Origin of the sequence: Trinickia sp. (assembly GCF_036503415.1) — a bacterium.
Lineage (GTDB): Bacteria > Pseudomonadota > Gammaproteobacteria > Burkholderiales > Burkholderiaceae > Trinickia.
The window spans coordinates 111,479-169,149 of the sequence record NZ_DASXWY010000007.1 but is presented as its reverse complement, the minus strand read 5'-3'; the positions used below and the strand labels follow the sequence as shown (position 1 = coordinate 169,149).

At 63.4% G+C, this 57,671-nt stretch carries 49 protein-coding genes (2 of these 49 running past the window's edge); 22 read left to right on the top strand and 27 right to left on the bottom strand.

Translation table 11 applies throughout. The annotated features are described in order from the left end of the window. From VGL01_RS01720 to VGL01_RS01680, 9 genes are all read right to left on the bottom strand, one after another. A protein-coding gene (locus VGL01_RS01720) for a DnaJ C-terminal domain-containing protein (RefSeq protein WP_331566432.1) crosses the window boundary here: on the bottom strand, positions 1–85 show its 5' end (the start). The gene continues 992 nt to the left of window position 1, outside the view; the window shows 85 of its 1,077 coding nt (coding positions 1–85); it begins with the start codon at positions 83–85; its stop codon lies off the left edge, out of view. A 124-nt stretch (positions 86–209) separates the two neighbouring features. Next, positions 210–1,646 carry a pyridoxal phosphate-dependent decarboxylase family protein gene (locus VGL01_RS01715; protein WP_331566430.1) on the bottom strand — a complete coding sequence of 479 codons (1,437 nt, stop codon included), beginning with the start codon at positions 1,644–1,646 and terminating at the stop codon, positions 210–212. Between the two features lie 138 nt (positions 1,647–1,784). Continuing rightward, entirely contained in the window at positions 1,785–2,819 is a 1,035-nt protein-coding gene (locus VGL01_RS01710) for an XdhC family protein (RefSeq protein WP_331566428.1), read from the bottom strand. Further along, positions 2,792–3,364 (bottom strand): carbon monoxide dehydrogenase subunit G, encoded by a 573-nt coding sequence (locus VGL01_RS01705; protein ID WP_331566426.1) that lies wholly within the window; start codon positions 3,362–3,364, stop codon positions 2,792–2,794. Before VGL01_RS01705 ends, VGL01_RS01710 begins: the two co-directional genes overlap by 28 nt. Continuing rightward, complete coding sequence (locus tag VGL01_RS01700; protein ID WP_414720146.1) at positions 3,355–4,629, bottom strand: vWA domain-containing protein; 1,275 nt, start codon at positions 4,627–4,629, stop codon at positions 3,355–3,357. Before VGL01_RS01700 ends, VGL01_RS01705 begins: the two co-directional genes overlap by 10 nt. Before the next feature lie 3 nt (positions 4,630–4,632). After that, positions 4,633–5,520, bottom strand: coding sequence for a MoxR family ATPase (locus VGL01_RS01695; protein ID WP_331566424.1), 888 nt, complete (start codon positions 5,518–5,520; stop codon positions 4,633–4,635). A 26-nt stretch (positions 5,521–5,546) separates the two neighbouring features. Then, complete coding sequence (locus tag VGL01_RS01690; RefSeq protein ID WP_331566422.1) at positions 5,547–6,347, bottom strand: xanthine dehydrogenase family protein subunit M; 801 nt, start codon at positions 6,345–6,347, stop codon at positions 5,547–5,549. A 22-nt stretch (positions 6,348–6,369) separates the two neighbouring features. Beyond that, a complete protein-coding gene (locus VGL01_RS01685; RefSeq protein ID WP_331566420.1) occupies positions 6,370–8,757 on the bottom strand; it encodes a xanthine dehydrogenase family protein molybdopterin-binding subunit in 2,388 nt (795 codons plus the stop codon). Beyond that, positions 8,754–9,254: a (2Fe-2S)-binding protein gene (locus VGL01_RS01680; protein ID WP_331566418.1), complete on the bottom strand. Its 501-nt coding sequence runs from the start codon at positions 9,252–9,254 to the stop codon at positions 8,754–8,756. Before VGL01_RS01680 ends, VGL01_RS01685 begins: the two co-directional genes overlap by 4 nt. Positions 9,255–9,504: 250 nt before the next feature. Between VGL01_RS01680 and vapB the strand changes: the two genes are divergently transcribed. From vapB to VGL01_RS01665, 3 genes are all read left to right on the top strand, one after another. Then, positions 9,505–9,741 carry a type II toxin-antitoxin system VapB family antitoxin gene (gene vapB, locus VGL01_RS01675; protein WP_331566416.1) on the top strand — a complete coding sequence of 79 codons (237 nt, stop codon included), beginning with the start codon at positions 9,505–9,507 and terminating at the stop codon, positions 9,739–9,741. Then, positions 9,741–10,148, top strand: coding sequence for a type II toxin-antitoxin system VapC family toxin (locus VGL01_RS01670; protein WP_331566414.1), 408 nt, complete (start codon positions 9,741–9,743; stop codon positions 10,146–10,148). The genes vapB and VGL01_RS01670 overlap by 1 nt, the downstream gene beginning before the upstream one ends. 83 nt (positions 10,149–10,231) lie before the next feature. Beyond that, the gene (locus VGL01_RS01665; RefSeq protein WP_331566412.1) at positions 10,232–11,464 is read left to right on the top strand and encodes an FAD-binding oxidoreductase; all 1,233 of its coding nucleotides are present in this window, start codon (positions 10,232–10,234) and stop codon (positions 11,462–11,464) included. A 34-nt stretch (positions 11,465–11,498) separates the two neighbouring features. On the opposite strand, the gene VGL01_RS01660 is transcribed toward VGL01_RS01665, so the two are convergent. After that, positions 11,499–12,377, bottom strand: coding sequence for an alpha/beta hydrolase (locus tag VGL01_RS01660; protein WP_331566410.1), 879 nt, complete (start codon positions 12,375–12,377; stop codon positions 11,499–11,501). Between the two features lie 118 nt (positions 12,378–12,495). On the opposite strand from VGL01_RS01660, the gene VGL01_RS01655 reads away from it, so the two are divergent. From VGL01_RS01655 to VGL01_RS01635, 5 genes are all read left to right on the top strand, one after another. Then, positions 12,496–13,392, top strand: coding sequence for a LysR family transcriptional regulator (locus VGL01_RS01655; RefSeq protein WP_331566408.1), 897 nt, complete (start codon positions 12,496–12,498; stop codon positions 13,390–13,392). 106 nt (positions 13,393–13,498) lie between these two features. Continuing rightward, the gene (locus VGL01_RS01650; protein WP_331566406.1) at positions 13,499–14,395 is read left to right on the top strand and encodes an NAD-dependent protein deacetylase; all 897 of its coding nucleotides are present in this window, start codon (positions 13,499–13,501) and stop codon (positions 14,393–14,395) included. 91 nt (positions 14,396–14,486) lie between these two features. Beyond that, positions 14,487–15,896 (top strand): NADP-dependent phosphogluconate dehydrogenase, encoded by a 1,410-nt coding sequence (gene gndA / locus VGL01_RS01645; protein WP_331566404.1) that lies wholly within the window; start codon positions 14,487–14,489, stop codon positions 15,894–15,896. 161 nt (positions 15,897–16,057) lie between these two features. After that, positions 16,058–16,417 carry a DUF4148 domain-containing protein gene (locus VGL01_RS01640; RefSeq protein WP_331566402.1) on the top strand — a complete coding sequence of 120 codons (360 nt, stop codon included), beginning with the start codon at positions 16,058–16,060 and terminating at the stop codon, positions 16,415–16,417. Positions 16,418–16,606: 189 nt separating this feature from the next. Then, the gene (locus VGL01_RS01635; RefSeq protein ID WP_331566400.1) at positions 16,607–17,293 is read left to right on the top strand and encodes a murein hydrolase activator EnvC family protein; all 687 of its coding nucleotides are present in this window, start codon (positions 16,607–16,609) and stop codon (positions 17,291–17,293) included. Between the two features lie 73 nt (positions 17,294–17,366). Here the strand turns inward: VGL01_RS01635 and VGL01_RS01630 are convergent, their stop codons facing one another. Then, positions 17,367–17,612, bottom strand: a complete 246-nt coding sequence (locus tag VGL01_RS01630; RefSeq protein ID WP_331566399.1) for a hypothetical protein — start codon at positions 17,610–17,612, stop codon at positions 17,367–17,369. 212 nt (positions 17,613–17,824) lie between these two features. Here VGL01_RS01630 and VGL01_RS01625 point away from each other — a divergent pair, with 212 nt between their 5' ends. Continuing rightward, positions 17,825–20,278 (top strand): glycogen/starch/alpha-glucan phosphorylase, encoded by a 2,454-nt coding sequence (locus tag VGL01_RS01625; protein ID WP_331566397.1) that lies wholly within the window; start codon positions 17,825–17,827, stop codon positions 20,276–20,278. On the opposite strand, the gene VGL01_RS01620 is transcribed toward VGL01_RS01625, so the two are convergent. Together VGL01_RS01620 and VGL01_RS01615 are read right to left on the bottom strand one after the other, a co-directional pair. Beyond that, entirely contained in the window at positions 20,266–20,652 is a 387-nt protein-coding gene (locus tag VGL01_RS01620) for a DUF6232 family protein (RefSeq protein ID WP_331566395.1), read from the bottom strand. The genes VGL01_RS01625 and VGL01_RS01620 overlap by 13 nt on opposite strands. A 9-nt stretch (positions 20,653–20,661) precedes the next feature. Further along, the gene (locus VGL01_RS01615) at positions 20,662–20,916 is read right to left on the bottom strand and encodes a DUF2866 domain-containing protein (RefSeq protein WP_173256761.1); all 255 of its coding nucleotides are present in this window, start codon (positions 20,914–20,916) and stop codon (positions 20,662–20,664) included. A 571-nt stretch (positions 20,917–21,487) separates the two neighbouring features. Here VGL01_RS01615 and VGL01_RS01610 point away from each other — a divergent pair. From VGL01_RS01610 to VGL01_RS01595, 4 genes are read left to right on the top strand one after another with little or no spacing between them, the layout of a single operon-like run. Next, entirely contained in the window at positions 21,488–22,645 is a 1,158-nt protein-coding gene (locus VGL01_RS01610) for a methionine aminotransferase (RefSeq protein ID WP_331566393.1), read from the top strand. Positions 22,646–22,698: 53 nt separating this feature from the next. Then, positions 22,699–23,319, top strand: a complete 621-nt coding sequence (locus tag VGL01_RS01605) for a DUF2848 domain-containing protein (protein WP_331566391.1) — start codon at positions 22,699–22,701, stop codon at positions 23,317–23,319. A gap of 23 nt (positions 23,320–23,342) precedes the next feature. Further along, positions 23,343–23,732 (top strand): cupin domain-containing protein, encoded by a 390-nt coding sequence (locus tag VGL01_RS01600; protein ID WP_414720145.1) that lies wholly within the window; start codon positions 23,343–23,345, stop codon positions 23,730–23,732. 37 nt (positions 23,733–23,769) lie between these two features. Beyond that, positions 23,770–24,972 carry an MFS transporter gene (locus VGL01_RS01595; RefSeq protein ID WP_331566389.1) on the top strand — a complete coding sequence of 401 codons (1,203 nt, stop codon included), beginning with the start codon at positions 23,770–23,772 and terminating at the stop codon, positions 24,970–24,972. Positions 24,973–25,045: 73 nt separating this feature from the next. Here the strand turns inward: VGL01_RS01595 and VGL01_RS01590 are convergent, their stop codons facing one another. The 4 genes from VGL01_RS01590 to VGL01_RS01575 all read right to left on the bottom strand — a co-directional run bounded on the left by VGL01_RS01590 (position 25,046) and on the right by VGL01_RS01575 (position 30,306). After that, positions 25,046–26,161 carry a succinylglutamate desuccinylase/aspartoacylase family protein gene (locus VGL01_RS01590; RefSeq protein WP_331566387.1) on the bottom strand — a complete coding sequence of 372 codons (1,116 nt, stop codon included), beginning with the start codon at positions 26,159–26,161 and terminating at the stop codon, positions 25,046–25,048. 208 nt (positions 26,162–26,369) lie between these two features. Beyond that, positions 26,370–27,152 carry an ABC transporter substrate-binding protein gene (locus VGL01_RS01585; RefSeq protein WP_331566385.1) on the bottom strand — a complete coding sequence of 261 codons (783 nt, stop codon included), beginning with the start codon at positions 27,150–27,152 and terminating at the stop codon, positions 26,370–26,372. A 366-nt stretch (positions 27,153–27,518) separates the two neighbouring features. Next, positions 27,519–28,985, bottom strand: coding sequence for an NAD-dependent succinate-semialdehyde dehydrogenase (locus tag VGL01_RS01580; RefSeq protein WP_331566383.1), 1,467 nt, complete (start codon positions 28,983–28,985; stop codon positions 27,519–27,521). A gap of 31 nt (positions 28,986–29,016) precedes the next feature. Then, positions 29,017–30,306 carry a 4-aminobutyrate--2-oxoglutarate transaminase gene (locus VGL01_RS01575; protein WP_331566381.1) on the bottom strand — a complete coding sequence of 430 codons (1,290 nt, stop codon included), beginning with the start codon at positions 30,304–30,306 and terminating at the stop codon, positions 29,017–29,019. 254 nt (positions 30,307–30,560) lie between these two features. Between VGL01_RS01575 and VGL01_RS01570 the strand changes: the two genes are divergently transcribed. The 5 genes from VGL01_RS01570 to VGL01_RS01550 all read left to right on the top strand — a co-directional run bounded on the left by VGL01_RS01570 (position 30,561) and on the right by VGL01_RS01550 (position 41,448). Further along, entirely contained in the window at positions 30,561–31,598 is a 1,038-nt protein-coding gene (locus tag VGL01_RS01570; protein ID WP_331566379.1) for a M14 family zinc carboxypeptidase, read from the top strand. Further along, positions 31,595–32,365: an alpha/beta hydrolase gene (locus tag VGL01_RS01565; protein ID WP_331566377.1), complete on the top strand. Its 771-nt coding sequence runs from the start codon at positions 31,595–31,597 to the stop codon at positions 32,363–32,365. The genes VGL01_RS01570 and VGL01_RS01565 overlap by 4 nt, the downstream gene beginning before the upstream one ends. Positions 32,366–32,533: 168 nt before the next feature. Continuing rightward, positions 32,534–37,417, top strand: coding sequence for an NAD-glutamate dehydrogenase (locus tag VGL01_RS01560; protein WP_331566375.1), 4,884 nt, complete (start codon positions 32,534–32,536; stop codon positions 37,415–37,417). A gap of 163 nt (positions 37,418–37,580) precedes the next feature. After that, the gene (locus VGL01_RS01555) at positions 37,581–40,208 is read left to right on the top strand and encodes a mechanosensitive ion channel domain-containing protein (protein ID WP_331566373.1); all 2,628 of its coding nucleotides are present in this window, start codon (positions 37,581–37,583) and stop codon (positions 40,206–40,208) included. A gap of 178 nt (positions 40,209–40,386) precedes the next feature. After that, positions 40,387–41,448, top strand: coding sequence for a purine nucleoside permease (locus VGL01_RS01550; protein WP_331566371.1), 1,062 nt, complete (start codon positions 40,387–40,389; stop codon positions 41,446–41,448). A 117-nt stretch (positions 41,449–41,565) separates the two neighbouring features. On the opposite strand, the gene VGL01_RS01545 is transcribed toward VGL01_RS01550, so the two are convergent. Next, positions 41,566–41,859, bottom strand: coding sequence for a DUF4148 domain-containing protein (locus VGL01_RS01545; RefSeq protein WP_173256778.1), 294 nt, complete (start codon positions 41,857–41,859; stop codon positions 41,566–41,568). A 186-nt stretch (positions 41,860–42,045) separates the two neighbouring features. Next, positions 42,046–43,050, bottom strand: a complete 1,005-nt coding sequence (locus VGL01_RS01540; protein WP_331566369.1) for a LysR family transcriptional regulator — start codon at positions 43,048–43,050, stop codon at positions 42,046–42,048. Positions 43,051–43,229: 179 nt separating this feature from the next. On the opposite strand from VGL01_RS01540, the gene VGL01_RS01535 reads away from it, so the two are divergent. From VGL01_RS01535 to VGL01_RS01520, 4 genes are read left to right on the top strand one after another with little or no spacing between them, the layout of a single operon-like run. Beyond that, positions 43,230–44,075, top strand: a complete 846-nt coding sequence (locus VGL01_RS01535) for an alpha/beta hydrolase (RefSeq protein WP_331566367.1) — start codon at positions 43,230–43,232, stop codon at positions 44,073–44,075. A 44-nt stretch (positions 44,076–44,119) separates the two neighbouring features. Beyond that, on the top strand, positions 44,120–45,343 hold the full coding sequence (locus VGL01_RS01530) for an efflux RND transporter periplasmic adaptor subunit (protein ID WP_331566365.1): 1,224 nt from the start codon (positions 44,120–44,122) through the stop codon (positions 45,341–45,343). 49 nt (positions 45,344–45,392) lie between these two features. After that, entirely contained in the window at positions 45,393–48,596 is a 3,204-nt protein-coding gene (locus tag VGL01_RS01525) for an efflux RND transporter permease subunit (RefSeq protein WP_331566363.1), read from the top strand. A gap of 15 nt (positions 48,597–48,611) precedes the next feature. After that, positions 48,612–50,150 (top strand): efflux transporter outer membrane subunit, encoded by a 1,539-nt coding sequence (locus tag VGL01_RS01520; protein WP_414720144.1) that lies wholly within the window; start codon positions 48,612–48,614, stop codon positions 50,148–50,150. A gap of 136 nt (positions 50,151–50,286) precedes the next feature. On the opposite strand, the gene VGL01_RS01515 is transcribed toward VGL01_RS01520, so the two are convergent. From VGL01_RS01515 to pcaF, 8 genes are all read right to left on the bottom strand, one after another. Next, positions 50,287–51,492, bottom strand: a complete 1,206-nt coding sequence (locus VGL01_RS01515) for an ROK family transcriptional regulator (RefSeq protein WP_331566361.1) — start codon at positions 51,490–51,492, stop codon at positions 50,287–50,289. Between the two features lie 37 nt (positions 51,493–51,529). Further along, the gene (locus VGL01_RS01510) at positions 51,530–52,324 is read right to left on the bottom strand and encodes an ATP-binding cassette domain-containing protein (RefSeq protein WP_331566359.1); all 795 of its coding nucleotides are present in this window, start codon (positions 52,322–52,324) and stop codon (positions 51,530–51,532) included. A gap of 27 nt (positions 52,325–52,351) precedes the next feature. After that, positions 52,352–53,350 (bottom strand): ABC transporter permease, encoded by a 999-nt coding sequence (locus VGL01_RS01505; RefSeq protein ID WP_331566357.1) that lies wholly within the window; start codon positions 53,348–53,350, stop codon positions 52,352–52,354. Between the two features lie 82 nt (positions 53,351–53,432). After that, on the bottom strand, positions 53,433–54,428 hold the full coding sequence (locus VGL01_RS01500; protein WP_331566355.1) for a sugar ABC transporter substrate-binding protein: 996 nt from the start codon (positions 54,426–54,428) through the stop codon (positions 53,433–53,435). Between the two features lie 326 nt (positions 54,429–54,754). Continuing rightward, positions 54,755–55,315: a flagellar transcriptional regulator FlhC gene (flhC, locus tag VGL01_RS01495; RefSeq protein ID WP_331566353.1), complete on the bottom strand. Its 561-nt coding sequence runs from the start codon at positions 55,313–55,315 to the stop codon at positions 54,755–54,757. A gap of 10 nt (positions 55,316–55,325) precedes the next feature. After that, positions 55,326–55,646, bottom strand: a complete 321-nt coding sequence (flhD, locus tag VGL01_RS01490; protein ID WP_331566351.1) for a flagellar transcriptional regulator FlhD — start codon at positions 55,644–55,646, stop codon at positions 55,326–55,328. 471 nt (positions 55,647–56,117) lie between these two features. Further along, positions 56,118–56,873, bottom strand: coding sequence for a 3-oxoadipate enol-lactonase (gene pcaD / locus VGL01_RS01485; RefSeq protein ID WP_331566349.1), 756 nt, complete (start codon positions 56,871–56,873; stop codon positions 56,118–56,120). A 32-nt stretch (positions 56,874–56,905) separates the two neighbouring features. After that, positions 56,906–57,671: the 3' portion of a 3-oxoadipyl-CoA thiolase gene (gene pcaF / locus VGL01_RS01480; protein ID WP_331566347.1), read on the bottom strand. Its footprint extends 437 nt past the window's final position; only the last 766 of its 1,203 coding nucleotides appear in the window; the start codon falls outside the window, past its right edge; it ends in the stop codon at positions 56,906–56,908.

Below are 57,671 nucleotides of genomic sequence, written 5' to 3'. Positions count from 1 at the left end.
GATAGGCTCGCTTGATCTCCGCCGCCGATGCGGCGCTCGGCAAGCCCAATCGTTCGTAGTACTCATCGAGGCTCACGGGTTCCACCCCAACTCTGCATTTCGCAAAGCCGCCAGTTTATCGCGTCCGGTTTCGGGTTCGGAAAACGGCGCGTCGCCTGCGCTCGCGTCCGTGCGCCCGTCGAATCGGTCTTCTTTCGGCAAACTTTCGGTTATTGCCCGATCCGCGCGGCACGCATGGTGCGTAGCACTTCGGTCACGGCGGCAATGGTGCGCGCCACGGCGCTTGCATCGGTCTGCCAATTGCATACCGAAATGCGCATGCACCGTTTGCCGCGCCAAGTCGTGTTGCTGAAAAGCGCCTCACCGGTTCGGAGCACCGCCTCGGTGACGGCGTCGGTCCATGCGTCATGATCGCTTTCGGTTGCATCGGGCCGTGGGTCGATGAAGCGGACCAGGCCTTGATTGATGCGCGGCGCCCAGACGAGCTCCACACCGGGCTGTGCGGCTATGCCGACGGCCAATGCGTGCGCCGCCTCGCAACAGCGCTCGACCAGCGCCGCCACGCCTTCGCGGCCGAACTCGCGCAGCGCCGCATAGGTGGCAAACCCGCGGCCCCGCCGCGACCAGACGGGCGTCCAATCCTTCTGTTCGCGAACTGCTTCGTTGTACGAAACATAGCTTGCGTAATGCGACATCGCCGCTCGGTGCGCGTCGGCGTGGGCGACGAATGCAAAGCCGCTGTCGTAGGGCACGTTGAGCCACTTATGCCCATCGGTCGCCCAGGAATCGGCGTGCTCGACGCCGGTCAACAACGACTGGTAGCGTTCGCTCGCATTCGCCCATAGCCCGAAAGCCCCGTCGACATGGACCCATGCGCCGTGGCGATGCGCAAGCGGAATCAGTTCGGAGAACGAATCGTAGGCGCCGATGTTGAGATCTCCCGCCTGCAGCAGGACGATCGTCGGCGTGTCAGGCTCGGCGCGCAGCGCTTCGTCGAGCGTGGCCATTTCCAGTTGACCCATTCGATTCGATGGCAGTGCCTGCACGCATGCAGTGCCCATGCCGAGCAGCCGCACGGCCTGAGTGACGCTGCCGTGGAATTGATCGCTGCTGAGTATCCGGATGCGCGGCGCACCGAAGAGCCCGTCGCGCTCGACCTGCCAGCCCCGTTGTTCGAGCAGGGCATGGCGCGCGGCCGCGAGTGCCGTGACGTGGGCAGTCTGGCAACCGCTCGTGAGCGCGAAGCTTGCATGGGACGGCAGGCCGAGCAGTTCCTTGAGCCATGCGCCGCAGACTTCCTCGACGACTGCCTCGGCCGGTGCGCACGCGAACGACGCGGCATTTTGATCCCATGCGCTCGTGAGCCAATCCGCGCCGAGCGAAGCAGGCACGGCGCCGCCGATCACCCAGCCGAAGAAGCGGCCGCCCGCGCTTGCGACGATGCCGCCCTCCGTATCGGCCACGAGCTCGTCGATGACGCGCTCGGCCGGTATCGGTGCACGGTTGAGCGGCTTGGCGAGCCGGCTTCGTAATGTTTCAAGCGTGGCGGTAGCGGCGACCGGCCCGTCTTCGAGATTCCCGAGGTACGAGAGCGCATGATGCAGCGCGCGTTCGAGTGCAGGGCGGAACGGAGAACGTTCGCTCATGACAAATAGTGTCCTTGGTCTTTGGGTGGACGTGCGTAACCGATGCAAACGGGATGCGAACGGCGCTGCGGCAGCGCTTCAGGTCGATGCCCTGCGTTTGTCGCGTTGCCGCGTTGGCCGCGGTAACGCGCTGAAGCGCTAACTCCGGCTGGCAGCATCGCAAGCCGGATGTTCGCTGCCGGCCCGCTCTCGCGCCGCTTTCGCGCCTTCCACCTGCAGCAGCGTGGGCAACGATACACCGTTCTTGGCCGCCGTTACTTCAGCGAGAATTGAAATGGCGATCTCGGGCGGCGTGCGGCTGCCGATATAAATGCCGACCGGCCCATGCAGCCGCGCGAGTTGCGCGTCGCCAAGATCGAACTCCTTGAGCCGCTCGCGCCGCGCCGCATTGTTTCGACGGGAGCCGAGCGCGCCGACGTAGAAGGCCGGCGTTTTCAGCGCTTCCATCAACGCGAGATCGTCGAGCTTCGGGTCGTGCGTCAGCGCGATCACGGCACAACGTTCGTCGAGCTTCATGTCCGTAACGGTATCGTCCGGCATCGTATGGACGACCGTCGTGCCTGGAATATTCCATTCCTCGGTGTATTCTTCGCGCGGATCGCAAACCGTCACTTGATAGTCCAGGCCCACCGCGATGCTGCAAAGATAACGCGATAGCTGCCCGGCTCCGATGACGAGCATGCGATAGCGCGGGCCATGGATCGTCGATAACGTGTCGCCGTCGAACTGCACGCCGTCGGTTGCCTGCGCGGGCGCGAGCGTGGCCGCGCCCGTTTTCATATCGAGCGTGCGCGCGACGAGCCGGCCGGCTTCGACCGCGCGGTAGAGTTCGTCGATGCCGCTTGCCTTCGTCAGCGGTTCGAGCACGAGTTCGATCGTGCCGCCGCAAGGCAAGCCGAAGCGATGGGCTTCCTCCGCCGTGATGCCGTACTTCACGGCCTCGGGGCTGCTGCCGCCTATGCCGTGGCGGCGCACGCGGTCGATCAGATCGTCTTCGATGCAGCCGCCCGATACGGAACCGGCCACGAGGCCGTCGTCCCGCACGGCGAGCATCGCGCCTTGCGGGCGTGGGGACGACCCCCACGTCTTGACCACTGTGACGAGCAATACGCGATGCCCTTCGTCGAGCCAGCGCGCGCTCGATTTCAGGACTTCGAGATCCACGCTTTCCATGATTTGTGTCCTTTGCCAGCGGGTGCCTCGTCGGCTGCTTCGCCAGGCTGCGCCGACGCTTCGCTTTCATCAGTGCTTGCGGCGCCTGCTCCTGCTCCTGCCTCACCCGTCATCTGTGCCGTAAAGCGCTTGAAGAATTCTCCCGCGACCTTGCGCGCGGCCCCGTCGACGAGCCGCGAGCCGATCTGCGCGAGCTTGCCGCCCACCTGGGCGTGCGCTGTATACGATAACTTGGTCGACGATTCCCCGTCGGCTTCGAGCGTGACCGCGGCGCTGCCTTTCGCGAAACCGGCGACGCCGCCCTGACCTTCGAATACGACGGTATAGCTGTTCGGCGGGTCGAGGTCGGTCAACGACATGCGTCCCTTGAAATGCGCCTTCACGGGTCCCACGGCGGCGAGCATGGAGACGATATAGGCATTCTCGCCGTCGGCCTCGATGCTTTCGCAGCCGGGAATGATCGTCCGGAGCACCGCCGTGTCGCGCAGCGCTTCCCATGCGTGCTCGCGCGAGACGGGCAGGATGTATTGCTCGGTCAGTTCCATTGCGGCACTCCTTGGTTCGGCGAAACGGGCATCGGGTGGCGGGGCACGCGCGCGAGATGCTCGAAGTCGTGCGCGAGCGCATCGAGGCTCTCGAGGTTGTGGACGGGGCGATGCGCGTCGACGTGCGGCAGGATCGCGCGCACGCCGCGCGCTCGCGCGGAGAACCCGGCGTAGCGCAGCAGCGGATTGAGCCATACGATGCGGTAGGCGTTGCGAGCCAGGCGCGCCATCTCGGCATCGAGCAGTTCGATCGCTTCATGATCGAGGCCATCGGTCACGAGCAACACCGTCGCGCGCCCACCGAGGACGCGCCTGGCCCACTGCCGATTGAATTGCGCCAGTGCCGCGCCGATCCGCGTGCCGCCGGCCCAGTCCTCGACGCGCCCGGCAAGCGCGGCGATAGCCGCATCGGGATCGCGCTCGCGCAGCGCGCGCGTCGCATGCGTGAGGCGTGTGCCGAACACGAAGACCTGCAGTCTCTCGCGCGATTGCAGCAGCGCATGGCAGTAATAGAGCACGGCACGAGAGTAGTTGGCCATCGAGCCGGAAATATCGAGCAGCAGGACGAGCGGGGGTTTGCGTTCGCGCACGGCGCGGTACTTCCAGACGAGCCAGTCTCCGCCGACGCGCACGGCTTGGCGCGCGCTGGCGCGAACGTCGGCATGGACGCCGTGAGAGGCTGCCCGCAGCCGGCGAGTCGGTTCGGTCGCGAACGACATGCGGCGGTTGCGGATCGCGTGCTGCAACGCGCGCCATTCGTCGGCGGTCAACGTATCGAAATCGCGGTGACGCAGGCGCTCTTCGGCGCTGAACGTTGCGTGCGCATTCAGTTCGCGCTGCTGCGGTTCGCTGGCGGCGGGCTGGTCCGACCGAGACGTACGGGCCGCGAGCGCATCCGCCAAGCGGTTGCTGCGCATCGGGGGTGGCATACCGGCCCGCGCTTTGGGCAGTAACAGGGCGCGCAGCTTCCCCGCCCAGTCGGGATCGCGCCAGAACAGATCGAAGGCGGTATCGAAGAATGCCCGCTCATCGGCCGAGTGCGTGAGAATCGCGGCCAGCGCGTCATGCACGTCGTCGCGCCTTCCGATCTCGATCAGCTGCAGCGCGTCCAATACATCGATTGAATGAGCGGGCGACATCGCCAAGCCTGCCGCACGCAGCAGCCGCACGAAATGGACGACGTTGCGCGCGAACATCGGCAGTTCCGGGCCCGAAGCGGGCGACGCGGGCGACGCGGGCGATAGTGGCGAGCGGGGTGAGGCCATCGACTACTCCGCTTCGGCCAAGCATCGCGCGATTTGATCGGTATCGAGCCGTGCGAGGTCGTCCTGATACTTGAGCAGCACGCCGAGCGTGTCGTGCACGGACTGCGGATCGAGCTCCGAAATCGACAGTGCCGCGAGCGCGCGGCACCAGTCGATCGTTTCCGCGATGCCCGGGGCCTTGAACAGGTCCATCGAGCGCAACCGGTGCACGAACGCCACGACGCGCCGCTGTAGTTCTCCCGCCGCTTCGGGGGCACGCGCCGCGACGATCGCGAGTTCGCGGTCCTGCTCCGGATAGCCGATCCATTGATAGAGGCAGCGGCGCTTGAGCGCGTCATGGACCTCGCGCGTGCGGTTCGACGTGACGATGACGAGCGGCGCCCGTTCGGCGCGTACCGTGCCGTATTCGGGAATCGACACCTGGAAATCCGAAAGCAGTTCGAGCAAAAAGGCCTCGAACGGCTCGTCGGCGCGATCGATTTCATCGATGAGCAGCACACGTTGCGCACCCGGATGTTGCTCGTCAGGCATCAACGCTTGCAGGAGCGGGCGCTTCAGCAGGAATTCGCTGCGATAAAGCGTATCGTTGCCGGGCCGCTCGCCCGCCGCTTCGGCCAGACGCAGCGCCATGATTTGGCGCGGGTAATCCCATTCGTAGAGCGCACTGGCCGTGTCCAGCCCTTCGTAGCACTGCAGGCGCAAGAGCGTCGTGCCGAGGATTTCCGAGGCCGCCTTGGCGAGCTCGGTCTTGCCGACGCCCGGCTCGCCTTCGAGAAAAAGCGGCCGGTCCATCCGCAGCGCCAGAAAGAGCGCCGTGGCGAGCTCGCGACTCGCAAAATAGCGGTGCGCCGCGAGCTCGGCGACGGTTGCGTCGATCGTTGCCGGCTGCATCGTGGTCGCTCCGGAAGGGCAGGCCGCTAGCGGGCCCGCTCGACGGCGCGCGCCGCGAGGATCGGAATCAGATGGGCACGATACTCGGCGCTCGCATGCAAATCCGTGTTCAGTTCGTCGGGAGACAGCGTGACCTGCCGGGCCGCATCGCGCGTGAAGTGGCCGCTCAATGCCGCTTCGAGCGCGGACGGTCGAAACACCGAAGGTGCGGCGCCCGTGACGGCAACCCGCACACCGTCGGCCCGCTTGGCCACGAACACGCCGACGAGCGCGAATTGGGAAGCGGGGTTGCGGAACTTCTCGTAGGCGCTTTTTTCCGGCACGGGAAATTCGACGGCAACGATGAGTTCGTCCGGTTCGAGCGCCGTTTCGTACATGCCGACGAAGAAGTCGTCGGCTGCAATGCGTCGGCGATCGGTGACGACCGTCGCGCCCAGAGCGAGCACCGCAGCCGGATAATCGGCGGCAGGGTCGTCGTTGGCGAGCGAGCCGCCCAGCGTGCCGCGGGCGCGCACCTGGCGATCGCCGATCATACCGGCGAGCTCGGCCAGCCCAGGCAGGCTGCGCTGGATGCCGTCATGTTCGGCGACATCCGCATGGCACACGGCGGCGCCGATCGAAACCGTCTGGCTGTCGACGCGAATTTCCTTCAAGGCCGCGATGCGCGTGATGTCGACGAGCTTCGTCGGCTGCGCCAGGCGCAAACGCATGGTCGGCAGCATGCTTTGCCCGCCGCCGAGGTATTTGGCGTCGCTATCTGCCTGCAGGGCCGCCACGGCGGCCTGCGCATCGGCCGCGCGCTCATAGTCGAACGAATATGAATACATGGAGCTGTCTCCTGTCGACCGTTCAATGGACCGACGACTGCGTGGCCTGAATCGCGGACCAGATGCGGTGCGGGGTGGCGGGCATCTGCATGTCTTTCACGCCAAGCGGCGCGAGGGCGTCGACGATCGCATTGATGACCGCCGGCGGCGAGCCGATTGCACCCGCTTCCCCGCATCCCTTGACCCCGAGCGGATTGTGCGTGCACGGTGTGCCCTGACTCGTCTCGACCGTGAACTCGGGCAGATCCGAAGCGCGCGGCATCGCGTAGTCCATGTAGGAGCCCGACAGCAACTGCCCAGTGTCGGGGTCATAGACACAGCGCTCGAGCAGCGCCTGGCCGATACCTTGGCCGAGCCCGCCGTGCACCTGCCCTTCGACGATCATCGGATTGATGACGTTGCCGAAGTCGTCGACAGCGGTGAATCGCTCGATGCGAGTTTCGCCTGTATCGGGGTCCACTTCGACCTCGCAAATATAGGCACCCGACGGGTACGTGAAATTGCTTGGATCGTAGAACGCGTTCTCGTCCAATCCCGGCTCGAGTTCCTCGAGCGGGTAGTTGTGCGGAACATAGGCGGCCAGCGCCACTTCGGCGAACGTCTTGGTACGGTCCGTGCCGGCCACATGAAAGACACCGTTACCGAATTCGATGTCGCTGGCGGAGGCTTCGAGCAGATGTGCCGCGATCTTTTTTGCCTTTGCTTCGATCTTGTCGAGCGCTTTCATGATGGCCGTGCCGCCCACTGCGATCGAGCGCGAACCGTAGGTTCCCATGCCGAATGGAATGCGGCCGGTATCGCCATGGACGATTTCGACCTGGTCCATCGACAGGCCGAGCCGATCGGCGACGACTTGCGCGAACGTCGTTTCGTGCCCCTGCCCGTGGCTGTGCGAGCCGGTGAAGACCGTAACCGTTCCCGTGGGATGCACGCGGACCTCGCCCGCTTCGAACAGGCCGGCGCGTGCGCCAAGGGCGCCCGCGATTTTCGACGGCGCGAGACCGCACGCTTCGATGTAGCACGAGTAGCCGAGGCCGCGCAGCTTGCCGTTTTGCTTCGCCGCGTCGCGGCGCGCCGCAAAACCCGCCACGTCGGCGAGTTCGATGGCACGTGCGAGGCAGACTTCGTAGTCTCCCGTGTCGTACGTGAGCCCGACGGGTGTCGTGTAGGGAAACGCGCGGATGAAGTTGCGCCTGCGGATTTCAGCGGGGTCCATGCCGAGTTCGTGCGCCGCGGTTTCGACGAGCCGCTCGACGACGTACGTGGCTTCCGGACGTCCCGCCCCACGGTAGGCGTCGACGGGCACCGTGTTCGTAAAGACGGCTTTCACCTCGGCATAAATAGCGGGCGTCGCGTATTGGCCCGCGAGCAGCGTCGCATACAGAATCGTCGGCACGGACGAGGCGAACGTCGACAGATAGGCGCCCATGTTCGCGGTGGTATGCACCCGCATCGCAAGGAAACGGCCGTCGCGATCGAGCGCGAGTTCCGCTTTCGTCACATGATCGCGGCCGTGCGCATCGGAGACGAACGATTCCGAACGTTCCGCCGTCCATTTGACGGGGCGGCCGATGCGCTTGGACGCCCAGGTCAGCGCGACATCCTCGCCGTAGAGAAAGATCTTCGAGCCGAATCCGCCGCCGACGTCTGGCGCGACGATGCGCAGCTTCGATTCCGGCAGCGACAGAACGAATGCAGCCATCAGGAGCCGCTCGACATGCGGGTTCTGATTGGCGACATAGACGGTGTAGCTTTCGTCTTGCCGCGAGTAGCTGGCATTGACCGCGCGCGGTTCGATGGCGTTCGGCACGAGGCGATTGTTCACGATCTCGAGCGTCGTGACATGTGCGGCCTGCGCGAAGGCTGCGTCGGTCGCGGCCTTGTCGCCGTGGCCCCAGGTATAGCAGACGTTGTCGGGAACCTCGTCGTGCACGGCGGGTTGACCCGAGTCGGCCGCGTGGGCGGTGTCCGCCACGGCCGGCAACAGGTCGTAATCCACTGTCACGAGTTCGGCTGCGTCCTTGGCCGCCTTGGCGGTTTCGGCGATGACGAGCGCGACCGGGTCGCCCACGTGCCGGACCTTGCCTGTGGCCAGGACCGGATGCGGCGGCTCGCGCATCGGTGAGCCGTCGGTGCTGTGGATGAGCCAGCCGCAGGGCAGGCCGCCTACCTTCTCGGCGGCGAGATCGGCGCCCGTGAAGACGGCGATGACGCCCGGCGCGCCGCGCGCTGCTTCCACGTCGATTTTGCCGAGACGCGCATGCGCATGGGGCGAGCGCACGAACATGCCGTAGGTTTGCTGCGGCAGCACGATGTCGTCGGTGTATTGCCCGGCGCCTGTGAGGAAGCGGTAGTCTTCCTTGCGTTTGACGGAGGCTCCGATCAGGCGGCGTTCTTCAGGTGCGTTCATGATGGCTCCCGTACAGTCGATGCCGCCTGTTGGCGCATGCCTGCCGCGCCTTCGAGTACCGCTTTGACGATGTTGTGGTAGCCGGTGCAGCGGCAGAAGTTTCCGTCGAGCTGACGGCGCACGTCGTCGGCACTGGCATCGGGCTTGGCCGCGATCAGCGCGGTGGCGCTCATGACCATGCCCGGTGTGCAAAAGCCGCACTGAAGGCCGTGGCATTCGCGAAAGGCGGCTTGCATCGGATGCAGGGCACCGTCTTCGGCGAGCCCCTCGATGGTGGTGAGCCGGGCACCGTCGGCTTGGACGGCGAGGACATTGCAGGCTTTGACGGCGCGTCCATCCATATGGATCGTGCAGGCGCCGCACTGGGCGGTATCGCAGCCGACATGCGTGCCGGTCAGGCGCAATGTATCGCGGAGGAAATGGACTAGAAGCGTGTGAGGCTCGACTTCGGCGCTCACCGGGGCGCCGTTGACTGTCAGACTGATGCTGATTGCCATGGATTGTCTCCGGTCGGCCAGAGTCGGGCAAGGCAGGGGGGCGACAGCCGGCACCTTCGATGCGTGCAGTGCCGCTTGTCCGGCTATAGCGCGTTATTTTCTAGATGCACCGGGAAGTAAAGCACAATTTGGCGGGCTCTGCTGTTATAGGAGACCCTCGATGGCCTCGAAACATGTACACACACGGATTTACGTTGTGCCGGATCCGCGTTATAGTACATCCATCGTACATCCGCAGACGGGCTTAACGATGCATACGACCAGGGTTTTCAAGAACGGCAATTCGCAGGCAGTGCGTATCCCCGCCGATCTGGCGTACGAGCGCACGGACGTGGAGCTCGAGATCGAGCGTGTCGGGGACGAGCTCCGCATTCGGCCGGCGCGTCGAGCGCTGGGCGGGGTGCTCAAGAAGTTCGCCAGATTCGGGCCGGATTTCATGTCCGAGGGGCGCGGCAGCCAGGAGCAAACAGAGCGCGAGGCACTCTGATGCCGCGCTTCATGCTCGACACCAACATGTGCATCTACTTGATGAAGAACCAGCCGGAGCAGGTGGCGGAGCGCTTCGCACAATGCTACGTCGGCGACGTCGTGATGTCGGCCATTACCTATGCGGAATTGGAGAACGGTGTCGCGGCCTCGGCCAACCACGCACGCGAGCGCCGGAATCTCGCTGCGCTGATCGAGGACATCCCGGTCGCGCCCTTCGATGTCGCCGCCGCCAGCGCCTATGGGCCGGTCCGCGAGGCGACGCGCGAGCGAAAGAAAGATCATCTCGACAAGCTCATTGCGGCGCATGCGTTGGCGCTCGATATTGTGCTCGTCACCAACAACGAACGCGACTTCGCCGCCTATCCAGGCCTGAAGCTGGAAAACTGGATGAGCGGCGCGGCGTAGAGGCGAAGGAACGAGGCGGTCCGGCATGGAGTCGTGTGCCGTTGCGTCGTTTCAGCCGCAAACATGGGGCATGTTAACTTCCGATGAAATTCGACACTCTCGTGCTTGGCGCCGGCATGGTCGGCGTTTCGATCGCCGCTCACTTGCAGCAGCGCGGTCTGTCCGTAGCGCTCGTCGACCGAAAAGCGCCCGGCAATGAAACCTCGTTCGGTAACGCGGGACTGATCCAACGGGAGGGCGTTTATCCGTACGCCTTTCCGCGCGGGCTCGGCACCCTGCTCGGCTATGCGGGCAACCGCGCACTCGATGTCCGGTATCACCCCGGTGCGATGTTCAAGCTCGCACCGTTTCTCTGGCGGTACTGGCGCAATTCGGCCCCCGATCGTCACATCGCCATTGCGCGCGCCTATTCCACGTTGATCGAACACTGTGTCAGCGAGCACAAGGCGCTGGCAGCGGCCGCCGGCGCGGCGGACATGTTGCGTCCGACCGGCTGGATACGGGTCTTCCGCACCGCGGCCAAATTCGACGAGGAATTGAAGACGGCCGAGCGCTCGCAGCGCGAGTACGGCATCGAGTACGACGTGCTCGATGCGGCAGCGCTTCACGCCGCGGAGCCCGATCTGTCATCGGCTCTCATCGGCGGCGTGCGCTATGGGCAATCGTATTCGGTAGCGGATCCGAATGCCCTCGTCACGGCGTACGCCCGTTATTTCGAGCGGCTGGGCGGGCGCATCGTTTTCGGCGACGCGAGGACGCTCGAGCCGCATTGGCGGGTGAACACGGAGGAGGGCGTGCTGGAAGCCGATTCGGCCGTAGTCGCACTCGGGCCGTGGTCTCAGCCCCTCAGCGCCAAGCTCGGCTATCGGCTTTCGCTCGGCATCAAGCGCGGGTACCACATGCACTACCGCGCAAAATCGGGGGCGCGCCTCAATCATCCCGTCCTCGATGTCGAAAAGGGCTATCTGCTCGCACCGATGGCACGCGGGATCCGGCTCACGACGGGGGCGGAGCTCGCGTTGCTCGACGAGCCGAAGACGCCAGATCAACTCGAGGCTGTCGAGCCGATCGCCCGGGACTTGTTTCCCCTCGGCGAGCGAGTCGATTCGGAACCGTGGATGGGGCAACGTCCGTGCACGAGCGACATGCTGCCTGTCATCGGTCCGGCCACACGGCACCCGGGCCTGTGGTTCGCATTCGGGCACGCGCATCACGGGTTCACACTGGGCCCGGTGACGGGGCGTCTTATCGCCGATATGGTCACGGGCGCCAAGCCCTTCGTGGATCCGCGCCCGTTCCGCATCGATCGGTTTTGAGCGCGGATCGAAGCTCGGTCGGTAACCCGCTCGGTCAAGAACGCCCGAGTTCCGTCAGAAAGGCATGTGTCAGCGCGCCGATCTCATCGCAGGCCTCGTCGAGTGCGAAGTGGCCTGCTTCGAGCAGGTGGATTCGGGCGTCGGGTAGCTCGCGTCCGTATGCATGCGCGCCTTCCACCGTGAACGACGCATCGTACTTGCCCCAGACGACGAGCGTGGGCGGGCGGTGTTCGCGCAGGTAACGCTGCCATTGCGGGTATCGCTCGACGTTGCTCCGGTAGTCATAAAAGAGTTCAGTTTGGATGTCGATCTGCCCTGGGCGCGACAAAAAGGCGAATTCGTCGTTCCAGGTATCGGGATCGTAGCGATCCGGATGCGGACTCGTTCCCACGTGACGCAAGCGCGTGGCGTCATATGACAGCAAGCTCGTGCGCAACGCGGCCTCATGCGTTGCCCGGTCCTTCCAAAAGGCCTTGCGGACTTCCCACAACGGACCCAAACCTTCCACATGTGCGACGGCGTTTTGCACGATCAGGCCGCGGATACGCTTCGGATGCGCCTGCGCAAGACGAAAGCCGACCGGGCCGCCGTAGTCCTGCACGAACAACGTGAAACGGCGCAACGCGAGCGTTTCGACGAAACGCTCCATCACGCCGGCGAGCGAATCGAAAGTGTAAGCAAACGCGCTCGGCGCAGGCGCGCTGCTATGTCCGAAGCCGGGATAGTCCGGCGCGATGACACGAAACTGATTCGAGAGCAGCGGCATCAACGTTTCGTACATGCGTGACGACGACGGAAAGCCGTGCAGCAGCAGGAGAACCGGTGCGTCTTGCGGGCCCGCTTCGCGATAGAAAATGTCGAGTCCGTCGATCCGTACGGTGCGGTAACGCATGCTTGCGCGGGTCGAGTCCATCTTCGTTCTCCTGGTGGGTTGGGTATGAAAGAGTCGATGGGACAGATGCTACTCTTCGAAAGCGAATTGATAATTGGCCGACGCGTGGATTTAATATCCCGTTTTTAGGGAGAATAATGTGCAATCGCTGCGTGAACTGGAAACCTTTGTTGCGATAGCCGAGGAAGGGAGCCTGACAGCCGCCGGACGCCGCCTGGGCCGTTCGCTGCAGGCGGTGAGCCGCGGGCTGCAGACGTTGGAGCAGTCGATGGGTGTCACGCTCGTCCTGAGGACGACACGCACGTTGCAACTGAGCCCCGCCGGGGCGCGGTTCTATGAACGCGTCAAAGCCGTTCTCGCTGATCTCGAGATTGCGCGTACCGAACTGGCGGAGGATGCGAAGCGGCTGACGGGACGGCTGCGTATTCATGCGCCCACGCTCTTCGGCCCTCGGTATGTCGTGCCGCTCGTGGCCGAATTCCGCCCCCGCCATCCTGGACTCCAGGCGTCGTTGGAGTTCGACGACGAATTGCACGATCCGCCGGAAAGCGGTGCCGACCTTACGCTGCGCGTCGGCGCCACGCCCGATTCGCGCCTCGTCGCGCGGCAGCTTGGGCACGTGCGTCGCGTCGCATTCGCGGCGGCTTCGTATCTTGCCGAGCACGGCCATCCTCGGACGCCCGAAGACCTCGGCGCGCATGAGTGCGTGATTCGAACCGGTGTGCCCAACGCCAATCGCTGGACGTTCGATTCGCGCGACGGCGCGCGGCATTCGGTTCTCGTTTCAGGGCGTATCGAATGCAATCGACTCGCCGCCGTCAATGCCGCGGTGGCGGAGGGGATGGGCGTGGGGCTCGCCGCATTCTGGCAGATTCGCGAGCTCATCGAAGCGGGCCGCGTCGAGATCGTCCTGCCCGAATACGAGCCGGCACCGCTGCCGCTTTGCGCTGTCTGGATGCGCACGCGGAAGATGCCGGCCCGCTTGCGCCTGCTGATCGATTTCCTGGCCGCGCGGCTCGCGGGCGAGCGGCTATAGGCCCGGCCGCGGATCCGCGGGTTGCCGGCACGCCGGTTCGGAACGGCGTAGAATTCGCGTCGTCGCGCCGCATCGACGGCAGCGGCATCGATCACTTTGCCGTGCCATGACTGAATCCACCGCAGTAACCGCGCATTCGTCACCGTCTTCAACGGCCGCCGCCGTAAGCGGCGAAACGTGCGCGGATGCGCTCGAAGCGTTGTGCGCTTTCGTGCAGCGGCATCCGCGCCTTTTTGTCTTGACCGGGGCCGGCATCAGCACGGACTCCGGTATTCCCGGCTATCGCGACGCCAACGGCAATTGGATGCGCGCGCAACCGATCGAGTACAAGGCGTTCGTGAGCTCCGAGCCTGCACGGCGCCGCTACTGGGCGCGCAGCATGGTGGGCTGGCCGATGCTGGCCGAAGCTCGCCCGAATGCTGCGCATCGCGCCCTCGCGCGCCTCGAGCAAGCCGCTCGCGTCGCCACGCTCGTGACCCAGAACGTGGACGGGCTGCACCAACGCGCTGGGAGCAATCGTGTCATCGAGCTGCATGGCAGCATACGCGACGTGATCTGTCTCGCCTGCGGTGCCGGACATTCGCGTGAGTCGGTGCAAGCCATCCTCGCGGCGGAGAACCCGAGGCTCGCCGGTGCGTTCGCACAGCCGTCCGCGGATGGCGATGCACACCTCGAATGGGCGGACCTGGACACGTTCCATGTGCCGGCATGTCCGCACTGCGGCGGCATGCTGAAACCGTCGGTCGTCTTTTTCGGCGAGAACGTGCCGCGCTCGACCGTGGAGGCGGCTGCCGCGGCGCTGGAGGCGGCCGACGCGATGCTCGTGATCGGCTCGTCGTTGATGGTGTATTCCGGTTATCGGTTTTGCGTCTGGGCGGCGCGTGCAGGCATGCCCGTTGCCGCAGTCAATCTTGGGCGCACGCGCGCGGATGCGATGCTGGCGCTGAAGGTGGCGGCTCCGTGCGGCGATGCGTTGGCGGCATTGGCCGAACGCATGGCGTAACCTGTTTCCTCTCAATCGTCGACGGACGAAGTTCCGTCGTGCCGCGCGGCAAACGGGCCGTCGCAGGCAGCGTTCCACGGAGAATTCGACAATGGGCAAACCCGCCATCGGTGTCATCGGCCTCGCCGTCATGGGCCGCAATCTCGCGCTGAATATCGAAAGCCGCGGCCATGACGTGGCGATCTATAACCGCAGCCGTGCGAAGACGGACGATATGCTGGCCGCGTGCGCAGGGCGCCGGCTCGTTCCCGCCTATTCGCTCGAAGAATTCGTCGCGTCGCTCGAGAAGCCTCGCCGCATTCTCATGATGGTCAAGGCGGGCGAGCCGACGGACGCGACGATCGCCGCGCTCAGACCGCTGCTCGAGCCGGGCGATATTTTGATCGACGGCGGCAATACGCACTTCACCGACACGATCCGCCGCAACCAGGATCTCGCGAAATCGGGCCTGCACTTCATCGGCACCGGTGTATCCGGTGGGGAGGAGGGCGCGCTCAAGGGGCCATCGATCATGCCGGGCGGCCAGCGCGAAGCTTACGATCTCGTTGCGCCGATCCTGACCGAAATTGCCGCGAAGGCGCCCGACGGGGAACCCTGCGTGGCCTATATGGGCCCCGACGGCGCGGGCCATTTCGTCAAAATGGTCCACAACGGAATCGAGTACGGCGACATGCAATTGATTGCCGAAAGCTATGCCGTGCTCAAGCAGGTGGCGGGACTCTCGAATGCCGAACTCGGCCGCGTCTATCGCGAGTGGAACGCGGGCGAGCTCGACAGCTATCTGATCGAGATCACCGCAAAGATTTTCGATAAACGCGACGACGAAACAGGGAAGGATCTCGTCGACGTCATTCTCGACCGTGCGGCGCAAAAGGGAACCGGCAAATGGACGAGCCAGAACGCGCTCGATCTGGGCGTACCGCTGCCGCTCATCACGGAATCGGTGTTCGCACGCGTGCTTTCATCGTTGAAAACCCAACGCGTGGCGGCGAGCAAGGTGCTGTCCGGGCCGCAGCCGAAGGCAATGGCGGGCGAGCGCGACGCGTTCATCGAAGCGGTCCGGCGGGCGCTCTACTTCAGCAAGGTCATTTCGTACGCACAAGGATTTGCGCAATTGGCGGCCGCGTCGCAGGAATACGGCTGGAATCTCGACTTCGGTACGATCGCGAAGATTTTCCGGGCTGGCTGCATCATCCGCGCGCGCTTCCTGCAAAAGATCACCGACGCGTACAGGAGCGATCCGCGGTTGCCGAACCTGCTGCTCGATCCGTACTTCCGGACTATTTCGGAGAACTATCAATCGGCACTGCGCGACGTGGTGGTCTCGGCTGTCACGGCGGGCGTGCCGGTACCCGCGTTCGCATCGGCCATCGCTTATTTCGACGGCTACCGCGCCGAACGGCTGCCGGCCAACCTCATTCAGGCACAGCGCGATTTCTTCGGCGCGCACACGTTCGAGCGGGTGGACAAGGAAGGTAGCTTCCACGCGCATTGGTCTTGACGGTTTTGCGAGGACCTACGGAGATTGACAGGGATTGTTGCAGGACCGGAAACACTATTTGACCAAAATAGTGGTTTTCCCTAAGTCCTCAGATGACTAGACTGAGTTCAATCGCTTCAGACATGGTGTGTGGAGCGAATACCAATACCGGAGGTCTAGTCATGAAATCCCTGATCTATGCAGTGGTTGCTGCTTCTGTCCTCGCCACCCCGCTCGCCTCGATGGCGCAAACGCAATCGAACCAGCCTGTCACCCGCGAACAAGTTCGGCAGGATCTGATTCGCCTCGAACAAGCGGGTTTTGAACCGCGTGCAAACGACATCTATTACCCCGCGAACATTCAGGCGGCCGAAGCGCGTGCCTATGGCACGCAAGGGCAGGCAGTCGCGGATACGTCCGCAACGGCCGCCGATAACAGCGGCTATGGTGGTGTAGCGGGCCAAAGCGGCCAATCGGGTGCGCCCGCTGCCGAGCGTCCCGCGGACTCGAGCGGCGGACACTCGCTGTTTTTCGGTCAGTAAGCATCGCAAGATCGCGTGATTGCAATCGATGCGTAATAAACGTAATCGAAGCGAAAGCGGCGCGATCGATTGAGTCGACCGTTTGAAGCGAACCGGCTCGTGCTCTCGAAGGAGGCGCGAGCCGGTTTCGTTTTGGCGTCCCCGCGTTAATATGTGCCATTCTCGGCTGACTAGGGAGACGCTCGCTTCATGAAAATCGATCGCAGCGGACTATTAGCGGTGTTGTGTGCGGCTGGCTCGATGTGGGTCGCAGGTTGTACGACCGAGCAATGGCCCGGCTCGCGCGGCAACGCGGCGCAATGGAATGCGCCACCGCGTCCAGTCGCCGTGCAGCCCGGCTATTATCGCGTCGCGCCCGGCGATACGCTGGCCAGTGTTGCGGCGGGCTTCGGCCAGCGGCCGCAGGAGATTGCCGAATGGAACCGGCTGCCGGCCACGGCCTCGCTCGTCCCGGGACAAGTGCTGCGCGTGGCGCCGCCGGTCGGCGCGAATGCGAACGCCGGCGGCGGTCCTGCGATTCACTTTGCGTGGCCCGCTTATGGGCAGGTGCTCAAGTCGATGCAGGCCGGCGGCTCGAAAGGCATTGTCATTGCCGGTAGGGCGGAGGACCCGGTGCGTGCCGCTGCCGACGGAACGGTCATCTATGTCGGCAACGCGATCCAGCAATACGCAGCCCTGGTCGTCGTGAAGCATGGCGACGGAATCGTCACAGCGTATGCGGTGAACGGTCCGGTTGCCGTCAGCGAGGGTGACAGCGTGCGCAAAGGGCAACAGATCGCCCAGATGGGCACCGACAAGACGGGCCGCAGCACGTTGCAGTTCGAAATTCGCCGCGATGGCACGCCTATGGATCCGCTCGCCTATCTGCCGCGCTAGCAGCCGGCAGATCGCCGAGCAATGAACCCACGCCACTGTGCCGCCGAGCCGATGCTGACGCCGATGCCGGGCCTCAGGCCAGCGACGCAAGCACGATCGAAAGCTTGCGGCTATGCGCGCGGAACGCCTCGATGGTATCGCGCTCGCTTTCAGGGCTGACGTGTGCAAGTTCGGCGCGCTCGACTTGCGCCTGATATTCGTCGACGACTCTCAGTCGCGTCTCGGGCGGCAATGCTCGAATCAGCGAAACCATCAACAGCTCCTGCGCGTGGATCATGCCGAGCACGGCTTGCGTGTTGGTATGGATATGCGTCGTCATGTCGGTCTCCTGGGCACTGTCGACGCTTCAATCATAGTGCAGCGATTCCGATGCCCCTATGCCGTGACCTTGCATTTTTTTGCGTTTTATTTAGCACTCCGATGCGCTCCGCAAGCGATCAAAAAGGGGTAATCTGATTCCTCGCGGCACGCGCCACTGGCGCCAGTCGAGGGTAGCAATGCGCATGCCGCCATGCTAACCAGGAGGGCTCGATGACAGCCGTCGATCTGGAATTCGACCAGCTCAACAGCACAGTTGAAGCGCTACGGCGCTCTATCTCCAACCGCTTGATCTACGGTGTCGGCAAGGATGCTGTCGCGGCCCGGCCGCAAGACTGGCTCAATGCCGCTGCCCTCGCGGTGCGCGACAGACTGGTCGCGCGCTGGATGAAAACCACGCGCCAGCAATACGAGCAGGACGTCAAACGCGTCTACTACCTGTCGATGGAGTTTCTGATCGGCCGCACGTTTACGAACGCGCTGCTTGCCCTTGGCATTTACGACCAGATGAACGAAGCGCTCGCGAGCCTCGGTGTGGATATGTCCGCGGTGACCGAACTGGAGCCGGACGCCGCGCTCGGCAACGGAGGTCTCGGACGGCTCGCGGCGTGCTTCCTCGATTCGATGGCTACGCTTGCGGTCCCGGGCTTCGGCTACGGCATCCGTTACGACTACGGCATGTTTCGCCAGCAGATCGTCGACGGCGAACAAGTCGAGACGCCGGACTATTGGCTGCGCGCCGGCAACCCTTGGGAGTTTCAGCGCCCCGAAGTGCAATACATCGTCCATTTCGGCGGACGCACGATTCAGCACGGGGACCGCGTCGAGTGGGTGGAGACCGAGCACGTCAATGCCATGGCTTACGACACCGTGATCCCGGGCTTCGGCACGAGCGCGACGAATACCTTGCGGCTATGGTCTGCGCGCGCGACGGAAGAACTCGATCTGTCGGCGTTCAACCAGGGCGACTATCGTCGTGCCGTCGAGGCAAAGGAGTATTCCGAAAACGTCTCGCGGTTGCTCTACCCCGACGATTCGACACCAGCGGGGCGCGAGCTGCGGTTGCGGCAGGAGTACTTCTTCGTTTCGGCGACGATGCAAGATCTCATTCGCCGCTATCAGCGCACGCATAGCACGTTCGGCCGGTTCGCGGAGAAAGTCGCTATTCATCTGAACGACACCCATCCGGTGCTGGCCATTCCCGAACTGATGCGACTGCTCGTCGACGTCCACCAGGTGCAGTGGGATCGGGCGTGGAAAATGGTGCAGCAGGTGTTCTCTTACACCAACCATACGCTGATGCCGGAAGCACTGGAGACGTGGGACGTCGATATGCTCGCGCGGCTTTTGCCGCGGCATCTCGAGATCATCTTCGAGATCAACGCGAACTTCCTCAAAGAGGCGAGCGAGCATTTCGGACATGACGTCGAACTTATCCGGCGCATTTCTCTTGTCGACGAGTACGGGCAACGCCGTGTGCGTATGGCGCATCTCGCGATCGTGGCGAGCCAGAAGGTCAACGGCGTTTCGAAGCTTCACTCGCAATTGATGGAGCGCGAGTTCTTCAACGATTTCGCGCGCATGTTTCCCGAACGCTTCACCAATGTCACGAACGGCATCACGCCGCGCCGGTGGCTCGCTCAGGCGAGCCGGCCGCTTTCCTCGCTCATCGATTCGAGCATCGGAACGAACTGGCGCAAGGATCTCTTCGAGTTATCCAAGCTCCGCGAATTCAAGGAAGATGCCGAATTCGTTGCCGCATTTCGGGCAGCGAAGCGCCGCAACAAGATTCGTCTTGCCCAGCGGCTTTTGCACCATACGGGCGTTGCCGTTCACCCGGATGCGCTCTTCGATATGCAGGTCAAGCGGATCCACGAATACAAGCGGCAATTGCTGAACGTGCTGCATGTCATCGTCCGCTACAACCAGATTCGAGCGCATCCCGACGAAGACTGGGTACCGCGCGTGGCTATTTTTGCGGGCAAGGCCGCTTCGGCCTACAAGATGGCGAAAACGATCATTCGCCTCATTGGCGATGTTGCACAGACGATCAACGGGGACCCGGTCGTCGGGGACCGCCTCAAAGTCGTCTTCGTGCCCAATTACGGCGTGAGTTTGGCCGAGACGATGATTCCCGCGGCCGACCTGTCCGAACAGATATCGATGGCGGGCACGGAAGCGTCCGGTACCGGGAACATGAAGCTTGCGTTGAACGGCGCGCTGACGATCGGAACGATGGACGGTGCCAACATCGAGATCTGCGATGCAGTCGGACGCGAGAATATGTTCATCTTTGGATTGAACGCGAGCGAAGTCGGCGAATTGCGAGCGAGCGGTTATCGGCCGCGGCAGATCTATGAGGAGAACGAAGCGTTACGCCACGCACTCGATCAGATCCGCACCGGATACTTTTCCAACGGCGACTCCCACCGCTTTTCGGACATCTTTCATACGCTTGTCGACTGGGGCGATCACTACATGGTGCTGGCCGATTTCGCCGCGTTTGCGCGAGCGCAGGAGGCCGTGGACGCACGTTTTCGCAATCCGCGCGCGTGGACGGCCAGCGCGATCGAGAACGTGGCGGGCATGGGACAGTTTTCGTCGGACCGGACGATTGCCGAATACGCGCGCGATATCTGGCGCGTCAAGCCGGTTCAGACGGGCTGAGCGGAGCGGCCGAGTGCGTCGCGCAAAACTCGTTCGACGTGCTCGGCGAAGGCGCGGTCGGGACTCGTCAGCGCTTCGCGCTCGCCGTTCGCCGTTGTGACGATCAGCCGGTGCGTGACATCCTGCGTGTACCAGGTAAGTCCCCCGACGACGACGAGCATCACGCCGACAACGAGTGCGGCGCTGCTGCCAAAGATGCCGCCCCCTATGGCTGCGGCGGCGCCGAGGACCGAAATGCCGACCGGCAGCACTTTGTTCTTGTGCACAGTGACGACGCGCACCTCGCGAATCTCGCGCAGCGGAAACATCTGGCCGCCCGCACTGAGTCCGCCGCGTGTGATCGTCACACCGCGTTCGTTGAACGTGTTTTCCATTGAGGAAGTTTAGCGCTGTTCGTCGAAATAGACCCGGCCCGGCACGTGCGACGCGACGCACTGCGCGATCTCGCTGTCGGTCAACTCGGCTGGGACCACGCAACGATAGGACGGCGCGTCTTTGGCCATGCTCCATTCGACGAGCCGGTAGGTTCTGCCCCACGGGCGTTGCACGGGCAACGAGACGCGGCAGCTTTGAACGGGCAGCGCGTGCTTGCGCTTGAGCATGGTTCGCAGATGCTTGAACACCGAATCTTCAGTCATTGCCGTTTCCTTCCCAGTGCCGCAGGGATTTGCGCACCGCATGAAGAAGACAAAAAGATGCCGCCGATGTTCCGGCGGCTCAACAGGGGTGGTATGGGACTCATGTTGTCAGCCGAGAATTAAGCCAGACTTAAAGACGCGATCCACACCGGTCGTTGCGGCGCATTTTTGTTACAGGGCATTAACCAAGTATCGGAACGTTTCCGTCGAGATAGCGGTTGTGCCGGCGGTCCGTCCGGCCGACCGAGCGTCGAGACGCGATCGCCGATGTAGGCGATGTCCTGCCGGGCTCGAGCCAGCCGGCCACCGGTGGACGCAATATCACCACGCCTGATCTCTGCTCAATCGCGATACCGGGATGCCGCTAAATCAGAATGTCGCTTCCGCGTATTTATGCGCTTGACTCCCTATACCTTATAGGGGTTTGGAAAAATAATTCAATGGTCTGCATAAACTTTTTTTGTTTGCCAGCCGGCGCGAGCTGAACGATAGTATCGTGGAAATGGAAACGGCGTTAAACAAGAAGCATGAAAGCCGCTGATCCAATTAATAATCAAAATAAATACTACTTATGCATTCAAATTTGCCGATTGGTAGCGTCAGGTCAAGGCTTCCTCATGTCAAGGGTTCGATATTTTCCGCGTTGAGTCGCGTTGCCAAGCAATACGACGCAATCAACCTTTCCCAGGGATTTCCTGATTTCGCCCCCGATCCGAGATTGCTCGAATCGTTGGCGACGGCCGCTAACTCCGGACATAATCAATACGGCATGCCCGAAGGCTCGGAGGCGCTGCGTCGTTCAATTGCCCGCATGTATGAAGATCTTTATTCGCTGCGGATTTCAGCCGACGCTGAGATTACCATTACCGCCGGGGCAACACAGGCTATTTCGGCGGCCGTGAGCGGCCTCGTTCATCCGGGGGAGGAAGTCATCTTTCTGGCGCCTGCGTTCGAATCGTATGCGCCGAGTATCTTGATGGCCGGCGCAACTCCCGTCTGTGTGGACTTGCCCGCGCCCCGTTTTGAAGTTGACTGGGAGGAAGTGGAAAGACGCGTCTCTCCACATACCCGGATGATCATCGTGAATAGCCCGCACAATCCGTCGGGTCGGTGCTGGAATTCAAACGATGTCGATCGCTTGGCTACGCTCGCAGAGCGGCACAACTTGTTGGTGCTTAGCGATGAGGTCTACCACAACATGGTTTTCGATGGACCTCATATCACCGCGCTTTCCGAACCGAGGCTTCGCGAGCGAACGATAGTGGTTGGCTCGCTGGGCAAAACGATGCACGTGACGGGATGGCGCATCGGGTACGCCGCTGCTGCCGCGCCACTCACGGCCGAATTGCGCAAAATTCTCCAATTCACTACGTATGCTGCGCCTACTCCATTGCAGCAGGCGATGGCCCAGGTCCTCGATGCTTCCACTTATTTGAGCCTGCCTGCGCTGTTTCGCGGAAAACGCGACCGCTTCCTTGCGGGTTTGCGGGGCTCGCGCTTCGAAAGCGTGCCGACGAGCGGAGGATATTTCCAGTTGCTCGACTATTCGGCTATTTCCACTGTGCCGGATACTCAATTCGCAGATTTGCTGATCAGCGAGCACGGGGTGGCGGGCCTGCCGGTTTCCGGGTTCGGCACTCAGTACGCAAATTCGCGTTTGCTGCGTTTTTGCTTTGCGAAATCCGACGAGACGATCGACAAGGCTACCAATCTTCTACGTGCTTTGTAGGGCAAACCATGAAAACCATTCAATTCGATGTTCTTGGCAAAGAGCCGCGATCAGTGCAACTCGCTGCGAGCAAACTCACTATCGCCGGGTGGACCGGGCGCAATTCGGCGCAGGTGCTGCATCACATCAAGGAGTTGGCCGATCTCGGCGTGACTCCGCCGAAGCGCATCCCGACTTTCTACCGGCTCTCCCATGCGCTACTCACGACTGACGCCGTCATCGAAACTGTCGGCTCCAGTTCGAGCGGGGAGGCCGAATATTGCCTATTTGCGCTGGATGGAGAAATGTACGTTGCGGTTGGCTCCGACCATACCGATCGTGCTCTCGAGGCGCACGAAGTCACGCTCTCCAAGCAAGTATGCGCCAAGCCGATCAGCCGTGATTGTTGGCGATTTTCAGATGTCGAGCCGCACTGGGATAGCCTGGTCTTGCGCAGCTACATCGAGGAAAACGGCGCGGAAACGGTCTACCAGGAAAGCTCGGTATCGGAGCTGTTGCATCCCCGTGAGCTGATTTCGAAGCTGGACGCGCCGCTACGCGACGGCGAGGTGCTATTCGGGGGCACGGTGCCGGTCAAGGGAGGCATACGTGCCGCGCATGCGATTCGCGTTGAACTACATGATCCCGTTTTGAACCGGACGCTCGTTTGCGAATATCGAACAGAAACGCTTTGATTGAAGAAAAGGAGGATATCGAAATGACAAAGCCACACCTCGAGTTTGTTGCTCTGGACTTGGACGAGGGTTGGAGCGTGCCGCCTGGCTATCCGGAAGGAATCGAGGAAAAGATACTTTGCGGGTCGCTCGCGGCGGATGCGCGCACGGGAAGCAGGACACGTTTGTTGCGGTTTGCTCCTGGCGTCTACACCACTTCGCCATTCGTCCACGATCATTGGGAAGAGGTCTATCTGCTGCAGGGCGATCTGATCGTGGGCAACGATGCAAACGGCAACGGTGGGACCGCATTTCAGCCGCATACCTATGCATGCCGGCCGCCGGGTGCGTTCCATGGCCCCTTCAAGTCGGAGCGTGGATGTATGTTGCTGGAAATGCACTACTACGCGAACGACGATATCACGTTGATGTAAGTGCCAACTGTCTGACATGCAAACCAAGCACGTATCTATGACGACGAATTGTGGAGATAGCCCTGCCGGCTATCTGGACCGTTGGCGATTGCTCAACGCATGGGTGACGATGTACGTGGTGGGCGCGGACCTGTTCATCATGTCGCCGCTCTTGCCCAGTATGGCGAATGCGCTGCATGTGAACGTCGATAGTGCGGGTTGGCTCGTGAGCGCGTTTTCCATCGCCTACGCGGTTGCCTCGCCGTTGATGGGACGCGTCAGCGATAGGTACGGTCGCCGCCGCACGATCTGCTGGGGGCTTTTGGCGTTTGCCGCCGCGAATCTCGGCACGGTCTGCTCGAGCAGCTTCGCGTTGGCATTGCTGAGCCGGATATTCGCCGGCATCTCGGTGTCGGCGATTTCGCCTTCCATCTATGCGGCGGTGGGCGATGCTGCTCCAGAGGGCCGCCGAGCGCACTGGATCTCGATCGCGGTATCGGGTTTGTTGACCGCGCTGTGGACCAGCGCCCCGCTAGGTGCATTGCTGGCGCACGTCATGCCTTGGCGAGCGGTCTTTGTTCTGTTGTCCGCAGCCGCGTTCGCTCTTGCATGGCCCAATTTGCGGCTATGGCCGTCGTCGAAGCCCGTCGGAGGTCGCGCGTCGAGAACGCGCGTTCCGTTGTACGCAGCCGTCTCGGCGGTTTCACCGATGGTCGCGTGGGGGGCTGCCTTGTACGGCTTGTACACCTACCTGGGCACAGGATTGACGGTCGACATGTCGCTGTCGGCCTCAGCGGTATCGCTATGCTTCATTGGCTGGGGTGTCGGTGCCATTTTGGGTAATCACTTGGGCGGATGGGGTGCGGACAAAATCGGCGTGCATTTCACCGCGATAGCCAGCCTGTGCGGGATGGCATTGGCGATGGGGCTACTTGGCATGGGACTGAGCGGCGGAATGGGCGCAGGCGTGCTTGCCGCAACGCTCTGCTTGCTTGCGCTCGTCTCCTACCCATTCCAACCTGCCCAACAGACCCGATTGGTTCAGTGGGGGCAGTCGGCCAAAGCGTCGTTTCTCGCGTGGAACAGCAGCGCGCTGTATCTGGGCATGACGATCGGCTCCGCGTTCGACGGCTATGTCATGAAGCACTGGTCGTTTCATGCCTTGCCTTATGCCGGGATGGCCATCGCTGCCGCCGGCGCGGCGTTGTCCTTGATCGCGCAGAACGCTTTCAGTTCGGACGCCGCGGTCAGCGCAGCCTGATCGAGTCTGCCTCCTCACTGACCATCGCCGCCGCGACCTTTGCCCGAGATCAGCGGCAACGCCACCTACGCACCTACGCGGAAAGCAGGCTCCCCGTACGGAAAGGCGTTGCCCCCGCAATGCGCGCAATCTCCATCCCCGCCGTGGCAAAGCGCGTTTTATGCCGCGCATACATCACGCCGGCCATCGTATTGCGGATCGTCGTGACGCGATCGCCAAGCGGATCGACGATATCGGCGATTTCCTGGTGAGGCTCGACCCAACTGCCCACCGGTACGCGAAACACGAGCACGCCCGACATCGGCGCCACGAGCGGCTCGCTGCCGGCAAGCGGCGTGGCCGGATGCGCGAGCGGCGGCAGGTGCGCGGGCGTGCCGTCTATCACGCCGCGATGCGTCAGATATTCGAGGATGGCCTGCGAATCGTGCTCCGCATGCGAGTACGAGACATCGGCTTGCCCGCGCAACTCGACGGTGACCGAAATCGAGCCGTTCGGAATCGGGTAACGGTCGCCATAGCGCGTGCGCAACTCGGACCAGCAAAAGCTATGAATCTCGTCGAACGGGTTGCCGATCGAATTGAGCGCGAGTAGCGATGCTTTGGCATCGAGGTAGCGCGCGAGCGGTTCGACGTCGGGCCAGAGATCCGGGTTCGTATACAGATGCATCGCGCCTTCGAAGTCGCAATGCAGATCGAGCACGATGTCCGCATCGTACGAAAGGCGCTGCAGCGCGAGCCGCTGCGATTCCAGTTCGGTATGCGGTACCTGTTCCGCCAGCGCGTCGCGCATCGCGCCGCGAATGGTCGTCAGATTGGCGCCGATATCGCCCGACAGGCGGCCTTCGATGCGCGGCGTGACGAGCGCAGCGAGATCGTGAAAGCCGCGGTTGAAGTTGCTTGCGCTATAGGTCTCGAAGCGGCCGATATGCTGGCCGAGCAGATGCTGATTGAGCCCGATCGGGTTCGGCACCGGCACGACGACGATCTCGCCGCGCAGCTTGCCGGCTGCCTCGAGAGCCGCCAGCTTGCGCCGCAGCGCCCACGATACGAGCATGCCGGGCAGCTCGTCCGCATGCAGCGACGACTGAATATAGATCTTTTGCGCGCCCGCGGGCCCGTAATGAAAGCTCTGCAGTTGCCGCTCTGTGCCCAGCGCGGGGGAGATCAACGGATGGGTCTGTATTTGCATGTTTCCTGGCGCCACGGTTGGAACAAACGTTGGACAGGCGTGCCCCGCCTGTTAGACGCAAGAGATGAATGACAAACAGGTCACGATTGTACGCCGGGCGCGAAGCGCTGCGAACTGCAAAGCAAAAGGGGCTCCGCGTAAAACGGAGCCCCTCGGGCAGGTCGACGCATCGACTGGCAACGGGCGGCGCGGTTCGCGCCGCCCGGCATCACTTACCGTAGACGTCGAAGTCGAAGTACTTTTTCTCGATCTTTTCGTAAGTGCCATCCTTGCGGATATCGGCGATGGCACCGTCGATCTTCTTCTTCAGATCGGTGTCTTCCTTGCGCAGACCGATGCCGGCGCCTTCGCCCAGCGTCTTCGGATCGTTCAGGTCATTGCCGACGATCTGATAGCCAGCGCCGCGCGGCGTCTTCAGAAATCCGATTTCGGCCTGTACCTTGTCCTGCAGCGCTGCATCGAGGCGGCCCGACAGCAGGTCCTGATAGACCTGATCCTGGTTCTGGTAGGGCTGAACCTTCACGCCCTGGCTGGCCCAGCGCTCCTTCGCATAGGTTTCCTGGATCGTTCCTTGCTCGACGCCCACCGTCTTGCCCTTGAGCGATTCGGCCGTCGGCAGCAGCTTCGAGCCCTTCTTCGCCACGAGTGCGGTCGGCGTATTGAAGAGCTTGGAGGAAAACGCGATTTCCTTTTCACGCTGCGGCGTCATCGACATCGACGACAACACGCCGTCGAACTTCTTCGCCTTCAATGCGGGGATCATGCCGTCGAAGTCGTTTTCGACCCACACGCACTTGGCGTTCAGGCGTTTGCAAATTTCATTGCCCAAATCGATATCGAAGCCTTTGAGCTTGCCGTCCGCCCCTTTGGATTCGAACGGGGGATAGCTCGCATCGACGCCGAAACGGATCGTGGACCAGTCTTTGGCGTACGCCACACCGGCCGAAACGGCGCATGCGGCAATGGCTACGGCGGCTATGAGTTTTTTCACGGTGACTCCTCGAAGCAGTTCGATCGACCCCTGATGCGCGGTTGTGCCGCGCGAAAGGGCCGTGGGATTTATCAAGGCTGTTGGCGTGCGCCAGCCAGCGCGGCGCCAAGCATACCAAACCAAAAATAATGGCCGCGCTAGTAGACACCGGATGGCCGGCCGATGCAACGTTTGGAAAGAGACTTGGAGTCCCCGCTCGAATGGCCTGACGACCCGCCGAATCGACAAAAATCAAATACGGCAAATAGTTAGCCAGCCGAGGCAATCGGCGGCCGTGGGAAAAGATTGGAAAGGTATGTGTCGCGCCGGCGCAAATAAATTTTCAGGAGTCGAGCTATTTTTGCGCCGGCGGGAAGAGCGGCAAGGTCAAATACCGAGGCAGAGATACTTGATGACGGTGTACTCGTCGATGCCGTAATGCGAACCCTCTCGTCCGACGCCCGATTGCTTGACGCCGCCGAACGGTGCGACTTCGTTCGAAATGATGCCCGTATTGATGCCGACCATCCCGTATTCGAGCGCCTCGGCCACGCGCCAGACGCGTGCAATATCGCGGCTAAAGAAGTAAGCTGCGAGGCCGAATTCGGTATCGTTGGCCATTCGAATCACTTCGTCATCCGAATTGAATTTGAACAGCGGGGCCACGGGGCCGAACGTCTCCTCCTTGGCCAGCTGCATGGCAGCCGTCACACCGGTCAGCACCGTCGGTTCGAAGAACGTCTGCCCGAGCGCGTGGCGCTTGCCTCCGGTGGCAACACGTGCGCCTTTCGAAAGCGCATCCGCGATATGGGCTTCGACCTTGCGCACGGCCGCTTCGTTGATGAGCGGCCCCTGCATGACCCCGTCCTCGGTGCCGCGGCCCACTTTGAGCTGTTCGACCGCGGCGCGCAGCTTCTCGGTGAACGCGTCGTAGACGCGCTCATGTACGTAGAGGCGGTTGGCGCATACGCAGGTCTGGCCGCTGTTTCGATACTTCGAAGCGATCGCCCCGGCCACGGCGGCGTCGAGATCGGCATCGTCGAATACGATGAAGGGCGCGTTGCCGCCCAATTCGAGCGAGATCTTCTTGACCGTCGGTGCGCACTGCGCCATCAACAGCCGGCCCACGCCCGTCGAACCGGTGAACGACAGTTTGCGCACGAGGGCATTGCCCGTCATCTCGGCACCGATTTCCTTCGGCTCGCCCGTGACGATGCTGAAGACGCCCTTGGGCAGCCCGGCACGCTCGGCGAGCACGGCCAGCGCGAGCGCCGAAAGCGGCGTGGCCTCCGCGGGCTTGACGACGATCGGGCAGCCCGCCGCGAGTGCCGGTCCGGCCTTGCGCGTAATCATCGCCGCCGGGAAATTCCAGGGCGTAATGGCGGCGCACACGCCGACGGGTTCCTTGACGACGACGATGCGCTTGTCGTTCGTGGGGCTCGGGATCGTATCGCCGTAGACGCGCTTCGCTTCCTCGCCGAACCATTCGAGGAACGACGCGGCGTACTGGATTTCGCCTTTGGCTTCGGCAAGCGGCTTGCCTTGCTCGGCCGTCATGATGCGCGCGAGGTCGTCGGCGTTGTCGAGCATCGACTGATACCACTTGCGCAGGATCGCGGCGCGCGCCTTGGCCGGCTGCGCACGCCATGCGGGCCATGCGGCATTGGCGGCTTCGATCGCACGACGCGTTTCCGCGCTGCCCATCTTCGGCACCGTGGCAAGCACTTGGCCCGTCGCCGGATTGCGTACCTCGAACGTGCTGCCGTCATCGGCGCCTTGCCACTCGCCGGCAAGAAATGCGTGACCTTTCAGCAGCGAGGGGTCTTTCAGGTCGATCGATTCGAATGTGTCCATGTCAACTCCAATGAGCTGCGAAGTGCACCGGTTAGGCCAAGGCCCCGACGCTTTCGTTCAACGCCTCTTCGAGCAGGCCGAGCGCTTCGCTGAATACGGGCTCCTCGATGGTGAGAGGAAACAGGAAACGAATGACGTTGCCGTGCGTGCCGCAGACAAGCAACAAGAGGCCGCGTTCGAGCGCGCGTTGCTGAACGCGCTTGGCGAATGCCGCATCGGGCTCGCGCGTACCGGGTGCGAGAAATTCGGCGGCAATCATCGCGCCGGGACCGCGCACCTCGGCGAGCTGCGGCACCGCGGCCTTCAGCGTCTCGAGCCGATCCTTCAGGCGATTGCCGAGCGTGTTCGCGCGTTCGCAAAGATGCTCTTCGTCGATGATGTCGAGCACGGCGTGTGCGGCCGCCACGGCGAGCGGATTGCCGGCGTAGGTGCCGCCGAGTCCGCCCGGCGCCGCGGCGTCCATGACATCGGCGCGGCCCACGACGCCCGATAGCGGCATTCCGCCGGCCAGACTCTTGGCCATCGTCGTCAGATCGGCGGCAACGTCATAGTGCTCCATCGCAAAGAGCTTGCCCGTGCGCGCAAAACCCGTTTGCACTTCGTCGGCGATCAGCAGGATGCCGTGCGCGTCGCAGATACGGCGCAAGCCGCGCACGAAGTCCGCCGGCGCGGGATAGAAGCCGCCTTCGCCCTGCACGGGTTCGAAAACGATCGCCGCAACGCGTGCCGGGTCGATGTCCGATTTGAAGAGGCCTTCGAGCGAGCGCAGCGCATCGGCGGTGCTCACGCCGTGCAGCGGAGTGGGGAACGGGGCATGAAACACGTCGGAAGGAAACGGCCCGAAGCCGAGCTTGTAGGGCGCGACCTTACCGGTGAGGGCCATGCCCATCAGCGTGCGCCCGTGAAACCCGCCCGCGAACGCGATGACACCGGGGCGCCCCGTGGCGGCGCGTGCGATTTTGACGGCGTTTTCGACGGCTTCGGCGCCCGTCGTGAAAAACGCGGTTTTCTTGGCGAACGCGCCCGGCGCCCGCTGGTTGATCTTTTCGGCGAGTTCGACATACGACGCATAGGGTACGATCTGATACGCCGTGTGCGTGAAGCAATCGAGTTGCTCGCGAATGGCGGCGACCAGGCGCGGGTGCCGATGTCCGGTGTTGACCACGGCGATGCCCGCGGCGAAATCGATGAAGCGGCGACCTTCGACGTCCCAGAGCTCGGCATTCTCGGCGCGGGCTGCGTAAAAGTCGCACATCACACCGACGCCGCGCGGCGTGGCGGCATCCTTGCGTGCCTTCAGTTCGTCATTTCGGTTCGTCATCGTGTTCTCCTGGTCCGATGCAGAGCGGTCGCTTCGCGGGTACGGCGACTATAGCTAGCTTTGGCTCTCATAATCAGAACCATTTTTGCGGAAACGATGGAGCCAATTGGTGCGATGACGCGGGGCGAGGGGAGGCCGATCGCTGCCGATACGGGCGCAGGCGCTCGCACACCAGCATTGGGCGGTTTCCTGCGTGCCATCCGACCTATATTGGACGTACCGCCTATTCATATTTCGATGCTCGGCCCCGAGCGATGACGAGAACCGTAAACTCCGTGCCCGAGACGAGCTTCGCCGAATACGAGGATCTGAAGTCGATCCTCGACGCCGGCAGCCGTCGCATGACGATCGAAATCGTCGGCGAAGTGCACGCTGAAGGCCGGCGATTCGCCGTCCACGTCGCCACGCTGGGCTCGACGGATCCGCTCGCCCCAACGATCGGACTCTTCGCCGGCATTCACGGCCTCGAGCGAATCGGCACGCAGCTCGTGCTCGATTACATGCGCGTGCTGCTATGCCGGCTCGAGTGGGACGAGCTGCTTTATACGCAGCTCCAACGCATTCGGTTCGTCTTCATGCCGATCGTCAACCCGGGCGGCATGTGGGCGATGCGGCGCTCGAATCCGAACGGTGTGGATCTCATGCGCAATGCACCGCATAACGCCGAGGGGCGCGTGCCGTTTTTGGCCGGTGGCCAGCGCATCGGGCCCTGGCTGCCGTGGTACCGCGGTCGCGGCGGCGCGCCGATGGAGCTCGAGGCCGCGTTGATGCTGCGCGTCGTCGAAGAACAGCTGCTCTCGCGCCCACTCAGCTTCGCGCTCGATTGCCACTCCGGTTATGGCTTTCGCGACAGCCTCTGGTTCCCGTACGCCAAATCGACGCGGCACATCGAACATCTGCCGGAAATGTTTGCGTTGAAGGGGATGCTCGAAGGCGCTCATCCGCATCATCGCTATCTGTTCGAGCCGCAGAGCCTGCAATACCTGTCGCATGGCGATTTGTGGGACTACGCTTACGACCGCGCGCGGGCGCCGGCCATTTTCCTGCCGTTGACGCTCGAATTGGGATCGTGGCTGTGGATCAGGAAGAATCCGCTGCAGGTGCTCAAGCGCGAAGGGATATTCAATCCCGTGAAGGCACACCGTACCGAGCGCGTACTGCGCCGGCACACCGATCTGCTCGATTTTCTCGCGCGCGCCGCTTATGCGGCCCCGGGCTGGCTGCCGCAGGGTGCCGAGCGCCAACAGACGATGACACGCGCCATCGAACATTGGTACAGGCGGCGGCATTGAGCACGTGGATCCTGCTGCGCGGTCTCGCGCGCGAATCGCGTCATTGGGCTGAGTTTCCCTCGCAATTGCGGGCGGCAGGACTCGAGGGTGACATCGTCTGTGTCGATTTGCCCGGCTGCGGCGTGCATGCGCCCGTCAAGGTGCCGTCGAGTGTGCGCGCGATGACGGAGCGCGTCCGTGCCGACGTCGCCTCGCGTGGCCATGAGCCGCCTTTTCGAATCGTCGGCCTCTCGCTCGGTGCAATGGTGGCGGTTGCGTGGGCGCAGAACTGGTCCGCCGAGATCGAGCGGCTGGTATTGATCAATACGAGCATGCGGCCGTTCAGCGGGCCGTTGACGCGCCTGCGCGTGGGCGCCTGGCCGATGCTGGTGCGGGCCGCGATTGGCTGGCGAGGCCGCCGTGCGGCCGAAGCGGCGATTCACGCACTGACGTGCGAGCGGCGCGATCGCTACGATACGGACCTGGCGGTCTGGATTGCGATCTATCGCAGTGCGCCCGTGACCCCGGCCAACGCGCTACGGCAGCTCTGGGCCGCGGCGCGATTCGAAGCCGCGCCCGCGGCGCCGGCGTGCCCCACGCTCGTCCTTGCATCGAGGGCGGACCGGCTCGTCCATCCCGATTGCTCGCGTGCGCTTGCGCGTGCCTGGGGCGCGGCGTACCGCGAACATCCGTGGGCGGGGCATGACTTGCAGCATGACGATGCCGCATGGCTGGCCGAGGTGATCCGGGCGTGGGTCAATGAGGACGAGTTGCGAACGGTGCGTTAGTCCGTCCCGCAATAGGGACGGGGCCCTGTCGGCCATCCGTTACGCGCGGGAGGAAGGGATTCCGTTGCTCGGCACGCCTTTTCGTCGCCAAGCCGGCGCATAATCCGAATGGCCGTACGCATGCCCGGCAGCCCGATTGTCTGCAGCGCCCTGGTCGCGGAGGACTCCATGCAAGCGAAGAACGAAGATGCCGTCGCACACCTGCTGGCCGATGTCGTCGACTATGCAAGAGGACGATGGCCGGCAGAGGCCTTCGCCCCGATCGAATCGTTTTTGCGTTTCTATTACGAACTCGTCGATGTGCAGGACCTTCAAAGCCGCTCGCTTGCCGATCTTTACGGCGCGGCAATGGCGCATTGGCAGACGGCCAGGAAGTTCGTGTCCGGCTCTCATCTGCTTCGCATCTATAACCCCGTCGTGGACGAGCACGGCTGGCATTCCGACCACACCGTCATCGAGATCGTCAACGACGATATGCCGTTTCTCGTCGATTCGGTCACGATGGAGGTCAATCGCTGCGGATTGACGCTGCATTCGGCCATTCACCCGGTGTTTCGCGTCTGGCGCGACGCAGCAGGCGAGATCGAGCGCATCGAGCCCGGCGTGGCCGGTCAACGTGACGACGAGGCAGTGCACAAAGCGCGCCTCGAATCGTTCATTCACTTCGAAATCGATCGCTGCGGCGATGCCGCGCGCCTGGCGGAACTGCGCGCCAATATCTCGCGCGTGCTCGGCGATGTGCGCGCCGCCGTCGAAGACTGGCCGCGCATGATCGCCACGGCCCGCCAGACCATCAAGAGCATGGCGGCGCGCGAATCGAGTGCCGATACCACCGAAGCGCGCGCATTCCTCGAATGGATGGTGGCCGACCATTTCACGTTTCTCGGCCAGCGCGACTATGCGCTCGTGCCGCACGACGCCGGACTCGGGCTGCGCGCCGTGCCCGGCACGGGGGCCGGCATCCTGCGCGCGAGCGATGCAGCCGAGGTGACGCCGTTGCCGGCCTCGGCCACGGCCATCATCGGCGACGCGATGCCGATCTTCCTGACCAAAGCCAATTCGCGCGCCACGGTGCACCGGCCGGGCTACCTCGATTATGTGGGCGTGAAACTCGTAGGGGACGATGGGAAGGTGGTCGGCGAGCGGCGCTTTCTCGGTCTTTACACGTCGACGGCTTATACCGACGCGAGTGCCGATATTCCGATCGTGCGGCGCAAATGCGCAAACATCATGCGCCGCGCCGGCTTTCTCGCTAAAGGCCACCTCCATAAATCGCTCGTGACCGTGCTCGAGCAATATCCGCGCGACGAGCTGTTCCAGGCCAACGAGGACGACCTCTACGACATCGCCCTCGGCATCCTGCGCCTTCAGGAGCACCAGCGCACGCGGCTGTTCGTGCGGCGCGATCGCTTCGAGCGCTTCGTCTCGTGCCTCGTCTTCGTGCCGCGCGAAAAGTACAACACCGATTTGCGACGCCGCATGGCCAAGCTGCTCGCGGGCGCGTACAACGGCACGAGCGTCGAGTTCACGCCGTTGTTGTCGGAATCGCCGCTGGCACGCATTCATATCGTGGTGAGGGCGGGCACAGGCGCCTTGCCGCAAGTCGATACGGTGGAGCTCGAGACTCGTCTTGTCCAAGTGACGCGCCGCTGGCAGGACGACCTTGCCGATGCGCTGCTCGAGCGTTTCGGCGAAGAGGCCGGTAACCGCTTGCTGCAGCGCTATGGCGAATCGTTTCCGGCCGGCTATCGCGAGGACTACGCGGCGCGCACGGCAGTGCGCGATATCGAATTGATCGAAGCGGCGCGCGAGGGTCAGGCATTGGCCATGAACCTCTATCGTCCGATCGAGGCGTCCTCGCGTGCGTTTCGTTTCAAGGTCTATCGCATCGGGCAATCGATCGCGCTTTCACGCAGCCTGCCGATGCTCGAACACCTCGGCGTGCGAGTGGACGAAGAGCGTCCGTATCTGATCGAGCCTCAGGGTGCGACGGCGGCCTGGGTGCACGACTTCGGTCTCGAGCTGACCGACGATGTCGAGTTCGACATCGAGCGCGTCAAGGCGCTGTTCGAAAATGCGTTCGCCAACGTATGGGCGGGCGCGATCGAGAACGACGACTTCAACCGGCTCGTGTTGCGCGCGCAGCTCGATGCGCGCGAAGTATCGATTCTGCGCGCTTATGCGAAGTATTTGCGGCAGGTCGGCTCCACGTTCAGCGATGCCTATATCGAGCGTGCGGTGACGGGCAACCCGGCGCTGGCGCGTCAGCTCGTCGAGCTCTTTCTCGCGCGCTTCGATCCCGCGTTCGACGGCTCGCGCGAGCGCCGCACGGCACAGTTGCTCGATGCGATCGGCGCCGCACTCGATCAGGTGCCCAACCTCGACGAGGACAGGATTCTGAGGCAGTTTCTCGGCGTCATGACGGCGACGGTGCGCACGAACTACTTCCGGCGCGATAGCCATGGCGAGCCGTTGCCGTACGTCTCGTTCAAGCTCGATCCGTCGCGCGTGCCGGGGCTGCCCGAGCCGAAACCGATGTTCGAGATCTGGGTCTATTCGCCGCTTGTCGAAGGCGTGCATTTGCGAGGGGGGCGCGTGGCGCGCGGCGGTCTGCGCTGGTCCGATCGGCGCGAGGATTTCCGCACGGAAGTTTTGGGCCTCATGAAAGCCCAGATGGTGAAGAACACGGTGATCGTGCCGGTGGGCTCGAAAGGCGGGTTCGTCGTCAAGAATCCGCCGTCAGCCGCCGACCGCGAAGCGTTCGTGCGAGAAGGCGTGTCGTGCTACCGCACGTTCCTGCGCGGGCTACTCGATGTGACGGACAACCGCACGCCCGGCGGGATAGTGCCGCCGCCCGAAGTCGTGCGCCACGATACGGACGATCCCTATCTCGTCGTCGCGGCGGACAAGGGCACCGCGACGTTTTCCGACTACGCGAATGCGATCGCGCGCGAGTACGGTTTCTGGCTCGACGATGCATTCGCCTCGGGCGGCTCGGTCGGATACGACCACAAGAAGATGGGCATCACGGCGCGTGGCGCGTGGGAATCGGTCAAGCGACATTTCCGTGAAATGGGCGTCGATACGCAGACGACCGATTTCACGGTCGTGGGTGTCGGCGACATGTCGGGCGACGTCTTCGGCAACGGGATGCTGCTTTCGCGTCATATCCGCCTCGTTGCGGCATTCGATCATCGGCACATCTTTCTCGATCCCGATCCGGACGCGGAGGCGAGCTTTGCCGAACGCGCGCGCCTCTTCGGGCTCGAGCGATCGAGCTGGGCGGACTACGATACGGCCCGCATCTCGGCGGGTGGGGGCGTCTACCCGCGCAGCGCGAAGACGATTCCGCTTTCGCCGGCCGTGCGTGCGGTACTGGGCACGGAGGCGCCCACGCTCGCGCCGAACGAGCTCATTCGGGCCATTTTGCTGGCGCCTGTCGACCTGCTGTACAACGGCGGGATCGGCACCTATGTGAAAGCGACGCGGGAAACGCATGCGCAAGTGGGTGACCGCGCCAGCGACGGAGTGCGCGTGAACGGTGCGGACTTGCGCGCGAAAGTGGTCGCCGAAGGCGGCAATCTGGGACTCACGCAGCTTGGGCGGATCGAGTACGCCCTCAAAGGCGGCCGAGTCAACACCGATGCGATCGACAACTCCGCGGGCGTCGACTGCTCGGACCATGAGGTCAATATCAAGATTTTGCTGGGACTCGTCGTGGCCGAAGGCGAGCTCACGGAGAAACAGCGCAACGCGCTGCTCGCGGAGATGACCGACGAGGTGGGCGAACTCGTGCTGCGCGACAACTATCAGCAAACGCAGGCGCTCTCCATCGCGGGACGTCATTCGGCGGAGCGCCTCGATGCCGAAGTGCGCCTCATGCGTTCGCTCGAGCGCGCCGGACGCCTCAATCGCGTCATCGAATTCTTGCCGACCGACGAGGAAATCGCCGAGCGCCAATCGGCGCATCTCGGCCTCACGTCGCCCGAGCGCGCCGTGCTGTTCGCCTACAGCAAGATGTGGCTCTTCGACGAATTGCTGGACTCCGATCTGCCCGAGGATCCGCTCGTCGCCGACTTCTTTCGAGATTACTTTCCGAAGCCGCTGCAGGTGCGGTTCGCAGCCGCGAGCGAGCGGCACCCGCTCAAGCGCGAAATCCTCGCCACGCATGTGGCCAACGTGCTCGTCAATCGCCTCGGGTGCGCGTTCGTCCATCGGCTGCAGGAAGAGACCGATGCGAAAGCCAGCGATATCGCGCGCGCGACGATCGTCGCGCGCGATGTCTTTCACGTCGACGCGCTCTGGCGCCGGATCGATGCCCTCGACAACCGCATTGCCGGCGACGTGCAAGCGCGCATGTTCGTCGAGGTGGCGCGGCTCGTCGAGCATGCGGCCCTCTGGTTCCTGCGGCAGATGCAGGCCGGCGGCGTCGCGCGAGAGGGGGCGGACGCTGCGGCGGGCGGTCCCGCGGCGGGCGCACCCGTGGCAGCACTCGTGGAGCGTTGCCGCGAGGCGGTCGAACGTTTGTCTTCACAGCTCGAGCAGCTGCTGCCCGCCGCGGATCGCGAGGCCCTTTCGCAACGCAGGCAGTCGCTCGAATCGGCCGGCGTGGATGGCGAACTCGCGACCTACGTCGCGCGCGGCGACATCTCGGCTTCGCTGCTCGATATCGCCGATATCGCGGCGACGACGGGCGAGCCGCTGGAACTCGTCGCCGGGGTATATTTCGCACTCGGCACCGTGTTGAACTACGGCTTCATTTCCGAACGCGCGAACACGCTCCCCACGCCGACGCACTGGGACGTTCTTGCGCGCGCCGCGGCACTGACGGAATTTGCGCGGCTCAAGCGTACGTTGACCGCCAGTGCGCTCGCCCAAACGGACGCCCAGAGCAAGCGGCCCGAAGCCATCGCCGAGGCGTGGCAGGAAAGGCGCGTCGTGCCGCTCGAACGCTACGGCCGGCTGCTGGCCGAGCAGCGTGCGGGCGGCGGCGCGAGTCTCTCCATGCTGCTCGTGCTGGTGCGGGAAATCGCGGCGCTCGAGCGGGCGTAGTATTTCAGAGCAAAGCGGCAGGGCTTGTCAGATGAATGGTACAAATGTTGCTGCATTGCAGCTTTTCTGAACCGTTCGCGCACTCGTGAAGTCGTATCGTGACCGGACAGGGTCGCATCGTTGCGGCCCTGTCACGTCTGAGGTATGGCCTTCCCCCTTTGTTATGCGCAAATACATCGTCCTCGCGTTGTTTCTATCGTTTTTGTCTTTTTCGGTCTGCGCCGAGCCCGCCGCGAGCCCATCGGCATCTGCGTCGGCATCCGCATCCGCGTCCGCATCCGCTGCCGCGGGCGCCTCGAATCCCTCGCCTGTCACGCTGACGCCCGATCAGGCCAAGCGCGCACTCGACGCGCTGAACGACCCCAAAACGCGCACAAAAATTACCGATACGCTCCGCGCCATCGCCGCGGCCGGCGCATTGAGCGCGCCGCCGGCCAGCGCCGCGTCGGCCGCGAGTGCGGCGTCGCCACCGGCCAGTGGCGCATCGGTCGTCCTGGCCGCCCTTGCCCAGAACGGACTCGTCTCGCAGCTTTCGCGGCAGACCGCCGCCACGATTCGTCATGGGGCGTCGTCGGTGAAGGCGTCGGCAGCGGCGTTGCTCGACGTCCATTCCGTACGTGCCTGGTGGGGATATGAAATCGAGAGTATTCCCGGCCGCGCGCAATTGCGCGACTTGGCGGGTACGCTCTCGGCCTCGCTGTTGCCGGCGTTGCTGGTCGGCGTGCTGTTGGCCCGGCTGCTCAAGAAGCACATCGAGGCGCTCGGCAACCGTGGTGTCGCGCGCGAGGTGCCGGCCGTGGCGCCTGAGGCAGTGCCCGTGCCTGGGGCCGGCACGGCGGCCGACGGCGGGATGACCGCCGGCGGGGCGCAGGCCGATGCCGCTTCGGCGGACGCCATACCGTTGCAGGCCGCGGGCATCGACGCGCGGTCGATCGAATCCGATGCCGAGCGCGCCGCGCGCAGCCAGCGCAATGCCGCGCGCGCGGTGCAGCACTGGTCGCTCTTGCAGCGGCTGCCGTTCGCACTGCTGCACACGCTGTTGAAGGCGGTGCCGCTTGCGGTAGCCGTCGTCATCGCGGTCGTTATGATGTCGTTGCTGACCGATGACGGGACGCCCGAAGAGGCGGTGCTCGACACGCTGATCCAGGTCTATGCGATTGCGCGCGTCGTGGCGCTCGCCTGCGGACTCCTCTTAGCAAGCGATGCGCCGAAGCTGCGCCTGTTGCCGATCAACGACGAATCGGCCGTGTTCGTCGAGCGATGGCTCATGTGGCTCGTGGCCGTGGTCGCCGTCGGCATTGCGTTGGCGGAGGCTCCGGTGCCGTTGGGCCTCTCGCCTGAAGCGCATCTCGGGATCGTCAAGACGGTGACGCTCGTCGGCCACATCATGGTGGCCGTTCTGATCCTGCAGATTCGCCGGCCCGTGCGGCAATGGATTCGCGACGCCACGGGGCGCACGCGCGGATTCAAGCTCGTGGGCCAGTGGCTCGCGGGTGCCTGGGCCTACATCGCGGTATTCGTCGTGATCGCGCTGTGGTTCATCTGGGCGCTCGATGTGCGCGATGGGTATCGCATCGTGCTGGGGCGCGGCGGGATATCGCTCGGGATCCTGATCGGCGCGCGCCTTGCGGCGATCGTGGCGTCCGGCGTGCTGGGCCGCATGTTCCGTTCGACGAACGGCGAGAAGGGTTCGATCGCGCTCGCGCGGGCGCATCGTTACTATCCGATGCTGCGCGGGATCATCACGGTTGCGATCGTCCTGGCAGCCGCAAATTTCGTTCTGTCGATCTGGGATCTTCATCCTTGGCAGGCATTCGTCCAGAAAGACCTCGGGCGGCGGCTGGTATCGGCGGTCGTGACAGTGGCGATCGCGGCCTTCGCGGCCATTGCCGTATGGGAGGCGATCAATGTTTCGATCGAGCGGCGCCTGCTCAAATGGACGACCGCCGGCGATCTCATGCGGGCGGCGCGCTTGCGCACGCTGTTGCCGATGCTGCGCACGACGCTGTTCATCGGCATTGCGCTCGTGGTCGGTCTCACGGGACTGAGCGAAATCGGCGTGAACATCGGGCCGCTGCTGGCGGGCGCCAGTATCTTCGGCGTCGCGCTCGGCTTCGGTTCGCAAAAGCTCGTGCAGGATTTCATCACCGGCATGTTCCTGCTGATGGAAAACGCGATGCAGGTGGGCGACTGGGTCACGGTGGCGGGCGTCTCGGGTACGGTCGAATATTTGTCGATTCGCACGGTGCGCCTGCGCGGCGGCGACGGGTCGCTCCATACCATTCCGTTCAGCTCCGTGACGACGGTAAACAATTCGAATCGCGGACTCGGCAATGCGTCTGTGAGAATCAACATCGCTTATGGACAGGACGTCGATCTCGCCGTACAGACCTTGAGCGATATCGGCGCTTCGTTACGCGAAGACCCGAAGTTCAAGGATGGCATCGTGTCGGACTTCAGCTTCTGGGGCGTCGATCAAGTCGATGGCGCGATGGTGACGCTGCTCGGTCAGATGCAGTGTCGCGATACGTCACGCTGGCCCGTGCAGCGCGAATTCAACCGGCGCATTCTCGAGATGTTCCGGGCGCGGGGTATCGAAATCGCGAATCCGCTGCGAAGCACGATGGTCGTTCCCGCCCGAGGCGCCAATGGCGCAGTGGAGGAAAACTCGGTGGATGATCCCGCAGGAAGCGCCGACGCGCAGCCGGGGCCGCCCGCACCGAAGTCGGACGGCAGCCAGCATGCGCAGAGCGCACCGGATGCGTCCCGGCGCACCGGATCGAAGCACTAAAAATCAAGTCGTCGAGTATTGGCGTAATCCGCTCGTTATACTGAGCCCGCTGCCGAAACCAGTCCGCACCGACACAAAGCGCGCAAGCGCAAACGGGCGGTAGACGCAGCAGTACAAGCACAGGCAATAGCGAGCGGTTTTCTTCTTTCCCCTCTCAGGAATTCAACAAGGAACGCCCATGCTCACTCGCTCCATCTTGTCGGTCGCCGCGTTGACGCTCGCCGCATGCGCGGCGACGGCCTCGAATGCGCAGGACAACGCCGACAGTTTCACGGAAACCGCCTCGGCCGGTCATCCGGTCAAGGTCATGATCATTTCGATGTTCGGTCCCGAGGGCCAGGTATGGCTCGACCATCTCGGGCCGTGGAAGCCGATTCCCGTGGCCGGCTTATCGCCCGACTATCCCGAGGTCAATTGCAATCGGCAGGATGTCTGTGTCGTGACCACCGGAATGGGCCACGCGAATGCGGCGGCCTCGATCATGGCGCTGACGTTCTCGCACCGATTCGATTTGCGCCATACCTATATCCTGATCGCCGGAATCGCGGGCATCGACCCCGCGCAAGGCACGCTCGGTTCGGCGGCATGGGCGAAGTATCTCGTCGACTTCGGCATTCAGTGGGAGCTCGATGGGCGTGAAATTCCGCCGGGTTGGAATACCGGCTATCTCGGCATCAATACGAAAAGCCCTACCGACAAGCCGCCGCTCGATTACCGCACCGAAGTCTTCCAGTTGAATACGCGCCTTGCCGATGCGGCGTTCGCGCTGTCGCGAAACGTGACACTGTCGGATAGCCAACAAGCGCAGGCTGCTCGCGCGAAATACAGTTATGCGCCGGCCAACCAGCCGCCGAAGGTCGTTCAGTGCGATACGCTAGCCGGCGATACCTGGTGGTCCGGGACGCTGCTCGGCGAGCGTGCGCGCGAATGGACGAAGATCATGACCGACGGCAAGGGTGTCTATTGCACGACCCAGCAAGAGGACAATGCGACCTACGAAGCCTTGAAACGTGCGGCCAGCGTGCACCGCGTGGATCTGAACCGCGTAGCCGTGCTGCGTTCAGGTTCGGACTTCGACCGGCCCTACGCGGGCCAGACCAGTGCCGACAACCTGCTCAACTACGCGGATCAGGGCGGCTTCGGTCCGGCCGTTGCCAATTTGTTTCTGGCCGGCAATCCGCTCGTTCAAGACATCGTGACGCACTGGGACGATTGGCGTAACGGCGTGCCGCAACACTGAGCGGCGCACCCGTCGCGGCGGCATCGCGCCGCCGCGGCGAGAACGGCACCCAACTCGGCGTGTCGACGTCCCAATTATCGAGCAGCGACAAGTCCGTATCGAACATGATCCGGCTCGTCATTGACGGGCAAGCGAAACACCCGTGCTGCCTTCGCGGTCCGCGATACGTGCCGCTTGGGTTTGACCTTCGAGCCCGATGTTCGGATAGCTTTGCTTGTTCATCGAAGGCAGCGTGCCATCGCGTTGAGCGGCGGCCACTTCGGCTCGCACTTCGGCACGCGTTTTCGTGCTCGTGCCGATCCACGATTGATCGTTGTAGGTGCCGTTGTGTCCGATGCCGCCATCGGCGAATGCAGCGGTGCTCGCGACGAGCGAAGTCAAAAGGGCGGCGATGAGGGAAGTGCGCTTCATGATGGATGCTCCTGTCTGTTCGATGCGGCGCTGACGATCAGTGCCGCGACAGTTGCAAATGTAGTGTTCGAAGCGCGCTCGATAAATCTACGAATCGTGAATTGATTTGTCGCGCGGACAAAACAATGAAGCGAAGTCACGCATATCGCGGGCGCCGGGAAAAAGCGGCGCCCGCGATCCCGCCTCTTACGCGACCCATTCCGACAGCACAGGCGTATCGAGCGGCTGGGCCGATTCCAATTCCTCGAACGTGCGCTTGCTGCAAGCCTTGTCGAGGCTTTGACGGCCGCTCAGCAGCGGGCAGCGATCGAACACTTCCGCCACCCAATCGACGAAGACGCGCACTTTCGGCGACAAATGACGGCTGTGCGGATAAACGGCGGAAATCGGCATCGGCAGCGGCTTCCATTCGGGCAGCACTTCCTTGAGCGCGCCCGAGCGCAGATGCGGCAGCACCATGAAAAGCGCCATCTGAATCATGCCGAACCCTTCGACAGCGCACGCCACATAGGCGTCCGCGTCGTTGACGGAGATCGAGCCCTCCATCTTGACTTCCACTTCCTTGCCGTCGACGAGAAACGACCAGTTCATGATGCGGCCCGTGCGGCTCGAGAAGTAATTGATCGCGCGGTGCTGGCTCAATTCCTCGAGCGTGCTTGGCACGCCTGCCTGCGCCAGGTAATCGGGCGACGCGCAGGTCACGCCCTCGAACAGGCCGATGCGGCGCGCCACGAGCGACGAATCCTGCAGGGCGCCGACCCGCACGACGCAATCGACGCCTTCTTGCAGCAAGTCGACGGGCCGGTCCGACAAGCCGAGTTGCAAATCGATATCCGGATAGCGCTCGCGGAATTCGCGAAGCGCGGGAATGACGATCGTTCGCCCGAGCGAGCCCGGCATGTCGACTCGCAACTTGCCGTGCGGCTTCTTGTTGCCGTTTTGCAGGCTGCTCTCGGTTTCTTCGACATCGGCGAGAATGCGCACACAGCGTTCGTAGTACGCTGCGCCATCGGGCGTCAGACTGAGACGGCGCGTCGTCCTGTGCATGAGGCGCACGCCGAGATGGGACTCGAGGTTCTGAATGATCGTGGTGACCGAGGCCCGTGGCAGATCGAGCGTTTCCGCTGCCTTGGTGAAACTGTTCGTGTCGACCACGCGAGTGAACACCTGCATGGCTTGTAGGCGATCCATCGTTGCTCTCCGGAGGAAATGACCCACCGCCGCGCTCGCGCCGGACGCCGGCAGCGACATGCAGACAATTGTTCGGAAGCGGTGAATTGTGTTGCCGGATTATAGGCATTTATCGGAATTCCTGCCGAACCCACAATTCGGATCATTGTGAAACTGCCGCGCCTTTGGGCGCTCGACCCATGCGTACTACGCACTCTCGTAGCATTTCGGAAGGCGGCTCGTCCGCCGCGCCTTCGCTCGAGATCAACGAAATTCGGATTGCCGGATATCAGCGCAATATCGCATTGCGGCTTTATCGCCGTGACGGCTTGCGTTCAATGCCGGTCTTGCTTTATTTTCATGGCGGCGCGTTCGTACGCGGTTCGCTTGACGATGGCGATGCGGCCGCGCGTTATTTTGCCGAGCATCTTTCGGCATTGGTCATATCCGTAGATTATTCGCTGGCGCCGAAACATCCGTTTCCAGCCGCGCTCGAGGATGCCTATCGCGCCGCGCGATGGGTCGAAGCTGTCGGGCGCACGTACGGTGCCGGCGGAAAAGTACTGTTCGTGGCAGGGCATTGCGCGGGCGGGCACATCGCCAATGGGCTCGCGTTCGTCGCGCGCGATCGCGGCGAAGTCCGCATCGATGCACAGGCGTTGTTCAGCCCAATGCTCGATCCGAGCATGACTTGCCTTGCCGACGAGCGGCGTGTTGCCTCCGACATCTCGGCGCGCGAATGCGCGGCGAGCTATCGTGCCTACCTGCCGCAAGCCGCGCAACGGCTGCATCCCTACGCGGCACCGCTCGAATCGGCCCGGCTTGCCGGGCTGCCGCCGACGTTCGTCGCCACCGCGCAAAACGACGTGCTGCATGTCGAAGCGGAACGGTACGCCGCGCGCCTCATCAGCGCGGGTGTGTCGACGCAGGTCGTCCGCTATCCGAGCGCATCCCATGAGCGGGTGGGAAGCGATGCTCAGGCACTGCAGGATGCGGTGCGGTTTTTTCAAAGCCGTCTTGCACCGCCCGCAGTCACGATTCGCTGATCAGAAACGTCATACAACAATCAATCACACACCGGAGCTTCCTTATGTCCAAGCAGCGTTTTTCCCGTACACGCATCGCCGGCGCGGTGGTCGCCGTCGCCGTGCTGGCCGGCGTCGGCACCCTGACGGCCGTGCGCGTGAATGCCAATGCGCCGGCACAGGCGGCCCCGATGGCACCGGAAGTCGACGTGGCCGCGGTTCTCGACAAGACCGTGACCGACTGGCAGGAGTACTCGGGCCGGCTCGAGGCCGTGGACAAGGTCGAGGTGCGCCCGCTCGTCTCGGGCACGATCGTCTCGGTCAACTTCAAGGACGGCTCCCTCGTGAAAAAGGGCGACGTGCTGTTCGTCATCGATCCGCGTCCCTATGCGGCCGAAGTCGATCGCGCCCAGGCGCAGCTTGCCGCCGCGAAGGCGCGCAACGGCTACGCGCAAAGCGATTGGCAGCGCGCGCAGCGTTTGATCGAGGACAACGCGATCGCCAGGCGCGACTTCGACGAGAAGAAGAATGCCGCGGTCGAGGCCGCAGCGAACGTGCAGGCCGCCGAAGCCGCGCTGGAGACGGCGCGCATCAATCTCGGCTATACGAAGATCGTCGCACCCGTGTCCGGCCGTGTTTCGCGCGCCGAAGTCACGCTCGGCAACGTGGTCTCGGTGGGCTCCGGCACGCCGCCGCTCACGACGCTCGTTTCGGTGTCGCCCATCTATGCCTCGTTCGATGTCGACGAACAGACCTATCTGAAGTACATCGGCCGTGCGCGCACGGGTACGTCCGTGCCGGTCGAGCTGGGGCTGGCCGATGAGGCGGGCTATTCGCGCAAAGGCGTCGTGGCGTCGGTCGACAACCGGCTCGATACCGCATCGAGCACCATTCGTGTGCGCGCGCGTTTCGACAATCCGGACGGCACGCTCGTGCCGGGTCTGTACGCGCGCATCAAGGTGGGCGGCGGTGCGCCGCATCGGGCGCTGCTCGTCGAGGAAGCGGCCATCGGTACCGATCAGGACAAGAAGTTCGTGCTCGCCGTCGATGCGAAGGGCCAGGTCTCGTATCGGCCGGTCTCGCTCGGCGCCTTGCACGGCAATCTGCGTGTGATCACGGCCGGTCTTGCCAGCGGCGACCGTATCGTCGTCCACGGCATTCAACGGGTACGCCCCGGCGCAACGGTGCGGCCGCACGTGGTGGCGATGGACGGTGGCGACGATAGCCAGCCGGGCGCCAATCAGACGGATGCCAATGCCTCGAATGCCGGCGACTCGTCGAATTCGTGAGTGGTCCGTTGCGCTCGAATTCGATGCGCTCAATTGAACAGAACGCGATATGAACATTTCAAAATTCTTTATCGATCGGCCGATCTTTGCAGGGGTGCTATCGGTTCTGATCCTACTGGCGGGCGTGATCGCGCTTTTCCAGTTGCCGATTTCCGAGTATCCGGAAGTCGTGCCGCCTTCGGTCGTGGTCCACGCGCAGTATCCGGGCGCGAATCCGAAGGTGATCGCCGAAACGGTGGCTTCACCGCTCGAGGAACAGATCAACGGCGTCGAGAACATGCTCTACATGCAGTCGCAGGCCAACAGCGACGGCAACATGACGCTCACGATCACGTTTCGCCTCGGCACGGATCCGGACAAGGCGCAGCAGCTCGTGCAAAACCGCGTCTCGCAAGCGCTGCCGCGCTTGCCCGACGACGTGCAGCGCCTGGGCGTGACGACGATCAAGAGCTCGCCGACGCTGACGATGGTCGTGCACCTGATCTCGCCCGACAATCGATACGACATGACGTACCTGCGCAACTATGCGCTGCTCAACGTCAAGGATCGGCTCGAGCGCATTTCGGGCGTGGGCCAGGTGCAACTGTGGGGTGCGGGTGACTACGCCATGCGCGTATGGCTCGACCCGCAGAAGGTGGCCGAGCACGGATTGACGGCGAACGATGTCGTTGCCGCGATCCGCGAGCAGAACGTACAGGTCGCGGCGGGTGTGATCGGCTCCTCGCCGACGGGCCCTGGCGTGCCGCTGCAGTTGTCGGTCAACGCGCGCGGCCGGTTGCAAACGGAAGAGCAATTTGGCGCCATCGTCGTCAAGACGTCGCCGACGGGCGGTGTGACGTATCTGCGCGACGTGGCGCGAGTGGAACTCGCTGCGTCCGAGTATGCCCTGCGTTCGCTGCTCGACAACAAGCCGGCCGTTGCACTCGCAATCAACCAGCAGCCCGGTGCCAATTCGCTGGCGATCTCCGATCAGGTCCGCAAGGATATGGCCGACCTGAAGAAGGACTTCCCGGCAGGTATCGACTACAGCATCGTCTATGACCCGACGCAGTTCGTGCGCTCGAGTATCGAGGCCGTGATCCATACGCTGCTGGAGGCGATTGCCCTCGTCGTCATCGTCGTGATCGTGTTTCTGCAGACATGGCGCGCGTCGATCATTCCGCTCGTCGCGGTACCGGTTTCTATCGTCGGTACGTTCTCGCTGCTGCTTGCATTCGGGTTCTCGATCAACGCGCTATCGCTGTTCGGTATGGTGCTCGCGATCGGTATCGTCGTCGACGATGCGATCGTGGTCGTCGAAAACGTCGAACGCAACATTGCCGAGGGGCACAGTGCGCATGCGGCGACCGTGCGCGCGATGCGAGAGGTGAGCGGGCCCATCATCGCCATCGCGCTGACGCTCGTTGCCGTGTTCGTGCCGCTCGCGTTCATGAGCGGCTTGACGGGGCAGTTCTACAAGCAGTTCGCGATGACGATCGCGATCTCGACGGTGATCTCCGCGTTCAATTCGTTGACGCTTTCGCCGGCCCTTTGCGCGATCCTGCTGCGCAGCCACGATGCGCCCGAGGATTGGCTCACGCGCGTCATGAATCGTCTTTTCGGCGGCTTCTTCCGCGGTTTCAACAAGGTCTTCAAGCGCGGTTCCACCGCGTATGGACGCGGTGTGCGGAGCGTGCTCGGTCATCGGACCATGATGCTCGGCGTCTATGCGGTGCTCGTCGGTGCGACGGTCCTCGTCACGCAGATCGTGCCGGGCGGCTTCGTGCCCGCGCAGGACAAGGAGTACCTGATCGCGTTCGCCCAACTGCCGACCGGCGCCACACTCGATCGCACCGAGCGCGTCATTCGCGAGATGGGCGATATCGTCGCGCAGCAGCCGGGCGTCGAACACGCCGTCGCATTCCCGGGGCTTTCGGTGAACGGCTTCACGAACAGCTCGAGCGCCGGCATCGTGTTCGTTTCGCTCAAGCCGTTCAAGGATCGCGGTTCGCGCGCGCTGTCGGCCGGTGCGATCGCAGGCGCGCTGAACCAGAAGTTCGGCGGCATCAAGGACGCGTTCGTTGCGGTGTTCCCGCCGCCGCCCGTGTTGGGTCTCGGCACGCTCGGCGGCTTCAAGCTGCAACTCGAGGATCGCGGCGCGCTCGGCTATACGCAACTCGACAAGGCGACGGAGGCGTTCATCAAGCGCGCGCAAACGGCGCCTGAACTCGGTCCGCTCTTCACGAGCTACCAGATCAACGTGCCGCAGCTGAATGTCGATCTGGATCGCGTGAAGGCCAAGCAGCTCGGCATTCCCGTCACCGATGTCTTCCAGACGATGCAGGTCTATCTGGGCTCGCTCTACGTGAACGACTTCAATCGCTTCGGACGCGTCTATCAGGTTCGCGTGCAGGCCGATGCGCCGTTCCGTTCGCGGCCCGATGACATCGGGCAACTGAAGACGCGCTCGGCGTCGGGCGAAATGGTGCCGCTGTCCTCGCTGGTCAGGGTGACGCCCACGTATGGCCCCGAGATGGTGGTGCGCTACAACGGCTACACGGCCGCCGACATCAATGGCGGGCCCGCGCCCGGTTATTCGTCGGGGCAGGCGCAGGCCGTCATCGAGAAGATCGCGAAGGAGACGCTGCCGCGCGGCGTGAAGTTCGAGTGGACCGACCTCACGTATCAGCAGGTCCTGGCCGGCAACTCCGCTATCTGGGTGTTCCCGATCAGCGTGCTGCTCGTGTTCCTCGTGTTGGCCGCGCTCTATGAGAGCCTGACGCTGCCGCTCGCCGTGATTCTGATCGTGCCGATGAGTGTGCTCTCCGCGCTGGCCGGTGTCTGGCTGCTGCGCGGCGACAACAACATCTTCACGCAGATCGGATTGATGGTGCTCGTGGGCCTCGCCTCGAAGAACGCGATCCTGATCGTGGAGTTCGCGCGGGAGCTGGAGCACGACGGTCGCACGCCGATGGCCGCGGCCATCGAGGCGAGCCGGCTGCGGCTGCGGCCGATTCTGATGACGTCGATCGCGTTCATCATGGGTGTCGTACCGCTCGTGCTGTCGACGGGGGCCGGCTCAGAGATGCGGCATGCGATGGGTATTGCGGTGTTCTTCGGCATGCTGGGTGTGACGCTGTTCGGGCTCATGCTGACGCCGGTCTTCTATGTCGTGCTGCGTACATTGGCGGGCGGCAAGATCCATGTCGCCGGCAAGGACTCGAAGGACGAGACCGATTCGAAAGTGCGCGAGCTGGACGTTACCGACGCATAAGGCTTGGGAGAAAAAATGAAACGATTGGAAAAGACGGCCGGCGCACGGGGCACGACAAGGGGTGCCATGCGGATGCTGGCGAGCGGCCTGTTGATGGCGCTATTGGCAGCATGCTCGCTCGATCCGGCCTACAAGCGGCCGGACATGAACATCCCGAGCGCGTTCAAGGAAGCGCCGCAGGCGGATGCAACGGCGGCATCGGGGGCACAGGGGCAATGGAAGCCTGCGCAGCCATCCGACGCCCTCTCGCGCGGCGAATGGTGGACCGTGTTCGGCGACGACACGCTCAACCAGCTCGAGCAGCAGGCGCTCGAGGCGAACCAGGATTTGAAGGCGGCCGCGGCGCGCGTGCGGCAATCGCGGGCGGCGCTCGGTTCGGCTCGCTCGGCCTGGTTCCCTGAAATCGACGCGGGCTTCGGGCCGACGCGCGAGAAGTTGTCGCCGGCTTCGCAAGGCCTGCCGCAAAATGCCAACGTGCCGCCGCTGACGCTGTGGCGCGCGCAGTCGACGGTGTCCTACGAGGCCGATCTGTTCGGGCGGGTCAGCTCGAACGTCTCCGCCGCGCGGGCCGACTCGCAGCAAAGCGAAGCGTTGTTCCGTTCGGTCCAGCTCGCGTTGCAGGCCGACGTGGCGGCGACGTATTTTTCGCTGCGTGAGCTCGACGCAGAGCGCGATTTGTACAACCGTACGATCGGGCTGCGCGAAGAGGGTGTGAAGCTCGTCAAGCGCCGCTTCGACGAGGGCGAGGTGAGCGAGCTCGATTTGTCGCAGGCGAACAACTCGCTCGCGACGGCGCGTGCCGAAGCGGTGGGCGTGGAGCGGCAACGTGCGGCGGCCGAGCACAGCCTTGCGATTCTGCTCGGCAAGACGCCTGCCGAGTTCACGTTTGCCCAGCAGCCGCTCGTGCCGGTAACGGCGCGCGTGCCGGCGGGGCTACCCTCGGCGTTGCTCGAACGGCGGCCCGATATTGCGGCGGCCGAACGTGCGATGGCGGCGGCGAACGCCCGCGTGGGTCTGGCGAAGTCGGCATTCTTCCCGAAGCTCGATATCACCGGGGCATTCGGCTATGAATCGGCGGGGCTTGGCGAGCTTTTCATGTGGTCGAGCCGGACCTTCCTGCTCGGGCCGTTCGCGGGCACGGCGCTCACGCTGCCGATTTTCGACGGCGGCCGGCGCAAGGCTCAACTCGCGCAGGCGCGCGCGCAATTCGACGAGGATGTCGCGTTGTATCGCTCGCAGGTGCTGACGGCGTTCAGGGAGGTTGAGGACAACCTTGCCGATTTGCGATTGCTCGACGATCAGATTCGCGCTCAAGGCGATGCGGTGAGTTCGGCGCAGCGTGCGGAGCATTTGTCGCAGACGCAGTATCGGGAAGGGCAGGTCAGCTATCTGGATGTGCTGGATAGCGAGCGATCGGTGCTGGTTGCGCAGCGGCAGGCGAGTCAGCTTGCGGGTTCGCAGGCGGTGGCGACTGTTAACCTCATTCGTGCGCTCGGTGGCGGGTGGGGCGATATGAAAGGGAGCAGTGCAACCGATCAGGTCGCTAAGCGGTAGATGAGCTTGCCTGAGCGATAACGCATGGACGCCGCTCGAGCCGTTATAGGCTGGGTGGCGTTTTTTTCGCGCGTGTGTAGATGATTTCGCCGGCACAGGCAGCCGCGCGCTAAACCGATTCGATGCCTAGCGCAGGCTAACTTTCCGACTTCAAAAACAGCTCATGCGTTGGCGCAAAATGCGCGTAGAGCGGCAAAATAGCAGCCCCCATTGCCCGCGCATCGGTGCCGATCGCCCCTTCGAGCAACTGCGGCCGCACCATCCCCTCCCATTCGATCCTATCGAGGTCGCGCTGTGTGCGGCGCATGAGCTCGCGTACGAGTTGCCGATCGATCTCGCCATCCACCACGACCGCTTCGAGATCGATGAGTGCCGCCGAAGTCGCGACGGTCGAGGCAATGGCCCCACTGGCTTCATCGAGCCAGCGGTCCGTGACAGGCCACACCTCGGCGTCGAAAGCCCGGTGATCGTGCGCTGCCGCGGCAGGTGCCCCGCGCTCGCTCATACGCTGTTCGAGCACGAATCCCGACGCCGCATGCAGCAACTGCCGCGGTGCGTGTCCGTTGCCGGCCGATAACGGAATCGAGCCCACTGCGCCCGCATTACCATGCGGTCCGCTATGCAGCCGCCCATCGATCACAAGCCCGCCACCGATAAACGTGCCGATAAAGAGATAAAGAAACGTGCGAATCCCACGCCCTTGGCCCATGACGAGTTCGGCCGCGCAAGCGGCGGTCGTATCCTTCGCGAACTCCACAGGCAATCCGGTCATAGCCGCAATGCGCGTGCGAATGTCGATGGCATTCCAGCCATCGAGCACCCCCGGCGGCGCGCCGAGAAAATCACGCCAGCCGCCCAGCCAGAGCGGCGCCGCCACACCCATGCCAACCACCTTGGCGGCCCCCTCCCCAAGCGTCGTCATGACGCGCCCAAGGTTGCGCTCGAGCGTGGGAAAAAGCGTCTGCGGATCCGGATAGGCATACTCGAACACTTCGCGACTGCGGACATGCCCGACAAAATCGAGCGCGAGCACATCCAGGCTGCGACGCCCGACTTTAATGCCGATGGTATAAGCGCCGTCCGGCTCCAGCGCGATCGGCACAGAGGGCTGCCCAATACGTCCGCGCACACGCGCCTGCTTGACGAGCAGCCCATCGTCGATGAGCCGATCGACGATCATCGACGCCGTCTGCATCGACAGCCGCGTGAGGCGAGCGACATCGGCCTTGGCGAGCGATCCATGGAGTCGGATCGCCTGCAACACGATTCGCTCGTTGAACTGCCGCATGCCGACCTGATTCGAGCCGACCGGCCGTGTCGCCGGGGGATGCGCGCGGCTCATCGTCGCCGTGCCGCTGACGCGATCGCGCGATCGAAAATCATGCGATCGCCTTGACGTCGGCTTCTTTCGCGCCGGTCATGATGGCGACGGCTTCCGACATATGGATGTCTTCCTTCTTGACGAGCGCGGCGCGCCGGCCGAGACGCTGGATATGGATGCGATCGGCGATCTCGAAGACATGCGGCATGTTGTGACTGATCAAGATCACCGGCAGGCCACGGTCGCGCACGCGCCGGATCAGCTCGAGCACCATGTTGCCTTCCTTGACACCCAGCGCGGCCGTCGGTTCGTCGAGAATCACGACGTGGCGCGCGAACGCGGCGCTGCGCGCCACGGCCACGCCCTGGCGCTGTCCGCCCGACAGTGTTTCGACGGCTTGTCGCATTGAGCGGATGCCGATTTGCAGGTCCTTCATGTGCGAGGTCGCTTCCTCGAGCATGCGGCGCTTGTCGATCATCTTGAGGATCGAGCCGCGCCAACCCGGCAGGCGGCGTTCGCGGCCGAGAAAAAGGTTTTCCGCGATCGTCATTGCGGGCGCGACCGCGAGTTCCTGATAGACGGTCTCGATGCCTTTCTCGCGCGCATCGAGTGGGCTGCGGAATTGCACGCGTGCGCCATCGAGCAGGATTTCGCCTTCGTCGGGCACGAGTGCACCGGAGAGCGCCTTGATCAGCGACGATTTGCCCGCACCGTTATCGCCGATGACGGCGAGGATTTCACCGGGCAGGACCTCGAAATCGCAACCGTCGAGCGCGGTGACCTGTCCGTAGCGCTTGACGAGGCCCCGGGCCTGCAGCACCGGCGCGGCCGAATGGGAAGAGGGTGTCGACATGGCGGTTCCTTGATGAAAACAGGCGCGTCAGGCGCGGCGATGCGAGAGCTTGTCGGCCGCAACGGCCAGGATCACGAGAACGCCGGTGATCAATACCTGATACACCGACGAGACCCCGATCAGCGTCAGCCCATTGCGGAATACGCCGACGATCAGTGCGCCGAGCAGCGTGCCGATGATCGAGCCGCGGCCGCCGAAGAGGCTGGTGCCGCCGAGCACGACAGCCGTGATGCTGTCGAGATTCTCGGTCTGTCCGGCTTGGGGGTCGCCGACGCCGGTTCGCGAGACGAGCAGCAGGGCGGCAATGCCATAGATGAAGCCGGCGATCGTATAGACGCAAACGAGGATGCGCTGCGACGACAGACCCATGAGCCGCGCCGCTTCCGGGTTGTTGCCGAGCGCATAGAGATGCCGGCCGGGCACGGTATTTCGGAGTACGAACCAGGTCGCGAGATACATGAGCAGCGCGAGCACGGTCCCATAGGTGACCTCGGCCGGGCCGATCGAGAACGTGTTGCCGAGGAACATCATCGCATCGGGCAGATTCGAGACTGTTTCGGCATTCGAGTAGATCTGGGTGAGCGCGAATGCGATGTTCAGCGTGCCGAGCGTCACGATGAAGGACGGCAGCTTGATGCGCGTGACCAGTACGCCGTTCAGGAGTCCGAACAATGCACTGGCGCCCATGCCGCAGAGAATCGCCAGTACGGGCGGCACGCCGAGGCCCACGGCGAACTTCGTCATGACGATGGAGCCGAAGGCCATCACCATGCCGCACGACAGATCGATACCCGCGGTGAGCACGATCAGCGTCTGGCCGATGGCGATCACGGCGACGACCATCGTCTGCTGCAGAATCAGCGAGAAATTCTGAAACGAAAGAAAGCGATGAGTCTGCGTGAAGAAGAATGCGCAGGCGGCGATCAGTGCGATCAGCGGGCCGGCTTCGGCGATGGTCGGCATGCGGTGCTGATGCGGCCGCGAGACGGGTGCCGGTGCGACCGGCGGAGCGGATCGAGTCGTCATGGTGCGTCTTCTCGTCAGTACGGGGGATAAGACATGGCGCGGACTTCGTCAGACGGCCCGAAGGCCGCGCCGGAGGGAGGGCTTAGCTGCCCCAGCAGTTCTCGAGGCCGAACTTCGTGTCCTTGCTGTCCACGCCTTGCATCGGCTTGTCCGTGATCAGCGTCACGCCGGTATCCTTGTAGCCGCTGACCTTCTTGCCGGTCTTGGCGTATTCGGATCCCGCTTCCACGCCGAGCGCCGCCATCTTGAGCGGGTACTGCTGAGCGGTCGCGGCGATCTGGCCGGCCTTCACGTTGCGCACGCCTTCGCAGCCGCCGTCGATCGAGACGATCAACACGTCTTTTTCCTTACCGGCGGCCTTGAGCGCGCGATACGCGCCGGCTGCCGCGGGCTCGTTGATCGTATAGACCACGTTGATGCCGGGGGCCTTTTGCAGGCAGTTTTCCATTGCCGTTTGACCCTTCGCACGGTCGCCGCGCGTGTCCTGGCTGCACACGATGCTCGGATCGCCTTCCTTGATGCCGAAGCCCTTCAGGAAGCCGTTATGGCGCAGAACACCGACGGAAATCCCGGGTGCGAGATCGAGCGTGGCGATCTTGGCGGGCTTGCTGCCGAGCGCGGCTTTGGCGTATTCGCCGATCAATTCGCCGGCCTTGAAGTTGTCGGTGGCGAACAGTGCATCGGTCGCCTCCTGCGGATCGGTCGGCGTATCGAGCGCAATGACCATGACACCGGCCGAGCGCGCCTTCTTGATGGCCGGAACGATGGCTTTCGTGTCGCTCGGTGTGATCAGGATCGCCTTCGCGCCCGCGGCCGTCATGTTCTCGATCGCATTCACCTGGCTCGCGTTGTCGCCGTCGAACTTGCCGGCGGCCGTTCGCAGTTCGACTCCGTCTTTCTTCGCGGCGTCCTCGGCACCTTGTTTCATCTTGACGAAGAACGGATTGGTGTCGGTCTTGGTAATCAGACCGACGACAACCTTGTCGGCCGCGTGAGTGCCGCTCGCGCAGAGCGCTGCGGCAACGGCTGTGGACAACATGGCGGCGCGCGCGAGCGCGGCACAGGGGCGAGTCTTCATCAAGGGTTCCTCCTCCGATGGGTGCAGCGGTTCTTGTTCGTGATGGATTCGAAGACTAAATCAACTTGCGTGATTTAGTACAGCAGCGCGGGGGCGAGGAGTCAAGAAACGCAAAATGCTGCGGTGCGGCATAACCGTGGCAGGCAAGCGCGCATTGCGGCCTTATGAAAAGGCAGCAGCGCGCTCATGTTGCTTTGCGCAAATGCGATTGCCGGCTACGGGTAAATCCGGAGGAAAAAGCAAAGAAAAAAAGCCCGTTCGAAAGAACGGGCTTTTTGAAATGAGAGCGTGAAGCGCTCGCGTGGCGGAGACGATTGGCGGCGGTTTTACGCCGCGCAGGCGGTTTGGACCGCTTCTTTACCCGCGGCGGCTTTCTTCGTCTTGCCGGCCCTCGAAGGCGGTTGACACGCGCCGCATACGACGTTTTGCTGAAGGTCGTGCTTGTGCGCGATGAACTTGCCGCTGCAGCGGCAGCATGGCGTGAGCTGAAGCATGTCGGCGTCGAAAAAGCGCACGAGCGTCCAGGCACGCGTGAGATCGAGCACCGGCTCGCATTCGCCATGTCTGCAGTGCTCGAGATAAAGCCGGTAGCCCTTGGTCAACGCGTCCAGATGCGAGCAGCCCGCTTCGTTTTTCAGGAAGAGGTAAGTGTTGTAGAACAGCGACGCATGGATGTTGGCCAACCAGGTCATGTACCAGTCCGCCGAGAAAGGCAGCATGCCTTTGGGCGGCGAGGCACCCTTGATCTCGCGATAAAGGCGAATCATCCGATCCCGCGACAGCGACAACTCGCTTTCGAGCACCTGCATGCGCGCGCCCAGTTCGATCAGGGCGATGGCGCGAAAGACTTCCTGGGCGTCTTCGGTGAGGCTTTTTTTCGGACCCATGACGCGCACCTTAGGCGAATTGTTCGACTGGCTGACCCGCGAGGAGGATCGCGGCGTGCGTTGCGGCGACATCGGTATTCCTGGCCGTCTGCGTGAGGGCCGAGAGCATCGAATGGTCGTTGAAGCGGAAAAAGCACAGCAGCTGGTCCGACGAGGCCAGCTTGACGCATTGCGCGAGCGAAAGACCGGCGAGCAGATCGGCCAATTGCGACGACAGGCCAAGGCGGAACATGCCGATCGCCTTGTCCTCGCGCAGCATGCGCTGCGCGAGCATGATGTATGACAGGTTAATTTCGCGGATTGAATCCAGCGTCTCGCCGTTGCGGTCCATTTGTCACGCTTCCGAAGCCCCGTTGGTTTATTCCGGTAATTTGTACCGTGTAATTCTTTCTTTTTGCGACCGACAACGTTTGCTCGACCGCTTGAGTAACTTTGATACAAGGAGTTACATTTCGTAACAACCAATGAAGCGCATTGTACGAACTGAAGTTCGGTAAATCAATCCCTTCCCATAAAATGTACGAAAAATTTATCTAAGGGTTTTCGGCAATTTTTTCGCCGAGATGTAACAGGAAAAGTTGACCGACCTCGCTCAGACGTTTGATTTCGTTAGCGAAACGCGGCTCGGTCAATGGAAGAGGAAAAAAATGCGGGGTGGGGCGCGGCGGCGCGCGCTGTGGGGATCAACGAGTGCGCAAGCGCAGCGTAGTGCTGAATCTATTTGCGGCGCCGGCGCCGATAGCCGCCGGCGAAGACGGCAGACGCGGGCACCGTGCCCAGGGTGACGCTGACGGCGAGCGCGTCAGGCGAGGAAGTTCAGCAGCGCTTCGGTAAATGCGGGCGCAGCTTCGACGTTGGACAAATGCGCGGCATCGAGCGTGACGAGTCGCGCGCCGCGAATGCGATCCACCATGAACCGGGCATCGGCCACCGTCGTAACAGGATCGTGCTCGCCTGCGATCACGAGGGTGGGGCACGCGATGCGCTCGATATCGTCGCGCAGGTCCGTGTGGGCAAGTACCTCGCAGCCGGCTATGTAGCCTTCGGGTGAAAGCGTGCGCAAGCGCCCGGTCAGTGCGTCGACGGTCGATCCGTGCGCCGCCACGAATCCCTGCGTGAACCAGCGCGCGGCGGAGCCTCCCGCCACTTCGTCGAGCCCGCGCGAACGTACCAGCTCGATGCGCTCGCGCCAGCCGTCCGGTTTGCCGATGCAGGCCGCCGTATTGCAGAGCACGAGCTTGTCGATGTGCGCCGCAGCATGAATGCCGAGCCACTGCCCGGTCAAGCCTCCCATCGAAAGCCCCACGAAGTGCGCGCGTTCGATGTCGAGCAAGTCCAGCAGCGCGAGCACGTCGCGTCCGTAATCGTCGATGGCGTAAGGCGGCGGGGGGAGTGCCGAGCGGCCGTGTCCACGCGTGTCATAGCGCAGCACGCGAAAGGTGCGCGCGAGGACTTCGACTTGCGGATCCCACATTTCGAGCGTGGTGCCGAGCGAGTTCGACAGTACGACCACTGGGGCGCCCGCCGGTCCCGCAAGCTCGTAATGAAGCGTCGTCATGGTTGGGTGTCTCCGGTCGATGGCGTCGCCGATCATACGCGCTCGATGACGAGCGCGATACCTTGGCCGACGCCGATGCACATCGCGCACAGCGCGTAGCGCCCTCCGGTGCGGGCAAGCTGATAGGTGGCCGTGGTCGCGAGGCGGGCACCCGATGCGCCGAGCGGGTGCCCGAGCGCAATCGCGCCGCCATTTGGATTGACTCGGGCATCGTCGTCCGCGAGCCCGAGGCTGCGTGTCACGGCGAGCGCCTGCGCGGCGAACGCTTCGTTCAGTTCGATGACATCGATGCGATCGAGTGCGAGGCCGGTTTTGTCCAAAACCTTGCGGACCGCCTGGGCCGGGCCGAAGCCCATGATGCGCGGCGCGAGGCCGCTCGTGGCCATTGCTACCACGCGCGCTCGCGGACGCAATCCGAAGCGCGCAGCCGTTCGTTCGTCGGCGAGCAACAGCGCGCAGGCGCCGTCGTTGACGCCCGATGCATTGCCCGCCGTCACGGTGCCGTCGGGACGCACGACACCCTTGAGCTTGGCCAGCGCTTCGAGCGTCGTCGCGCGCGGGTGCTCGTCCTTGGTCACGACGAGCGGCTCGCCCTTTTTCTGGGCTACGTGAACGGAGATCAGCTCGTCGTCGAAGCGCCCCGCTTCCTGGGCGGCCGCGGTGCGCATTTGCGAGCGCAGGGCGAAGGCGTCCTGGTCTTGACGGCTCACGCCGAACTGCGTTGCGACGTTTTCCGCGGTCTCCGGCATCGAATCGACGCCGTGCATCGCTTTCATCGCCGGGTTGACGAAGCGCCAT

Coding starts and splice junctions, on each gene's coding strand:
- VGL01_RS01500 (WP_331566355.1), bottom strand. CDS start 54,428: ATGAAGACTCGCCCCTGTGCCGCGCTCGCGCGCGCCGCCATGTTGTCC.
- VGL01_RS01575 (WP_331566381.1), bottom strand. CDS start 30,306: ATGACGAACCGAAATGACGAACTGAAGGCACGCAAGGATGCCGCCACG.
- VGL01_RS01540 (WP_331566369.1), bottom strand. CDS start 43,050: ATGGATCGCCTACAAGCCATGCAGGTGTTCACTCGCGTGGTCGACACG.
- gndA (WP_331566404.1), top strand. CDS start 14,487: ATGGGCAAACCCGCCATCGGTGTCATCGGCCTCGCCGTCATGGGCCGC.
- VGL01_RS01530 (WP_331566365.1), top strand. CDS start 44,120: ATGTCCAAGCAGCGTTTTTCCCGTACACGCATCGCCGGCGCGGTGGTC.
- flhD (WP_331566351.1), bottom strand. CDS start 55,646: ATGGACCGCAACGGCGAGACGCTGGATTCAATCCGCGAAATTAACCTG.
- VGL01_RS01545 (WP_173256778.1), bottom strand. CDS start 41,859: ATGAAGCGCACTTCCCTCATCGCCGCCCTTTTGACTTCGCTCGTCGCG.
- VGL01_RS01710 (WP_331566428.1), bottom strand. CDS start 2,819: ATGGAAAGCGTGGATCTCGAAGTCCTGAAATCGAGCGCGCGCTGGCTC.
- VGL01_RS01615 (WP_173256761.1), bottom strand. CDS start 20,916: ATGACTGAAGATTCGGTGTTCAAGCATCTGCGAACCATGCTCAAGCGC.
- VGL01_RS01665 (WP_331566412.1), top strand. CDS start 10,232: ATGAAATTCGACACTCTCGTGCTTGGCGCCGGCATGGTCGGCGTTTCG.
- VGL01_RS01520 (WP_414720144.1), top strand. CDS start 48,612: ATGAAACGATTGGAAAAGACGGCCGGCGCACGGGGCACGACAAGGGGT.
- VGL01_RS01635 (WP_331566400.1), top strand. CDS start 16,607: ATGAAAATCGATCGCAGCGGACTATTAGCGGTGTTGTGTGCGGCTGGC.
- flhC (WP_331566353.1), bottom strand. CDS start 55,315: ATGGGTCCGAAAAAAAGCCTCACCGAAGACGCCCAGGAAGTCTTTCGC.
- VGL01_RS01660 (WP_331566410.1), bottom strand. CDS start 12,377: ATGGACTCGACCCGCGCAAGCATGCGTTACCGCACCGTACGGATCGAC.
- VGL01_RS01610 (WP_331566393.1), top strand. CDS start 21,488: ATGCATTCAAATTTGCCGATTGGTAGCGTCAGGTCAAGGCTTCCTCAT.
- VGL01_RS01650 (WP_331566406.1), top strand. CDS start 13,499: ATGACTGAATCCACCGCAGTAACCGCGCATTCGTCACCGTCTTCAACG.
- VGL01_RS01550 (WP_331566371.1), top strand. CDS start 40,387: ATGCTCACTCGCTCCATCTTGTCGGTCGCCGCGTTGACGCTCGCCGCA.
- VGL01_RS01620 (WP_331566395.1), bottom strand. CDS start 20,652: ATGGAAAACACGTTCAACGAACGCGGTGTGACGATCACACGCGGCGGA.
- VGL01_RS01590 (WP_331566387.1), bottom strand. CDS start 26,161: ATGCAAATACAGACCCATCCGTTGATCTCCCCCGCGCTGGGCACAGAG.
- VGL01_RS01555 (WP_331566373.1), top strand. CDS start 37,581: ATGCGCAAATACATCGTCCTCGCGTTGTTTCTATCGTTTTTGTCTTTT.
- VGL01_RS01580 (WP_331566383.1), bottom strand. CDS start 28,985: ATGGACACATTCGAATCGATCGACCTGAAAGACCCCTCGCTGCTGAAA.
- VGL01_RS01535 (WP_331566367.1), top strand. CDS start 43,230: ATGCGTACTACGCACTCTCGTAGCATTTCGGAAGGCGGCTCGTCCGCC.
- VGL01_RS01630 (WP_331566399.1), bottom strand. CDS start 17,612: ATGACGACGCATATCCATACCAACACGCAAGCCGTGCTCGGCATGATC.
- VGL01_RS01700 (WP_414720146.1), bottom strand. CDS start 4,629: ATGGCCTCACCCCGCTCGCCACTATCGCCCGCGTCGCCCGCGTCGCCC.
- pcaD (WP_331566349.1), bottom strand. CDS start 56,873: ATGACGACGCTTCATTACGAGCTTGCGGGACCGGCGGGCGCCCCAGTG.
- VGL01_RS01525 (WP_331566363.1), top strand. CDS start 45,393: ATGAACATTTCAAAATTCTTTATCGATCGGCCGATCTTTGCAGGGGTG.
- VGL01_RS01600 (WP_414720145.1), top strand. CDS start 23,343: ATGACAAAGCCACACCTCGAGTTTGTTGCTCTGGACTTGGACGAGGGT.
- VGL01_RS01695 (WP_331566424.1), bottom strand. CDS start 5,520: ATGCAGCCGGCAACGATCGACGCAACCGTCGCCGAGCTCGCGGCGCAC.
- VGL01_RS01685 (WP_331566420.1), bottom strand. CDS start 8,757: ATGAACGCACCTGAAGAACGCCGCCTGATCGGAGCCTCCGTCAAACGC.
- VGL01_RS01705 (WP_331566426.1), bottom strand. CDS start 3,364: ATGGAACTGACCGAGCAATACATCCTGCCCGTCTCGCGCGAGCACGCA.
- VGL01_RS01510 (WP_331566359.1), bottom strand. CDS start 52,324: ATGTCGACACCCTCTTCCCATTCGGCCGCGCCGGTGCTGCAGGCCCGG.
- VGL01_RS01515 (WP_331566361.1), bottom strand. CDS start 51,492: ATGAGCCGCGCGCATCCCCCGGCGACACGGCCGGTCGGCTCGAATCAG.
- vapB (WP_331566416.1), top strand. CDS start 9,505: ATGCATACGACCAGGGTTTTCAAGAACGGCAATTCGCAGGCAGTGCGT.
- VGL01_RS01625 (WP_331566397.1), top strand. CDS start 17,825: ATGACAGCCGTCGATCTGGAATTCGACCAGCTCAACAGCACAGTTGAA.
- VGL01_RS01570 (WP_331566379.1), top strand. CDS start 30,561: ATGACGAGAACCGTAAACTCCGTGCCCGAGACGAGCTTCGCCGAATAC.
- VGL01_RS01715 (WP_331566430.1), bottom strand. CDS start 1,646: ATGAGCGAACGTTCTCCGTTCCGCCCTGCACTCGAACGCGCGCTGCAT.
- VGL01_RS01595 (WP_331566389.1), top strand. CDS start 23,770: ATGACGACGAATTGTGGAGATAGCCCTGCCGGCTATCTGGACCGTTGG.
- VGL01_RS01690 (WP_331566422.1), bottom strand. CDS start 6,347: ATGTATTCATATTCGTTCGACTATGAGCGCGCGGCCGATGCGCAGGCC.
- VGL01_RS01505 (WP_331566357.1), bottom strand. CDS start 53,350: ATGACGACTCGATCCGCTCCGCCGGTCGCACCGGCACCCGTCTCGCGG.
- VGL01_RS01670 (WP_331566414.1), top strand. CDS start 9,741: ATGCCGCGCTTCATGCTCGACACCAACATGTGCATCTACTTGATGAAG.
- VGL01_RS01640 (WP_331566402.1), top strand. CDS start 16,058: ATGAAATCCCTGATCTATGCAGTGGTTGCTGCTTCTGTCCTCGCCACC.
- VGL01_RS01560 (WP_331566375.1), top strand. CDS start 32,534: ATGCAAGCGAAGAACGAAGATGCCGTCGCACACCTGCTGGCCGATGTC.
- VGL01_RS01680 (WP_331566418.1), bottom strand. CDS start 9,254: ATGGCAATCAGCATCAGTCTGACAGTCAACGGCGCCCCGGTGAGCGCC.